The organism is Pseudomonas sp. W2Jun17 (genome assembly GCF_023127795.1).
GTDB lineage: Bacteria > Pseudomonadota > Gammaproteobacteria > Pseudomonadales > Pseudomonadaceae > Aquipseudomonas > Aquipseudomonas synxantha_A.
Map to the genome: position 1 here is coordinate 697,323 of NZ_SPKO01000007.1, position 57,671 is coordinate 754,993.

Sequence of the window (57,671 nt, forward strand, 5' to 3'; positions counted from 1 at the left end):
CCCCTCGCTAGATTGTGCCCACCCCAAAGAGGGACGACTTGCCACTCCCCGGCAAGCGCAAAAAAATCGAGATCGCCTCCAGGCAACCACCCGCCCACACACGACCGGGCGTTGCCCTGGCGTGCCTCAATCTGCCAGCTTGTAATGGAACAATTTGAAATGAAGACCTCTGTATCCCTACTGAGCAGTGCCCTGCTGCTCGCTATAACGTCATCCGCTTTCGCCGCCAGCAGCGTCGACCTGACTGTCAAAGGGTTGATCACGCCCAGCGCCTGCACACCCAACCTGCCGGGTGACGTCGATCTTGGAAAAATCGCCGCAAAAGATCTGAATCAAGACAGCTATACGCCGCTTGAGAAAAAGACCCTGCAACTGAGCGTCAATTGCGACGCGGCGACGCTGTTTGCAATCCATCCCGTCGACAATCGAGCCGGTTCCGCCGCGTCCGGCTTCGCCTTTGGCCTGGGCTTGATCAACGAAACCCAGAAGCTCGGCCTGTATCAGTTGACGTTCAGCAACCCCGTCACTGAAACACCATCCACCCTGATTGCAATGTACAACTCCGAGGGCCGATGGACAGACCTCCTTACGGATGAGGTCATTGCCCCCAACGATCTGGTGGCGCTGGGCAGCCGCGGTGAGAACGGTTGGGCCCCCCACCCGATCAAAGACGCGCTCATGGACATGACGCTGCACACCTTGATTGCACCTGCAAGAAACCTGACCTTGACTAGCGAAGTGGCAATCGACGGCTCCGCGACCTTTGAAGTGAAGTACCTGTAAATGGACGTTTCCCAGATGAAGCCCCGCCTGCCCCTGTTGAGCGGCGCGCTGTTGCTCACCATGACGTCATCCGCTTTCGCTGCCAGCTCCGTGGACCTGACCGTCAAGGGCTTGATCACACCGAGTGCCTGCACCCCGAACCTGCCAGGGGCTGTGGACTATGGAAAAGTCGCAGCAAAAGATCTGAACCTCGACAGCCATACCTGGCTTGAGGACCAGACATTACAACTGAGCGTGAATTGCGAGGCGGCGACGCTGTTTGCCATCAAGCCCATCGACAACCGAGCCGGCTCCTCAACGTTTGGCGCCTACGGCCTGGGTGTAGCCAACGGCACAGAAAAGCTCGGCGGGTACCAACTGATGTTCAGTAACCCCGTCGCCGAAACACCTTCGACCTTGCTCTACCAGTACGAACAGCGCCCCTGGGCGCCGCTCTATCCGGAGGACCCGCTGCAAGACGATATGTTGGTGGCCCTGGGCAGCCGTGCCGATTCCGGCTGGGCCCCGCACCCCGTGCAGAACGCGCTCATGGACATCACCGTGCACACCGCCATTGCACCCGCCAACGGCTTGAGCCTGGCCAACGAAGTGGCGCTGGACGGCTCCGCAACTTTTGAAGTTCTGTACCTGTAACCCATCAGCTTCGTACTAAGGAAGGTTCAAACGATGACTTACTTAAGAGCCACGCCCCTGGCCGTCCTATTGTTGACCATCTCGCCTCTCACACTGGCCGCCAGCAGCCTGGACCTCACCGTCAAAGGCATCATCACGCCAAGCGCCTGCGCGCCAGAGGTCTCCGGCGGTGGCAATGTCGACTTCGGCAAGGTGTCGGTCAAGGATCTCAATAGCGATACCTACACCGACCTGCCCCGAGAAACCATGCTCTTGAGCGTGCATTGCGAAGGGCCGACGTTTTTTACCCTGAACACCATCGACAACCGCGCCGGCACCACCGCCAGCCACTTCAGCTGGCACGGCCTGGGCATGACCCCCAACGATGAAAAAGTCGGTGATGCCGGGCTTGGCCTCTACCAGCCGGTGGCCGACGACGTGCCGGTACGCACCATCGTCTCAAGGGATGGCGGCGCAACCTGGATGCCCTCCGTGATGCTCAGCCACACCGTGCTGACAGCGGTCGCCAACAACGACGGCGTGGTACCGATTGCGATCCAGAAGCTGGAGGCCGAGATCCGCCTGATCACTCACATCGCGCCCGCCAGCAACCTGACACTGACCGACGATGTGCCTATCGACGGTCACGCCACCGTGCAAGTCAATTACCTCTAAGGATAAGGAGACCCGATGAATATTCGATTGACCACGCTGGCCGCCAGCGTACTTCTGCTCAACTCAGCCACTGCCTTCGCTGCCTCCAGCGTCGACCTGACCGTCAAGGGGCTGATCGTGCCCAGCGCCTGTATACCCAGCCTGTCCGGTGGAGGTGTGATCGACCATGGCAAGATTTCCGCTAAAGATCTGAAACCTGACAACCCGACAGTCATTGGCAACCATACCCTGATCCTGGCCGTCAATTGCGATGCGCCGATCCAATTCGCCCTGCACTCGATCGATAACCGTGCATCCTCAGGTATCTCTTCGAGTTACGGCCTGGGCTTTATCAATGACACCCAGAAGCTGGGGGGATACAGCCTCACGCTTGCCAATCCACTGGCCGAGGATGGTGTAGTGGTGCAACCCATTGCATCGTCCGACCAAGGTAATACCTGGTTCAAAGAAAAGTTCTGGGATCCGGGCCTGTACATGTCGATCGCCGCAATGGATGACGACAGCCAGCCGCTACCTGTCAAAGACCTGCTGGTCGATCTGCAAGTGCAGACCTTCATCATGAGCACTGCCGGCATGGACCTCAGCAATGAGGTGACCATCGACGGCTCCGCCACCCTTGAAGTGAAGTACCTGTAACCCATGGCCGCCCACCCCTCGAACGCCGGCAGGCATGGGCTGCGCCTGGCGTTGCGCGTGCTCACGGCATGGGGGCGAAACGTGGCCATCGTGCTTGGCCTGGCCGCGATGACCGATACCCACGCAGCCTCGACCGTCGACCTCACGGTGACCGGCCGGGTGACACCGGATGCCTGCCACATCGAGCTGATGAATGACGGCATCATCGAGCATGACAAGATCCCCGCACATAGCCTCAACGTAGACGAGTTCACCGTGCTGCCCAGCCAGCTACTCGAACTGCATGTGCTCTGCGCCAGGCCCATGCTGTTTGCCTTGGTAGGCATCGACAATCGCGCCGACTCCTCGCTGGCCCCCGACTTTTTCTACGGACTGGGCAGAAACATCCACGCCCCCGAGGAGCGTCTCGGCTCAGTAGCGTTGTCCTATCGCAACGTAGTGGGCGATGCGCAGCCCATGCAGGTATTGGCCTCCACCAACAACGGGGAAACCTGGTCACCGGACCCCAACGCCTATCCAAGATCCTATATGGCCTTTGCACTGCTGGGCGACCGTCAACCGGACTTCATCAGCCAACTGACCGCGGAGCTTCAGGTGGTCACCGCCATCAATTTTTCGCAGTACCTGACGCTGGACCAGGAAGTCCCCCTCGACGGCTCCATCGTCCTGGATTTGCGCTACCTCTGACCGATACCTTTTGGCCTAATGGAAAACCCGTCATGACGACGACATTCTCAAACACCGCTGTCGGCCTTATCGCCCTGCTGCTGATACTCGGCAATCAAGTCAAAGCCGACGGGATGGTACCGGACACCTCCGTGGTGATCGTGTTCGAAGCCGAAGGCGAAGCGGCAGTGTCGGTGACCAACACCGACAGCCAACTCGCGCTGCTGCATGTGACCTTGCAGGATATTCCGGAAGACACCGAGCCGCTGCTGGTGGTGACACCGCCGCTGTCGCGGGTCGAGGCGTCCAAATCCCAGTTGGTGCGCTTCATCCTGCAAAACCGGAAGCCGTTGCTCACCCAACGGCTTAAACGCGCAGTGTTCGAAGGCATGCCCCAAGGCCGTGCCGCGACCGCCGCCGGGCATGCCCGCGTGGGCGTGACCGTGCGCCAGAACTTGCCGGTGATCGTGCATCCCAGAGGCCTTGCCCCCAACCGCACGCCTTGGACCGACCTGACCTGGACCTTGCGCGACGGCCAGTTGCAAGTACGTAACGACACGCCCTATGTAGTGCGCCTGGCGCAGGAACTGCTGCTGTTGCCCGGCAACGGCAGGGCGATGCTGCCGCGCACTTACGTGCTGCCCGGCGAAGCCTTGAGCGTGCCGGCCAGCGGCGGGCAGGCCAACACGGTCAGGTTGCAGCCGGCCACTGTGTACGGCTTTGCGGTGAAAGCCTACGACGCACCGATCACCCTCTGACTGAAAACCGCAGGCGTCGCACCCCTGACCGCCGCCTGAATAACGAAGTGACGGCTCATTGACCGTCACCAGAACGCCTGGGCACACGGGGCCCGCGCGTTCACTACTCGAGTACCTTGCGTGAAAACAGTATTGAGTTACCGTGACGGCGAAGCCGTGCCCGACATCCCTGCCAACTCGACCTTGCCGCTGGTGTTGCTGCTGTGCGCGCTGATGCCCGCCAAGGCATGGGCCGAAAACTCCAGCGCCTCCAGCTTCGACGCCCAGACCTTGCATCAACGCGGCATTGATCCACAGCTGGCCAGCCTGCTGCTGGCAGCACCGCGCTTCGCCACCGGGCAACACACGGTCAATCTGCGGGTCAATGGTCAGCGACGCGGCCGGCTGGATGTGACCTTCGATCAGCAAGGCAACCCGTGCTTCGACCGCGCATTGCTGGACGCCGCCAACCTGGTGATCCCGAGCGAAACGGCAGGTTGTCAGGATTTTCTTGCGCAATATCCGCAAACCCTGGTTGAACCGGACCCGGCGACGCTGACGGTGTCACTGGTGGTACCCACCGAGGCGCTGCGCCCCATACAGCAGGATATCTCGGGGTACGAAACCGGCGGGTTTGCCGGGCTGCTCAACTACGACCTCAGTGGTTTCTACAACCGCTTCGGCGATGACGCCAGCCGCTTTGGCTCGGCCAACACCGAGGTGGGGTTCAATGCCGGCGATTGGATCGTGCGCAGTCGCCAAGTACAGACCTGGCAGGATGGCCTGTCACGCAGCACCCACTTGCAAGCCTATGCCCAGCGCACCTTCGCCAGCCACCAGGCGGTGCTGCAGGCTGGGCAAATCAACCTGTATAACCCGGTACTGTCCGGCGCGCAGATTACCGGGGTGCAGGTGCTTACCGAGCAAGCCCTTCAAGAACAGGGCCAGGGTGCGCTGATCCAGGGCATTGCCAACAGCCCTGCCCAGGTGGAGGTACGACAGAACGGTGCGTTGATTCACTCCACCGTCGTGCCCGCAGGCCCCTTTACCCTGCCCGATGTACGTCGCTTGAATACGCGCTCGGACGTCGAGGTCACGATCAAGGAAAGCGCCGGGGGTGAGCGGCGCTTCACCGTACCGGCGGCCATGCTCGGCCTTGGGTTGCCAGCACCGGGTTACTCCGTGGCCGCGGGCCGGGTGCGGAATGTGGGCGACGCCAAAGGCGAGGATCCGTGGGTGGTCAGTGGCGGCTGGACCGGTGCGCTGCACCCGCAGTTGACCTTGGGCACCGGTGTACTGGCAGCCAGCGAATACCGCTCGGTGGGCGCCAGCCTGGGCTGGTTGCCGTGGGTGGACAGCCAGATCCAACTGTCCACACAGCTGTCCAACACCCAGGCGTGGGAAAAGGTTTCGGGCGTACAGACCGACCTTTCCTGGTCCCAGCGCCTAGGCGAGCAGTGGTCGATCAGCGCCGCCAATTCCTGGCGCAGCATCGGCTATCGCGAACTTGAAGAAAGCACGTATGAGCGTGATGACAGCAACCGCGACGCCCGTTATCGCGACCAACAAAGCCTCAACCTGGGCTGGTCGCATCCGCTGCTGGGTGCGTTCAGCGCCGGGGTTGCGCGCTCGGCCAACTTCGCTGGCGACAGCAGCAGCCGTGCGCTGGCCTCTTGGGGCACGAGCATCGGCGCTGTGTCACTGTCGGCCAGTGCCGAGTGGCAAATGGGCGGTAGCCAGCAACAGGACAACGCGGTGTACCTCAATATCAGCGTGCCGTTGGGCGAAAGTCGCCGGCTACGTAGCTGGGTGCGCAATTCCGGCGGTGAGAACCGCACCGGCCTGGGCCTCACCGAACAGATCGACGACCAACTCAGCTATCGCGTCAGCGCCGAACACGACAGCAGCGACCATCAAGTGGAAACCACGCTGGGCGTCTCGGTACTGCCGCGTTACAGCCAGCTCGATTTCAGCTACAGCCGCGCTGATGCCGAACGCTCCAGTTATCAAGGCGGCGCTCGCGGCGGTGTGGTGATACATGGCGACGGCGTGACTTTTTCACCCTACCCGGTGCGCGACACCTTTGCCCTGGTGTCGGTCGGCGATATGAGTGGCATCAAGCTCAGTACCCCCAGCGGCGCGGTGTGGACCGACTGGCAAGGCCAGGCCGTGGTGCCGCAAGTCGCCGCCTACGGGCGCAGCCCAGTGGAAGTGCAGACACGTTCACTGCCGCGCAATGCCGACATCAACAATGGCCTGGCGATGATCTCGGCCGGACGCGGCGCCGTTGACCGAGTCGAATTTGGCATCAGCTTGACCCGTCGCATATTGCTCACCGTCAGCACCGACCAGGGTACACCTCTGCCTGCCGGAGCCTCAGTCAGCAGCGCCAGCGGCGAGTTCGTCACCTTGGTGCAGGACGCCAGCCAGGTGTTTCTACCCAACGTGCTGGACCAATCGACGCTGTGGATAACCACACCCGATGGCGGTCGATGCGAATTGCGTTACTCCCTGCCGGAAAAAGCCGACCCCACGGTGTACTTCGAAACTGCTCCCGCGCGTTGCCACGCGCCTTGAGGATCCCCGTCATGCCCTTCGCAACATGTATGCGCCAACTGTGCCTGTGGTTATTGATCGGCGGGGCCGGCACCGCCCACGCCTTGGAAGAATGCCAACTGAATGTCAGCGAATCCCTGATCGATTTCGGCTTGATGAGCCGCCTGGCACAAAGCGACAGTGCGCTGGAGCGCTTGCTTGGCGAGCGGCGCCTGAGCGTGACCATCAACTGTCCGCAAGCGCAAGATTTAAGCCTGTTCTATCGCGCACTGGCCGCTAGCCCGCAGCGCCTGCAATTTACCCCGCATGGCAGCTATGCCATCGAAGCCGGCAACGCCGTGCTCGATGGTCGCGCCGTAGAGTTGGGGCTGCTACCTGCTGCGGGCCAGGCGCCCGTGGCCAATGGCGCGGTGCTGGAATGGCGTTCCGGCCATGGCATCGCGCCGGTCGCACACGGTGCGGTGCTCAGGGGCAACACCCTGTCGTTGCAACTGACGCTGCGCGCCTGGGCCGACCCCGCTGCCACTCAAGTGCGCGACAACACCACCTGGGAAGTTTCCGGGATGTTGTACAGCGCACAAAACGGACGCTACCGGGAACTGACCGTGCGCGCGCACTTTGCGCCCATCGCCTGCCTGCCGACATTATCCGATCAGGGCGTAGTGGACTACGGCACCCTGTACGCCAAAGACCTAAACGCCACCACTGAAACACCGCTGCCCATTCGCACACTGCGCCTGAGTGTGACCTGCGATGCGCCGATCCGCTTTGCTCTGCGCATGAAAGACAACCGCGACGGTTCGGCCACGGGCGGTACCGATGAAACCGCTTATGGATTGGACCTGGATGCCAGTCGCAACAAAATCGGGCGATTTTACCTGACTATCGACCCGGCCGAATTCAGCGCCGACACCTTGCCCGCGCTGTACCGCACCGACTCCACCAGCAACGGCGTGGCGTGGAGCAGTTCCACCGCGCGGCAAATCCCCATGGCCGCCAACAGCCTGCTGGGGTTTACCGACACGACGGGCGTCACCACCGGCCCGGTGGCCATCCAGACCCTGACCGGCACGATGCGTCTCAAGTCTTACCTTGCCCCCATGCAAAGCCTGGATCTTCGCGAGGTGGTGCATATCAATGGTTCCGGCACTATCGAAATCGTCTACCCCTGACCCGTCACTGTGAGGAACTCGTCCCGTGAAAACCCGCCTATTTACCAGTCTGTTGCTGTTGACCAGCACGCCCTCTGTGCTAGCCGCTTCGGCGGTGGACCTGAGTGTCAAAGGCTTGATCACTCCCTCCGCCTGCTTGCCGCAGTTCCCCGGCGGCGCCCTGATTGACTACGGCAAGATTGCCCAACAGGACTTGAACCTGGCGACCGCCACGCGCCTGCCCGTCAAGACCCTGACCGTCGGCATCGCCTGCACGGGCACGGTTCGCTTTGCCCTGCGCATGCGCGACAACCGCGACGGCTCGGCCATGGTCGACAGCGAGATTTACTACGGCCTGGGGTTCGATATCAGCGGCAATCGCCTGGGGGTCTACTCCATGACCTTCGACCCACGACAGACCCAGGCCGGCAACATTGCGCAGATCTACGGCACCGAGTCCACTACCGGGGGACTGGCGTGGCGCACGTCCAACCTCAACCCCATCGACATCGGCTCCAGGAGCTACCTGGGCTTTACCGATGTGGAGGGCAGTGTCAGCGGGCCCGCGGCCATCGGTTTAATGCTGAGCACCGTCACCGTGCAGACGGTGATCAATGCTCGACAAAACCTGGACCTGAGCGTGGAAACCCCGCTCGATGGTTCGGCCACTCTGGAAGTGGTTTACCTCTAGAGCTTCTCGCTGGTGACCTGTACGTAGCGCGCACGACCGGCGCCCAGACCCGCGACAATCGCGCCCAGGCCGATCACCGCGAAGATCCAGCCGATAGCCGCCCAGCCGCCAGTCCAGTCATGCACCAGGCCAACCGCAAACGGGCCCATTGACGCCAGGGTGTAACCGATACCCTGGGCCATGCTCGACAGGTTGGCGGCGACGTGAGCGTCACGCGAGCGCAGCACGATCAAAGTCAGCGCCAGGCTGAAGGTGCCGCCCTGCCCCAGACCGAGCAGAATCGCCCAGCCCCATAAACCGTCCAGCGGCGCATACAGGCAACCGAACAGACCGCCGAGGGTCAGCAACATCACCACCACAATCGCCAGGCGCTGGTCCTTGCCACGGGTGGCCAACCACGGTGCGGCCAGGGAACTGAGCAGTTGCACGATGATGGAGCCTGAGAGCGCCAACCCGGCTTCGGTAGCACTCAGGCCACGTCCGATCAGGATTAACGGCAACCAGCCAAACACAATGTAGGCCAGGGACGATTGCAGGCCCATGTACAAAGTCACCTGCCAGGCGAGCGGGTCACGCAGCAAGCCTCTGACCCGGTAAGCCACCTGATGGGCACCGTGCTTTTGCCCCACTTGTGGCAACCAGAACAAGGCCGCCAGCAACGCCGGAATAACCCAGAACCCCAGACCGATGGCCCAGCTGTCTGCGAAATATTGGCTCAGGGGCACCGTGGCTCCCGCAGCCAACGCAGCCCCTAGACACAACGCCATGGTGTAGACGCCGGTCATGGCGCCCGCCTGCCTGGCAAAATCGCGCTTGACGATGCCCGGCAGCAACACGCCAATGATGCCGATACTCGCACCGGCAATCAGGCTGCCGGCGAACAGCCCCACTTCACCGAACGAACTGCGCAGGATAATCCCCGCGGCCAGGGTCAGCAGAATGCCCAGCACCACGCGCTCGGCGCCAAAACGTCTGGCCAGGATCGGCGCAGTGGGCGCGAACAGGCCCAGGCACAAGACCGGCAAAGTGGTCAGCAACCCGGCCTTCGCCGCAGATAACCCAAGGCTGCTGGAGACTTCAGCCAGCAGTGGCGACATGCTCGACAGCGCCGGCCGCAGGTTCAACGCCACCAGTACCAGGCCCAGCAGCAGGAGCCACGGGCGAACCACCCGCGGATGGGCCTGCTGAACGGCCTCGTCATCGGCTTCGGCGTCGATCAACAGTTCTTCGAGTTCAGTCGTACGTTTGGCTTCAAGGTTCATTGATCAACTGCCGGCAGAGGGATTTGGCACGTTCGGGGTCTTGATTTTCTACCGCGTCGAGCAAGGCGATATGCAGGTCGAGTACAGCCTGGCGACACGGTGAGATGTTCAGGGCCTGACGTAACAGGGCGCCGACGAGGCTATTCGCAGTTGCCTGCAAAGGCAACGCACCAGAGTGCATGGGTAGCAAAAGAAGCAGCAGAGTGGCTATGCCAAGGTATTTGCGCGGTTTCACTCATATCGTCAACACGAAGCCAGAGGCGCTCAAGGCTTGCTAGCCGAAAAACAATAAACCCGGCACCAGGCCGGGTTTATGTGTTCAACCATTGATCAATGCAGTATCTGGCTCAAGAACAACTTGGTCCGGTCATTCTGCGGGTTGTCGAAGAAGTCATTCGGCGCCGCCTGCTCCACAATCTCGCCCTTGTCCATGAAGATCACGCGGTTGGCCACGGTGCGCGCAAAGCCCATTTCGTGAGTCACGCACAACATGGTCATGCCGTCTTCGGCCAGGCCAATCATGGTGTCCAGAACCTCTTTCACCATTTCCGGGTCGAGTGCCGAGGTCGGCTCGTCGAACAGCATGATTTTCGGTTTCATGCACAAGGCACGGGCGATGGCCACACGCTGTTGCTGGCCGCCGGACAGTTGCCCCGGAAACTTGTGGGCCTGCTCTGGAATGCGTACACGTTCAAGGTAGTGCATGGCAATTTCCTCGGCCTTGCGCTTGGGCATCTTGCGCACCCACATCGGCGCCAGCGTGCAGTTTTGCAGGATGGTCAGGTGTGGGAACAGATTGAAGTGCTGGAACACCATGCCCACTTCACGGCGGATCGCTTCGATCTGCTTGAGGTCGTTGGTCAACTCCACGCCATCGACCACGATGCGGCCTTGCTGGTGCTCTTCCAGGCGGTTGAGGCAGCGAATGGTGGTGGACTTGCCCGAGCCCGACGGCCCGCACAGCACAATACGCTCGCCCTGCTTGACGTTGAGATTGATGTCTTTCAACACGTGGAACTGGCCGTACCACTTGTTGACGCCCTGCATCTGAATAATGCCTTCAGGGCTCACCGGCTGTTTGATTGCTTGGCTCATTAAAACAACTCCTAACGCTTGTGGCCGGTGTCGAGCTTGCGTTCCAGATGCATGGAATAGCGCGACATACCAAAACAGAAAATCCAGAAAACCAGGGCGGCAAACACGTAGCCTTCAGTGGCCATGCCCAGCCATTTGGGGTCGGCGGCGGCTTGCTTGACGCTGTTGAGCAGGTCGAACAGGCCAATGATGATCACAAGGCTGGTGTCCTTGAACAGTGCGATGAACGTATTGACGATGCCCGGTATCACCATCTTCAAGGCTTGCGGCAAGATCACCAGGCCCATGCTGCGCCAGTAACCCAGGCCCATCGCCGCAGCCGCTTCGTATTGCCCCTTGGGGATCGCCTGCAAGCCACCGCGCACCACTTCAGCCACATAGGCCGACTGAAACAGAATCACGCCGATCAGGGCACGCAACAGCTTGTCGAAGTTCATGCCCTCGGGCAGAAACAACGGCAACATTACCGATGACATGAACAGCACCGTGATCAACGGCACGCCGCGCCAGAACTCGATGAAGGTCACGCAAACCACCCGGATCGCCGGCATGTTCGAGCGCCGCCCCAACGCCAGCACAATGCCCAACGGCAAGGCGCCGGCGATACCCACCGTGGCAATCACCAGGGTCAGCATCAAGCCGCCCCATTGGCTGGTCGCCACATTGCTCAGGCCGAACACGCCGCCATGCAGCAAGCAGTAGGCGATAATCGGGTACAGCAGCAAAAAGCCCAGGCCGTAGATCGCCTTGCGTGGAAAACGCGAGATGAACAACGGCGCCACGCCAACGATGGCCAGCCATACCGTCATGTCCACGCGCCAGCGCAGGTCCACGGGGTAATAGCCATACATGAACTGTCCGAAGCGCTGCTGGATGAACACCCAGCAGGCGCCCTCTTTGGTGCAATCGGCGCGCGTGGTGCCGACCCAGTTGGCGTCCAGAATCGCCCAATGCAGGATCGGCGGCACCACCAGGTACACCAGGTAGATCGCCAGCAAAGTCAGCAGCGTGTTAAGCCAGCTTGAGAACAGATTGGCGCGCATCCAGGCCACCGGCCCGAAGACTTTGTCCGGGGGTGGCATATCAGGTTTGAACGTATGCGTAGTCATGGGCGTTTCCTCACCGCTCGATCAGCGCAATGCGCTTGTTGTACCAGTTCATCAGCAGGGAAATGCTGATGCTGATCGCCAGGTACACGCTCATGGTGATGGCAATGACTTCGATGGCCTGGCCGGTCTGATTGAGCACCGTGCCGGCAAACAGCGAAACCATTTCCGGATAACCGATACCAGCGGCCAACGAGGAGTTTTTCGCCAGGTTCAGGTATTGGCTGGTCAACGGGGGAATGATCACGCGCAAGGCTTGCGGGATGATGACCTTGCGTAGCGTAGGCCCCGGGCGCAGGCCCAGCGAGCGTGCCGCTTCAGTCTGGCCATGGCTGACGGACTTGATGCCCGAACGCACGATCTCCGCAATGAAGGCCGCCGTGTACACGGTCAGGGCCAGGGTCAACGCCAGCAGTTCCGGAATCAGTACCCAGCCGCCGACGAAGTTGAAGCCGGCAAGCCTGGGCATTTCCCAATGCAGCGGTGCGCCGAAGGTCAACCCGCACAACGTCGGGATCACAATCAATAGCGCCAGGCCCGTCCAGAATTTATGGAACGGTACGCCTGTCGCTTCAAAGCGCTTGTTGGCCCAGCGGGTCATCAGCACGATAGCCACGATAGCGACCACCACGCTGGCGACAAACGGCCAGAACCCATCGGCCACCAGCGCCGCCGGCATGTTCAGGCCACGGCTGCTGACGAAGAACATGTCACCAAAGTTATGGCTGTTGCGCGGCCCCGGCATGGTCAGGAACACCGCGAAATACCAGAACAGAATCTGCAGCAGCGGCGGAATGTTGCGGAAAACTTCCACATAGACCGTCGCCAGCTTGTTGATCATCCAGTTGGGCGACAGGCGCGCCACGCCGATGATGAAACCGAGCAGGGTTGCCAGCACCACACCAATGACGGTCACCAGCAAGGTATTGAGCAAGCCGATCACAAACACCCGGGCGTAGCTGTCCGATTCGGTGTAGTCGATCAAATGCTGCGCGATGCCAAAGCCGGCACTGCGCTCAAGAAAGTCGAAACCGGAGGTGATGCCCCGGTGTTGCAGGTTGGTCTGGGTGTTGTGAAACAGGTACCAGCCCAGCGAGACCACCGCCACAATGGTGATGATCTGGAAGAGCCACGCGCGCACTTTGGGATCGCTGAAGCTGAGCTTCTGCTTGGGTGCGCCGATGAGATTTTGCATGGAATGCCCCGCAAGGAATGGAACAGAACATCACCCGGCGGTTGGCCCACCGGGTGATAGAACCATCAGCGATCAGCGCACAGGAGGTGCGTACTGGATACCGCCGTTGTTCCACAGCGCGTTCAGGCCACGGTCGATTTCCAGCGGGGTGCTCTTGCCCAGGTTGCGCTCGAACATTTCGCCGTAGTTACCCACTTGCTTGACGATCTGTACGACCCAATCCTTCTTCACTTTCAGGTCCTTGCCGTATTCACCATCCGCTCCCAGCAGACGGGCGACGTCGGGGTTCTTGGTGGACTTGGCCTCAGCTTCAACGTTCTTCGACGTCACACCGGCCTCTTCGGCGTTGAGCATGGCGTAGCCCACCCAGCGCACGATGGCCAGCCACTCGTCGTCACCGTTACGCACGACCGGGCCCAGAGGTTCCTTGGAAATGGTTTCCGGCAGCACCACATAGTCTTTCGGCGCCGCCAGCTTGCTGCGCTGGGCGAACAGTTGCGACTTGTCGGAAGTCAGCACGTCGCAACGCCCGGACTCCAGCGACTTGGCGCTTTCATCAGACGTGTCGAAGGTGATCGGGGTGTACTTGAGGTTGTTGGCGCGGAAGTAGTCGGAAACGTTCAGCTCAGTGGTAGTACCCGCCTGGATGCAGATGGTTGCACCGTCCAGTTCCTTGGCACTTTTCACGCCGAGCTTGTTGTTGACCAGAAAGCCGATGCCGTCGTAGTAGGTGATGAAGCCCGGGAATTTCAGGCCCATGCCCGCATCGCGGGAACTGGTCATGGTGGTGTTGCGCGACAGGATGTCGACTTCGCCCGATTGCAGCGCGGTGAAACGCTCCTTGGCGTTCAACTGGCTGAACTTGACCTTGGTGGCGTCACCAAAAACCGCAGCGGCCACGGCACGGCAGTAGTCAGCGTCAATCCCGAGGATCTTGCCGCTGGCATCCGGCACCGAGAAACCCGGCAAGCCGTCACTTACGCCGCATTGCACAAAGCCTTTTTTCTGCACGGCATCCAGGGTGGCACCCGCCTGGGCTAAACCACTGACACCCAGTACAGCCGCCGCTGTGACGATGGCCAGGGTGGACTTCAATACCTTCATTACATACCTCCAGTTGCTCTTGTTGTGTCCAAGCTCCAACCTCAGCGCACCCTTATGAGGCGATATCGACCCGTGTTGGCTTTTTTTGGGGTCAAGCAGCATGAGGTTTTTGCGGTAATTCCAGTTGCTTTCCCACCGGCGGCAGTCACTGATAGTGTTACCGCCCTGGGAGAGTTCTGACATCCACCTACACATAGCAAGGCGCGTACCAGAGTGCTGGCCGAGTCGCTGCCCGTCCTGTTCAGTGGTAAAAGATTCAACCTTGCGACATTCTCTTAACAGATCAACCTGTCGCGCACCGTCCCGACGCCCCCAATCCAAGCGTGCGCACATATATGGAGCAGACATGACCGACCCCTTGATTCTTCAGCCCGCCAAGCCCGCAGACGCCTGCGTTATCTGGTTGCATGGCCTGGGTGCCGATCGCTACGACTTCCTGCCGGTGGCCGAGGCGCTGCAGGAAAGCTTGCTGACCACCCGCTTCGTTTTGCCCCAGGCGCCGATGCGCCCGGTGACCATCAACGGCGGTTATGAGATGCCGAGCTGGTACGACATCAAGGCCATGAGCCCGGCGCGTTCGATCAGCCTGGAAGAACTGGAAACCTCGGCCAACATGGTCACGGATTTGATCGAGGCACAAAAGAGAACCGGAATAGACGCTTCGCGAATTTTTCTCGCGGGTTTCTCCCAGGGTGGTGCGGTGGTTTTCCACACGGCGTTCAAACACTGGGAAGGTCCATTGGGTGGCGTAATTGCCCTCTCCACGTATGCACCGACCTTTGACGATGAGCTGGAGTTGTCTGCCAGCCAGCAACGCATTCCCGCCCTCTGCCTGCACGGCCAGTACGATGAAGTGGTGCAGAACGCCATGGGTCGTAGCGCCTACGAGCATTTAAAGAGCCGTGGTGTCACCGTGACATGGCAGGAATACCCAATGGGCCACGAAGTGTTACCCGAAGAGATACGCGATATCGGCACCTGGCTGGCTGAGCGCCTGCGCTGAAACCCGCGTTTATGTAGCCGTATGACAGACGCACTACGCCGCGCCCGATTCTTGCATTACACTGGCCGGCGTACATTCCTTAACCAATTAATGAGATGACCGTGCTCAAAGCACTCAAGAAGATGTTCGGCAAAAGCGAGGCTGAGCCGCTCGCGCCTGTTCCCAGTGCTCCTGCCCCCAAGTCCGGCAACCGCAATGACGGTCCACAGCCTGGCCGGACCGCGCCTGCCGCCTCACCGAAAAAACCCACGGTGACGCCGCCTGAACAGGTAACGCCTGCCGAGGCCGCCCCAGCACCTGCGGCCAAACCTCGTCGCGAACGCGCGCCCAAGCCGCCGGTGACCCCGTGGAAACTCGAAGACTTCGTCGTCGAGCCCCAGGAAGGCAAAACCCGCTTCCACGACTTCAAGCTGGCCCCGGAACTGATGCACGCCATCCAGGACCTGGGCTTCCCGTACTGCACGCCGATCCAGGCGCAGGTGCTGGGCTTCACCCTGGCGGGCAAAGACGCCATCGGCCGCGCCCAGACCGGTACCGGCAAGACCGCCGCATTCCTGATCTCGATCATCACCCAGTTGCTGCAGACGCCGCCGCCCAAGGAACGCTACATGGGTGAACCGCGCGCCCTGATCATCGCCCCGACCCGCGAGCTGGTGGTGCAGATCGCCAAGGACGCCGCCGACCTGACCAAGTACACCGGTCTCAACGTGATGACCTTTGTCGGCGGCATGGACTTCGACAAGCAACTCAAGCACCTCGAAGCCCGTCACTGCGACATCCTGGTCGCCACTCCAGGCCGCCTGCTGGACTTCAACCAGCGCGGCGACGTGCATCTGGATATGGTCGAAGTAATGGTGCTGGACGAAGCCGACCGGATGCTCGACATGGGCTTTATCCCGCAAGTGCGCCAGATCATTCGCCAGACTCCGCCGAAAACCGAGCGCCAGACCCTGCTGTTCTCCGCAACCTTCACCGAAGACGTGATGAACCTCGCCAAGCAGTGGACCACCGACCCGTCCATCGTCGAGATCGAGGCGCTGAACGTCGCCAGCGAAAACGTCGAGCAACACATCTACGCCGTGGCCGGTGCCGACAAGTACAAGCTGCTCTACAACCTGGTCAACGACAATGGCTGGGAACGCGTGATGGTCTTTGCCAACCGCAAGGACGAAGTGCGCCGCATCGAAGAACGCCTTGTGCGCGACGGCGTCAATGCTGCGCAACTGTCGGGCGACGTGCCGCAGCACAAGCGCATCAAGACCCTGGAAGGCTTCCGCGAAGGCAAGATCCGCGTGTTGGTGGCTACCGATGTAGCCGGTCGCGGTATTCATATCGACGGCATCAGCCACGTGATCAACTTCACCTTGCCGGAAGTGCCGGACGACTATGTGCACCGCATCGGGCGTACCGGTCGCGCAGGCGCGGCGGGTGTGTCGATCAGCTTTGCCGGGGAGGATGACTCGTATCAGTTGCCGTCAATCGAGACGCTGCTGGGGCGCAAGATCAGCTGTGAGACACCGCCGACGCACTTGCTGCGAGCTGTAGAACGCAAACGGCCGTAAGGTGGAACCAATGCCAGTCATCGAGCCTGACTGGCATTTTTTATGCGCCCACTGTCTTGTCCTGATCAGTCACTATCGCCCAGGTCACTCCAGACAGGCTGACGAATACGCATAGTCTCTTTTCGAAATTCCCCATAGAACTGAAAACTGCTCCCCGGCATGTCTGCCAGCCCCAGGCTTATGGGGCGCGGCTGTGGTTGCTGCTGGCGCTGTGACTGCTCGTCGTCGGCCGATGGCTGAGCTTGCAGGCTCTTGATTCGCGCATCCAAGCCACGACCGAAGTTAGTCCATCTGAGTACCGAGCGGGCACCGCCGAAAAGTTGACTGGCAGTGGTTATCTTGGCGGGGACAGCGAGCGAGTAAGACAACCCCGTCGCGTTTTTGCCTGCCGCAACGAGCCCGCTGCCGAGGGGGCTGGAGAAGAATCCAATGGTCTTTTCAGATGACCTGCCCGCTGCGGCTGCAAAAGCTTTAGCCCCCAATGTGACAGAAAGGCCGACACTGGCAACAACGCCAACACTGGAGAACCCGAAAGACGCCCATCCAAGGTTCTTGATGTGCTGCGAACGATCCCACCCCATTTGCTTGTCGACGGCCTCGATACTCAGCCCTGTAATCCCCAGCGTGCCGCCTACCGAGCTAGAGCCCGTAGCGATGACGCCCAGAATATTTGCCGCCTTTACCCCCCCTTTAGCGAGCGCCGCCGCCATCCCGACCACTGCAACCTTGAACGCCACCACCGATAAGGCCAGCGCAACCCCGGTCAGCACCCAAGCCAGCCACTTTGGAAAAAGCCCACTCGGGTCGATGAGGTTGATCGGGTTACCAGCGCAGTAGGCGTAGCTGTTAATCCCACCCTCATCAAAAGGCGCCAATGGATCAGCCGAAAGAAATACCATCAAGCGCGGGTCATAGGCACGCGCGCCCAAATGGTAAAGGCCGACCGCCGCATCCAGACGCTCGCCGTTAAACGCCGGCAGTTGCAGATCCGCCATCGATCGCACATTGCCGTCCTGCGGCACAACCTGGCCCTCGCCATACGGAGCGTAATGACGCTGTACAGGCGCTTGCCCAGGCGCCACCACGCCGCGCACGGTACCGGCACCGTCATTCAGATGCAGCTGCGGCCCCTCGACGCCACCGGTACGCGCCTGCACTTGGCCCCCAACATTGAAGTAACGCAGTTTTCTACTGCCCTGCACCAACCTATCCAGATGATCCGCCGCATAGACCATGGCCACCGGTGATTCATTGTCACGTGTCGCCACGACTTGTCGAGACTCGGCATCGTACTGGTAGCTGCACTGCTGGGAACCTTCCTGCACGCAGGTCAACTGGTCATAGCCGTTATAGGTGTACGTTCGCCCTGCTGGCCCCCCGGTCAAGTTACCCGCCGCATCATAGGTCAGGGCATCATCCTGCAAAGGGTTGGAGTGGGTCACACGGGTCAGGCGCGTGGGGTCTGCGTCGGTGAAAAACCGCTCGCTGATGTCCTGCGTGCCGTCAGCGAAAGTCGTCACGACGCCTGTGATGTTATCCAGGCTGTCGAAGCTGAATTGCTGCCCAACGATACCGCGCCCCAGCCAATCCCGGGGATGTTCACGCCCCTCGCAGCCATAATCCTTGAGCCGCAGGAAGGCGTCATAGGTAAAGGTCTCCCCCATCACCAATTCAGAGGCTGCGTCACGCACAATGCGACTGGCCAGCAGGCTGTTGGGATGATAAGTGCTGCTCATGACGTGTAGCAGCACGCCATTGTGCAAAAAGCGCCGCTGCGCCTCCCGCCCCAAGGTGTCGTAACTCACCTGTGTGACCACCTCAGTATCGGCGTAGCGAGTGGTCAGTACATCTGGTCGCGCAAACATGTCATAGCGCTGTTCAATGACTACCGTCCCAGCAGTCATCGTGCAAACCCTGCCCAGGGAGTCATATTCAAAGTCGCTACGCTGCCCATCATCCGTGGTGTGTTGCAACATACGCCCGCCGATTGAATAACCATACTGCGTGGTCTGCGGCCTACCGAGGACCGTCTGTATCTCTTTTTCCGGGTAGCCGTTCACATCATGGAATAACTCATGTTTGAGCGCGCCGCTTTCTGAATAGGTCGGCTGACCACTGACCGGATCATGCCGGTACTGCCTATCCGTGTGCCCCGCCATTTTGACCGTGCCTGGTGTGCTCAACTGCTTGTCGTAGGTCCATTGCTGACGGTGCCCACTGCCCGAGACCACGGCGACAGGTTCGGTCCAGTTTGTCTCATAGTGCCAAGTGGTGGCGGGTGCCGTGCCCCTGGACTGCGCAGTCAAACGCCCCAGGCTGTCGTAGGTGCGCGATCCCACCTGCTTGCCATCGATACTGATTGAACTGGGCAGCGACTCGCTGGTTCCATGCGCATAGGCCACCGTGCGCAGCCGCGCAGGGCTGCCATCCGAGGGCGTGTGGAGGGTGGTCAACACGCGGTCGAACAGGTCATAGGTGTAAACGGTGCGATGCTTGTCCACGTCCACCCGTGACAGGCAGCGCCCCAGGCCGTCATAGAGGGATGACTCCACTTCAGTGACCTGCCCCAGGGCGTCCACCCGGTTTACCAGAAACGGCTGATGATGGGCATTCAGATAGGTTTCCAGGAGCTCGCCGCCCTCGACCCCCGTTACACGCAGGTGCAGCCTTGGGTCATATTCATCGATCGCCACGCTGCCATCGGCACGGCTTACACGGCAGGCGTTGCCCCACGCGTTATAAGCGTAGCCGGTGGTCAATACACGCTCGCCATCCGGCAGATAATCAATATGAGTCCGTTCCACCGTTTGCCCAAGGGCATCGTAGCGCCAGGTCCCGAGGGGCTGCTCCTTTGCGCCATTCTCCAGTAACAATGCCTCGGCAACTGGCCTTCCCGCCCCGTCGAAGTAAGTGACGGTACTGCGGCCTTGCGCATCAGTCATCACCAAATGAGCGCGTTTCCCTGACGCTGCATAGTGATAAACAAAACAACGGCTGGCCTCCTGCGGCTCACCTGGCGAGGCTGTCTGCGCCGTCAATCGTCCTGCGACATCGTATGCGGTGACCAGCGTTGCCCCTCCGTCCCGGCTCATCAACAGTAAGCGCCTGTCGACCAGAGAGTGCGTGCGCACTGACTCCAGCCAGTGGCCCTCACGCCCCAATAGCCGGCGAGTTTCGCTCAGCGTGTCGCCGGTGACGGTGTAATCGTAATTGCTGACTAATTGCAGGCCATCAATGGTAGACGTGGTGCTTTTCAACCGGCCAACCAGCTCGGCTGGCGTGTCGTAGTAGGTTTGCTGTGTGCTGAATACACCAGCCTGAGTGACCGACTCCTGCACGACAAAGTAGCTGCTACCCATATGTGGCACACGGGTATGGGTGTACTCGGTGAGTCGGGCGGCAGGCGTGCCTTCCGCGGGGATAAGGCGCTCTTGCTTGACGTAACGCTGAAACAAATCATGAGGGTCGGCCGGGCATTTACCCGCCTCGCCTTTGATCGGGTAATAGCTGTATTCAATGCGAACCCCGGAGGCCTCAGTACGGCTTAGCTCGTTACCGTAGTCGTCAGTCTCACTCTCGAGCTTGACCACCCGTTCCGCACCACCCGCCACCAACGCGTAACACGTGGTGAGAATTTTTGGCAGCTGGAGGTTGGGAGGCTGGTCCGGGAAGAGCCCTGGGCTCACGTTATATTCAATGGTCCTGGTAGTCAGGGTGCCTTCGCGCAGGACCTGTTCCTCGGCCAGCAGGTGGAATTTGTTGTAGGTGGTACGCGTAACGCTCAGCGGTGCCTCATGGGTTGTGTTATCGATGCGGGTCTCTTCCGTCCAATAGTCATACTTACTGCCTATCAGGTACAGGTTGTCTTCGCCCTCACGAAAACCGCCTGAAAAGGGATAGCCAGTGAAATTCCTGCTTGGGCTGTAACTATAGGTACGTGACATGCCGGGCTGACCGGCAGCGGGTGTATGGACCCAACTGGTGACGCGAGGGATGTATTGACCATTGGCATACTGATGGCCGTTTTCGGCGTAGTTGATCAACTCGTCACCACCCATCGGTGAGCGCACGCGCTTGATAGCAATCATGCCGTTACGAAAGGCTTGCCACTCCAATATATAGCTTGCACTGGGAGGCGATTCGCGACTGTCATAAGGGGCGCTAAAACCGGTCAGCCGAGCGTTCGATTGGGTGAAGGTGATACGCGCATAACGTCCTCCGTCGACTCGCGTATCACTGCGTACCAAGCGCCCATTGGAATAGGTCAACAACAGCAGCACTTGCTGATCATGATCCAGAATACGCTCAAGAGAACCACCCGGCGCGTACTCCCATTTCAGACGCTCACCGTTTTCAAACTGGATAGCATCAATACGATAGGGCGTGGTGCTGCCCGTACGCTTCAATATCTCGACGGTACCGTCCTTGTAAATCACATGAAGCGTCGTGGCATCGGGCCGCTGGACCACCAGGTCGGCAAGCTTGCGATCCTTGATCACCAGTGTTCCGCCCGCAGAGGGCAGGCTCTGGGTTTTGAATTGCTCGCCGGTAAGCAGCGTGAGCATAGAACGAGCGCTATCAAACTCGGTATTGCTGATCCGCCAGCCAGTCCCATAAACACCCGACTCGATGTTCATCATGGAGAATGACAGCGCGATCGTTCTACTGACCTCCAGCGGGCCTTGCGGGTATAAGGTGGCCAACTGAATTCGACAAAAGTATTGGCCGGTGCGTGGGTCTACTCCAGCGCCAAAACGGGTATCAAAATTGAACGCCTGAGAATAAATATCCATACAAAACCTCATCACCAAACATGAATATCATTCAACTAACCGTCCACCAATTCAAGTTCAAGCCCGTCCCAAAACTTCCGTAATCTAAAAACATGCTCACAGCCATAATTATCCAAAAGGCGCCATTGACTTTCCGTATCACCAGACCCTGGTGATGGCGCCGTCACGCGAGCTACAACAGCACGCATTATGGTAGGCCGCATATTAAACCAAATAACTTTTTCATTCCCATGAGGCGCACCTAGAACAATATCATCGAGCACAACCACCGGACCAATAATATCTTTATTGATCACTACCCCACCTTTATAATAATACCCAGCCCCCATCTTATTAAAATATGATGTCTGAAAATTCAGACCTTCCTTAATAACTGACAATGGCGCATCAAGGCCTTTGTTCACAAGAAAGTGCAATCCTGCTGGTGGAGACCAGTAGTAAACATCAACATCGTAATATTCATCATGATAGGCATCCTTATCATGGTATCTAGTCAGATTCTCTACGCGCAACTGATAAAGCCGTACCGGGCGAACAACCACATACGAGTCAAATGCAACATCACCATCACTGTAGTTAGTCGTGTAAGTCACACCACTTATCTCGATAGACGCCATGAATCTGCGCTCGTCGATGGGCACACTCGGATCCACACGTAAATAGCGATCTACGATCTCGACTTGTCGCTGAGCGTGCCCGGTCACGGCTTCTGGTTTTTGATCCGGCCTTACCTCATCGATACGTGTACGCCAGAGACCCGTATCGTAAATGTTTTTCTCCTTATCACAGCTCCAACCTTCTGGAAGCGGCTCATTGACATTTGGCGAGTAGAGCGTAACGGTCAAGCCATTACGCTCCGCTTCCGAAAGCCTGACAGGCAGCCAATACCCATCGGTTTGTCGCTGTTCAATAGCAACCTCAACAACCACCTTGCATTGATGACGACTATTGGCATAGAGCTCATCGGTAAAAGTCCCGCCACCGGGCAACATGATTTTAAAATGAGTGACCCTCAGCGTCCGAACGATCTCACCGGTCAATTTAAAAAATGGAACGCCAGGCAGGTTCATTGAATCTATCTGTTTCACTAAAAACTTTTGCTCATTGCCATAGTTATCCAATACCCGCCAAAAACTCTTGGTGTCGCGACTCGCAGGCACCAGCGCAGACTTCAAACTGATCGCACGCAGCACAGTCGGTCTTTTGTTAAACGGTATCAAGGGGTTGGGCGATGGCGCAGGAAGCCCTGCATCAATCTCATGCAGATGAAGTGTCGAGTCCAACTCGTCCTTATTTATAAATGTTCCCACCCTACTCGAAGAAGTGTTATCAAGAGGTGAATGCCACGATAAAACGCTCTGAAAATCCTTACCCTCCCCAGGCAAACTCAGCGGACTATCAAAGCCCATGTTTTTTACCACCCACAAGCCGCCTGGAGGTGTCCAGTAGTAAACATCCACCGACGTGCGATAAGGCGGTGCACTGGAGTAGGCAAGATAATCTACATAGAGATCCATATCGTCTGCATCCCAGCTCATGGGACGGACCGGGCTAAGGGTGACAAAAGACTCAAGAGCAGCTTCATCTCTGAAGCTGTAAGTTGTGTAAATACAACTTTCAATCGTCACACACGCCATAAATACTGCTGGCCCGATGGGTGCGCCCGGGTCGCAACGCAAGTAGCGCTTGATAGGAGCTGCTGAGGAACGCTCAACACGCTCTACCAAGTCGTTGATCGGTTCCTGCTGCTGTGATTTGTCCCGCCAAAGTCCAAGAGTGAATTGATTTTTTTCTACATCGCAGCTCCACCCGGGAGCGAGCGTTTGATTGCCATGTTCTGACCATTCAACAAGGGTGACACTGGCGCGCTCCTCATCAGTTAAGTGCACACGGACCCACTCGTCGCCAGCGCCACTGACTTCTTTAATAACGTCAATGAGGACTTCACACTGATGGCGTCCGTTGGCATAGAGCCCATTCGCCGCCTCCGTATTGGCAGGACGACTGATGCTGAACCTCGACAAACGGCACTTGCTTGGTTGCGCGACCATGTCCCACCCCTTCATTAAGTTAGCCCTGATACCATCAGAACCTGCAGAGGGGAGGCGAAACAACTGTCAGATCTGACAGTTCGATAGATCCATTTTTAATATCGCTATCGGTTAGCAGCCCTGTATAAGCTATGGCTTCCAGCGATCCGCCGCCGCATGATCACTGTGCCGCCCTTCCACCCAACGCGGGCCGTCCGGGGTATTTTCCTTCTTCCAAAACGGCGCCCGCGTCTTCAGGTAATCCATCACAAACGCACACGCATCAAAGGCCGCCTGCCGATGCGCACTGGCCACAGCGACAAACACAATCGGCTCTCCCGGCTCCAGCGTGCCGATGCGATGCAGCACCTCCAACTTGAGCAACGGCCAACGCTGCTCGGCTTCCAAGACGATCTTGGTCAGGGCTTTTTCGGTCATGCCGGGGTAGTGTTCAAGAAACATCCCCGACACCTCGCGCCCGTCATTGAAGTCACGCACATAACCGACAAAACTCACCACCGCGCCTACGCCCACATTGGCCGCGTGCATGGCGTTGACTTCGGCGCCCGGATCAAAGGCTTCGACCTGCACACGAATGGTCATGCTCAGCCTCCGGTTACGGGCGGGAAAAATGCGACTTCGTCACCCGTTTGCACCGGTTCATCAAGGCCGCACAGTTCTTCATTGCGTGCGCACATCAGGCTGCTCTCGTTGAGCACTGCAAACTCCGGGTCAGCGGCCAGCGCCAGGCGCACAGCATCGACGGTAGCGAAATCACCCTCCATCTCCAGAGAGTCAAAGCCTACCGCTTCGGCGTAACGGGCAAAAAACAGCACGTTGATACTCATACCGGGTCCACCTTGAAATGCCCGCTTTTACCGCCAAGCTTTTCCAGCAGGCGAATGCTTTCGATGGTCATGCCACGGTCCACGGCCTTGCACATGTCGTAGATCGTCAGTGCCGCGACGCTGGCGGCAGTCAATGCCTCCATCTCCACGCCGGTCTGGCCTGAGAGTTTGCAGCGCGCCAGGATATGCACGGCATCCACGCCGTCGGCGCGCAGTTCTACCTTGACCCCGGTGAGCATCAGCGGGTGGCACAGGGGGATCAAGTCACTGGTTTTTTTCGCCGCCTGGATCCCGGCAATGCGGGCCACCGCAAATACGTCGCCCTTGGGGTGGGCGCCGTCGACAATCATTGTCAGGGTTTCGGGCAACATGCGCACCCGCGCTTCGGCCACGGCCTCACGGAACGTCACGGCTTTGTCGGTGACGTCGACCATATGGGCACGACCTTGGGAATCGAGATGAGTCAGCACAGCAATACTCCTGATCAGGAGCAGCGATTGTAAACCTGTGGGTCAAATTTGCGCAGGGCTGTTTATTCCATAGATGACTGTGGCGCGGGAGCAAGCTCCCTCGCCACAGGACACCGCTGCCGGGTTAGAAACGGAAGGTAAACCCGGCGTTGATCCCGTTGTTGTTACCGCGATTGGACAGCAAGCCGCTGTAGTTCAGCGACACCAGGGTGTCTTTGGTCAAGGCCATTTCCGCACTGGCCTTGATCACCGCGCCGTCCCGGGCGACGGGCACGCTATTAACGGCAAAAGCAGTGTCGCTGCCGGCAAACTTCAGCGAGGCTTCGCGATCGGTATCACCGAACTGATGCTCCCAACCCAGCTCACCGCGCAACGTCACTGCCGAGGTGGAGCTGAGCGGCAACTGCGTATGCGCACGCAGGCCCACCGTAGATAGCGTCGCGTCCTGGCTTTGCTTGCTGGCGTGCAAAGCAGCGGCGCCGCCTTTTTCCTTGAACGAGTCGCTCTGGTAGTTCAGGTACGTGAGGTTGGCGAAGGGTTCGAATGGGTTCCATTGGGTGTAGCCGATCTCGGCAAACACTTGGTCGGTGCGCGCATTGTAATATGCCTTGGCATAGTCCGACTGGTTGGCGTAAGCAACCCGCCGCGAAGTATCCAGACGGTGCCAGGTGGTAGCGCCGCCCAGGCGTAAGGCGATCGCCTCGAAGCGCTTACCGCCATACACCGACAGGTGATAGTTGTCGCTGTCCGCCGAAGCAGACTGGCCATTGAGGTGGCTCTGGGTATAACCGGTCGCCGCCCCCACGCGCCAGCCGTCGCTGACCTCGGTATCCAGCCCCAGCAACACCCCACTGGTGGACGAAGAGTAGCCACTGGCGTTGTTGTCACCGCTGACGTTATTGCGCCCACCGAGCAGCTGCACCCAGCCGCCGTTGTCACGGCTATCGATCTGCGCGCTGGAATCCAGTGCCTGGGCCTGTTGCAGACGAGCATTGACCGCTTCGCGAAGGTATCGACTGTCGGCCATTTGCGCTGCCGCAACATCAGAATGCAGCTGCCCCGACAACTGCTTGAATGCATCCCGAGCCTGTGCGGCGGAATCGGAAGCCAACAGGCTTTCGTAAACCGGGCTGCCGGCGCCCAGCTTCTCGGCCGCCGTCGCCACAGCCCGTTCGTTGCGGGTTTGCGCGACGCTGGAGAAGGTGGTCTGGTTGCGCGCTATCGCCAGGGTCAGTTGGTTCGGTTGGTAAGCGAGTTGCGTGCCGATAAACAGGTAGTTGGGCGCGAACGCCGCAAACTGGCCATTGATACCCTGGCTGGCGCTGAGGATGTTGAACTGCTGGCCCAGCAAGCTACGCGCCTCAGTGGCGGACAGCAGGTTGGGGCTGTTCTCTAAAGACACGGTCACCACACCGCCATTAAGGGTTGCAACCCCGCTGCTCTGGATTTGGTCGCTGCGGCCACTGGTACCGACTTCGACGGCATACACCGAGCCAGGGTTGAAGGTCACGTCGCCGGTACGCAGCGTGCCAATCGAATGCCCCGGCGCCACGCGCCCGCCATTGTTGACGGTCAAGGCGCCCACCGTGCCGGTGCCGGCCAGGGTGCCGCCCAAGGTGGTCACCACGCCATTGTCCGCATTACGCGTGCCCACGGCACTGCCATCCACCGTCACGGCAGAGGTCAACGCACCGTCCACCGACAATTTGCCACCGCGCACCCAGGTGCTGCCTGAATAGGTGTTCTGGCCTTCCAGCGCCAACTCGCCGTCACCGGACTTGACCAGGCTACCGACGTAAGTGGCGCCGGTGAGCAAGTCCTGGCCACGAGTGAGCGTCGCCTGTTCCCGGGCATGGCCGATCTCGTATTCGAACTGATCATCGGCCGAGGCATTGGTGGGCAGGCCATTGAGCCAGCCCTTCTGCTGCTTGGTCGCCGCCCAGGTGGCCTGCTCGGCAGCATCTTCCACACGGCGGGCACGAATGGCCTCATCGGAAATCGGGTTGGCCCAGATATCGCGGGTACCGGTAGGCAAGGCCACCGCCACGGCGCCAAGGAACTGCCCCGGCCCTTGCATCGCTTTTTGCAGATTGGGCAAACCCCATCCGCTGACCACACCCGGCACTTGCGGCGTTCCCGGCGCGGCATCATGCACCGGTTGCAGGTTGTCGTAGGTGCGCCCTCCCGTCAGCTCGCCCACGGGCGTGTCCGCACCGTCCGGCGCCTGCAGGCTGGAGGTGGTGAGCAACACATCCCGCGCCTGACTGGCGGTCATGTAGGGAAAGCGCTGGATCACCAAGGCCAAGGCTCCGGAAACGCTCGGCGCCGCCGCGGAGGTACCATTGGCATTCGGGATGATTTCGCCCTCAGGCCCGGCAGACGGGATGCCCGATACGCCCATTACACACCACCACTTCGAGGTGCCGCAGCGGTTGTAGACCTGGGCGCTGGTCTCGTCATAGCCGGTGATCGCGAGGAACTTGCCTTCGATATCCGGCTTGAAAAATGGCAGGTTGGCGTTGGTGTCCGGGTTGGCACCGTGGCTGTCGTTGCCCGCCGAGATGATCTGGATAAAGGTGTTCTGGCGGGCCGCGTCGGCCATGGCGTCCATCCAGGTTTTGTGCCCGGCGTGGGCCTTGTCCCAGAACGGGCGATAGGCGGCGGTCATGTCACGCAGGTTTTGCGCGGCGCTGTCGCCGACATTGCCAAAGTGGTTCTCCACGTCATCGCGCGAGCTTTGCCCCCAGCTCTGGTTGACGATCGACACGTTCTTCGCCGCCAGGGCGTTGTAGCTGGCCATGAACGCGTTGTAGTCGAGGTCGTTGGAGCCTTGGTACCGATCGTTGTCGCTGCCGCCGGTGTTGGCGACAAAGATATTCGCATCGAAGGCGATTCCGTGCATACCGGTGCCGTTGCGGCTGGCGCCGAGCACACCCGACATTTCCGTACCGTGGCCATCATTGAACGCCGGGTCATACTCACCGGGAATACTGAAATGTTCACCCTGCTTGAACTCGCCGCTGGGCACTTCAAGACGGTAACGCGGATGGGTGGCGTAGTACTCGCCAGTGGATGTCACCGCCTGTACCCGGTCCTGGCCCAGGGCATTCTTGCCCTGAAACTCGAAGTGCCGGGTAAGGATGCCCGAGTCGAGCACGCCGACATTCACACCCTTGCCGGTGATGCCCAGGGCATAGGCGTAATACGCGTTGGTGCGGTCCAGGCCGGAGTTGACCTGGGCTTCCGGGGTTTTCCAGGTTTGCGCGTTGGCGCTCCAGTCACGGGTTGCGCCAGCCCAGGATTGCCCGGCGTTCAGTTGCCCAGTGAGATTGCTGCTCACACCCGGCTCTACGTAGGTATAGGGCTTGGCGGCCGGCAGGTTGGCGATGATGGCCTTGGAGAAATCGAGAATATTGGTGGTGTAGCGACCATTGTTGCTGAACAGCCGGCTGCGGTAGTAATCCAGGCGCGAGGTGTAGTCCAGCGGTCGCCGGGTATCGCCGAGCATGGCGCCGATGGTGAGGTTTTCCGGTTGCAGCTCGTAGTTTTGCTTGAGGGCCGAATCGAACTTGCCGGACTGGGCGGCGAAGTCCTTGGCCGCCAGGTCGACGATATCCGCGTAGGCAAACCGCAGGTTCTTGTACACCTCAGTGTCGGGGCCGAACGAGGCGACGGCTTTGCGAAATGCCGACTCCAGTACCTGGGAGGTGTAGGGATTGTCGTCCGCCCAGGCCAATGAGCCCTGGCCCAGCCAGAGGGCCAGACCGAGCGCGATAGGTGTCAGGGGTATCTGCTTTAAACGAGTGGCGTGCTTGCGTTGCGACAAAGTGAAGCCATTACCTGCTACGTCCATTTTCCTTTCCCTTTGGATATGTGCGTCGTCAATGAGCGATATTTCGGGCTTTTGTAATAGGCAGGGTCACGGTGAAAACCCTAGATAGGTCTTCAAAAGGTTCGTCGAATCAAGGAGGTGGCGCTCCGACGGGTTGTGGAGTGTTTTTATTATTTCTACCGCGAGAAAAAATGTAACAAAATAATTACAAAAACCACAAGCACCCAGGGCGCGTTATCGCAGGCAAATGTCGCACACAACAAAAACCCCGGATTTCGTGAAAAATCCGGGGTGATTCATGGCATTTAGCCACTTATTGGATTACGGGTAGTTACAGGTGGGACTCGGCGTACTCGGCCAAGATCGAACGAGGCACCCCTTGCAGCGCGATATGCACGCCGTTGGGGAAGTCTTTGAAACGTTCCGTCAGGTAGGTCAGCCCGGAGCTGGTCGCGGACAGGTAAGGGGTGTCGATCTGTGCCAGGTTGCCCAGGCACACCACTTTGGAACCGGCGCCGGCACGCGTGATGATGGTTTTCATCTGGTGCGGGGTAAGGTTCTGGCATTCATCGATCAGGATCAGGCTCTGCTGGAAGCTGCGACCTCGGATGTAGTTGAGGGATTTGAACTGCAACGGCACTTTGCTGAGGATGTAATCGACGCTGCCATGGGTGTTTTCGTCATCCATGTGCAAGGCTTCGAGGTTGTCGGTGATCGCCCCCAGCCACGGCTCCATTTTTTCCGCTTCGGTGCCGGGCAAAAAGCCGATTTCCTGGTCCAGGCCCTGCACACTGCGCGTGGCGATGATGCGGCGGTAGCGCTTGGTCACCATGGTCTGTTCGATGGCAGCGGCCAGGGCGAGGATGGTTTTGCCCGAGCCTGCGGCGCCGGTCAGGTTGACCAGGTGGATGTCCGGGTCCAGCAGCGCGTACAGCGCCAGGCTCTGGTAGATATCACGCGGTTTCAGGCCCCAGGCTTCCTGGTGCAACAGGGGTTCCTGATGCAGGTCGAGAATCAGCAGCTTGTCGACCTGGATCTCTTTGATCCAGCCCACGAAGCCCTGTTCGTCGACGATGAATTCATTGATATGCACGGCCGGCAGGTTGTCGATCAGCTGTACCTGGTGCCAGGTGCGGCCATGGTCCTGACGGGTCTCGACCTTGCTGACACGGTCCCAGAACGAACCGGTCATCATGTGATAACCCCGCGACAGCATCGACACGTCGTCGACTAGCTGGTCAGTGCTGTAGTCCTCGGCAGCGATCCCACACGCTCGTGCCTTGAGGCGCATATTGATGTCTTTGGTCACCAGCACTACGCGCAGGTCCTTGTCGCGAGCGTGCAGGTCGATCAATTGGTTGATGATTTTGTTGTCGTTCAGGTTTTCCGGCAGCAGGCTGTTGGGCTCGCTGCGCTTGCTCATCAGGATCGACAGCAAGCCCTTGGGCCCGCTTTTGCCACGCTGGATCGGCACACCGACCTCAACGTCCTCGGGCGAGGCTTCGCCCAGGGTCTTGTCGATCAGACGGATGGCCTGGCGGCATTCGGCGGCGACGCTGTGGTGGCCGCTTTTGAGTTTGTCGAGCTCCTCAAGCACGATCATCGGGATGGCGACGTGGTGTTCTTCGAAGTTAAGCAGTGCGTTTGGATCGTGGATCAATACGTTGGTATCAAGCACGTAAAGGATTGGCTGGTCGGAAGAAGGGGTACGTCCATGATCATCCATACTCGGTCACCTTTGTGGGAGCCAGTCGACGCAATACCTGGGCGGTGCTGCGCCTCGATTCGACCACCGACCACACCTGAGTGACGTCAAGTGCAGTGCCCACATGAGGAGTCTTGGAAGACGCCACCTGTGTTGCAGGGTTCGGCGGTCTGACTTCGTAATACCGCAAAACCCATGACAGGAAAAAGCACTTTGACGCTTTTTTGAAGTTTATTTTTCAGGATGACGAATAGCACTAGCCGAGTGCCAGCCACCCCGTTAAAGTCGGAAGTCCGCCTGCATCGAAATGTCGCAGCAAATCACCCCAGAAATGACTCATCCCCAACGGGGCCGGGGATTTTCAGCGAAATGCCTCGCGACACTCCTGCCAACCCAAACCACTCTGCGCCGTTGCCTGCAACACTATCGGTATTGCCACCCGCGCCTTGTCCTGGGTGTCGTGAAACGCAATTACGCCTTTGCGCCACAGCAGCATCAGCGTCAGCACCCGCTGCGCCGATTCCTCGGCCTTGAGTTTGCCCGGATCGTCCTGGGAGTCGATGTCCCACAACGCCACCTGCAAACCCTGCTGCTGGAAGAACCCCTGGCTGTCCGCACGACGCTGCCCATAAGGCGGTCGGAACAGCGGCACATAGTTTTCCGGCATCAGGTTCTGTACCAGCGCGGCACTGCGGGTGATGGAGCTTTGCCAGTCGACCCAATGGCTATGGGAACGGTATTGCCAACCCTGGATACCTACGCACTGCCCTTGGTACAGCGCCTGCACATCCGCGACAGAACTGCGCTCCACACGGCTTTGCAAACTGCTGCCGAGGGCGAAGAACGTGGCGTTCATCTTCTGCTTGCGCAGGTAGTCGGTGAGCCAGTCGGTATTACCGCCCACCAACGCCGGGCCGCCGTCGAAGGTCAGCAGGAACATGCGATCGTTGAGCTCGTCGCCATTGCGCTCATGGTCGCCGAAACGCGCCACTTCGCTGCTGATCTGCGGGAACAGCGCAGCCTTGCGCAGCAACTCATCCAGGTAGCGCTCATGAAAGTGCCGACTGGGTGCGGCCCAGCCTATATAGAACGAGTTGTCACTGACCTCGAACTTGCCGGCCTGCTCGCGCAGGTCGTCCATGTTTTCCACCAGGTAGCAGAACGAAGCATCTTCTTCGCAACTCTGCTGGGCGAATGTGTAGTTCTCCAACAGCCGTTGCCAGAGCTGGCGACGCAGGTCGTCGATGGCCGCCAGGTTGATGATCTTCAGCCCCAGACGCTGCTTGAGCGCGCTTTCGTCCAAGGCTTCGCTGGCAAGCAGGCCGTGGGCAAACATCAGGATTTCTGCCCGCGAAGCCACATCGAACAGCGCCGGGCTGCTGAGTTTTTCCGGCCAGGTGCTACGGTCTAGGCTGGCGACATCCACCGGCGCCGCTTGGGCGGTGACGCACAGCAGGCAAGCCGACAATAAAAGCGCTAATCGCACACGGGGTCTTCCTTTCCAGAGTTACCGCCCATCATAGCGGATCGCATCTATCGCCATCATAGGTGGAGTCCAAACGCCCCAACCCCTAGAATCTCGCCCACGATTCCAGGAGCCAACTTCATGCTGATGGTGATTTCCCCCGCCAAAACCCTCGATTTCGAGTCCAAGCCGGTCACTGCGCGCTTTACCCAACCGCAATACCTGGACCATTCCCAGGAGCTTATAGAACAGCTGCGCGAACTGAGTCCGGCGCAAATCAGCGAGTTGATGCACGTCTCCGACAAGATCGGTGGCCTCAACGCCGCCCGCTTCGGCAGCTGGACGCCCGCCTTCACCTCGGCCAACGCCAAGCAGGCGCTGCTGGCTTTCAAGGGCGACGTGTATACCGGCCTGAACGCCGAGACCTTCAGCGATGCCGATTTCAGCTATGCCCAGGACCACCTGCGTATGCTCTCAGGCCTGTACGGCCTGCTGCGCCCGCTGGACCTGATGATGCCGTATCGCCTGGAGATGGGCACCAAGCTGGCCAACGCCCGGGGCAAGGACCTTTACGCGTTCTGGGGCACCCGCATCAGCGAATGGTTGAATGAGGCCCTGGCCGCACAAGGCGACGATGTGCTGCTCAACCTGGCGTCCAATGAGTACTTCTCGGCGGTCAAGCGCACGGCCCTGAACGCGCGGATCATCAACACCGAGTTCAAGGACCTGAAGAACGGCCAGTACAAGATCATCAGCTTCTACGCGAAAAAGGCCCGGGGCATGATGAGCCGCTTTGTGATTGAAGAACGCATCAACGATCCGGCCAAGCTCAAGCAGTTCGATGTGCAGGGCTATCGCTTCAATGCGGAGCAGTCCAAGCCGGATAACCTGGTGTTTTTGCGCGATCACGCACCGGAGTAAGGCTGCACAGACACTGCGGATCAAATGTGGGAGCAAGCCCCCCTCCCACATTTTGTTTGTATTCCAAACCATAAATCGTCATTTATTTGGCGCCAGAAAACCATCCAGACATAACCCTAACGATTTATTCACTCGACACTCGTCGGTTTTTTTCGTAGTGGCACCACTTTTTTTAATCAGTAGTGGCACAAAACTATCTACGCGTACCAACTCCCCATAACTACTGGCCTAAATAGCAAGTGCTATCACTATAGTGCCAGTGCCATCTTTTCTAATATTTCAAGAAATTTCCGGAAACAGGATGAGCGGCCAGGAACTTCGTCCTGATGCACCGCTCATACCACCGGTAACGAAATTCTCTGCTTACGTAAGAGATGACTTACATAACGACCAACGGAAGTAGCCAAGTTGTCATAAAACACTTTGGTTCTATGGTCATAACATCAACTGATCGAGTTAAGGGTGGCGATAAGTACGCATTGCTATCCCCCGCAGGCCAAGGCAGCGCTGACCTAAATGAGCCCGTGCACACACACAAGGCATTGATAAAAAAGGCATTTTGCCTTCATCAAAACCTTGCCGCACCGGCGCCGGAGCCTTCCTCCAAGGAAGCACGGCTGCATTTCAGGGCAAGCCCCAATAATAAGGCCTCGTTGCGCACAACTTGAGTGCAATAGTTAGTCACTCGTTATTCAACATGCCTGCACGCGGTAAGTCGGCGTCTATTCGCCTAACTTTCGCGGCATCAGTGACGCTTGCAAACATGAACTCCGGCCATTTAATGGCATGAATTAAACAAAGAGGTAATTGCGATGCGCATCAGCATATTTGGTTTGGGTTACGTTGGCGCCGTGTGTGCCGGTTGCCTGTCTGCCCGTGGCCACGAAGTGGTCGGCGTAGACATCTCCAAGGAAAAGATCGACCTGATCAATGCGGGTAAATCGCCGATTGTCGAGCCGGGTCTGGGCGAGCTGTTGAGCCAGGGTATCCAGACCGGCCGACTGCGTGGCACTACCAACTTCGCCGAGGCGATTCGCGATACCGACCTGTCGATGATTTGCGTCGGCACGCCCAGCAAGAAGAACGGCGACCTGGAACTGAACTACATCGAGTCGGTATGCCGCGAGATCGGTTTTGTCCTGCGTGACAAGACCACCCGCCACACCATCGTGGTGCGCAGCACCGTCCTCCCGGGCACTGTCGCCAACGTAGTGATTCCAATCCTCGAAGACTGCTCCGGCAAGAAAGCCGGCGTCGACTTCGGCGTTGCGGTCAACCCGGAATTCCTGCGTGAGTCCACCGCCATTGCCGACTACGACCTGCCCCCGATGACCGTCATCGGCGAGTTCGATAAAGCTTCCGGCGATGTCCTGCAATCGCTGTACGAAGAACTCGACGCGCCGATCATCCGCAAGGACATCGCCGTCGCCGAAATGATCAAGTACACCTGCAACGTGTGGCACGCCACCAAGGTCACCTTCGCCAACGAGATCGGCAACATCGCCAAGGCCGTCGGCGTCGATGGTCGTGAAGTGATGGAAGTGGTCTGCCAGGACAAGACCCTCAACCTGTCCCAGTACTATATGCGCCCAGGCTTCGCTTTCGGCGGTTCGTGCCTGCCAAAAGACGTGCGTGCCCTGACCTACCGCGCCGGTTCCCTGGACGTGGAAGCACCACTGCTCAACTCGCTGATGCGCAGCAACGAGTCCCAGGTACAGAACGCCTTCGACATCGTTTCCAGCCACGACAAGCGCAAAGTCGCCCTGCTGGGCCTGAGCTTCAAGGCCGGTACCGATGACCTGCGTGAAAGCCCATTGGTAGAACTGGCGGAAATGCTGATCGGCAAGGGCTACGACCTGAGCATCTACGACAGCAACGTCGAGTACGCCCGTGTGCACGGCGCGAACAAGGACTACATCGAAGGCAAGATCCCGCACGTGTCGTCCCTGCTCAACTCGGATTTCGATGATGTGATCAACAACTCCGACGTGATCATCCTCGGTAACCGTGACGAGAAGTTCCGTGCCCTGGCGCATAACGCTCCGGAAGGCAAGCAAGTGGTCGACCTGGTGGGCTTCATGTCCAAGGCCACCAGCGTGAGTGGCCGTACTGAAGGTATTTGCTGGTAACAGCAACGGCAAGTTTCAGGCTGCCAGTGGCTTACCCCAGCACTTGCAGCCTGAAGCCTCCTCCCCTTCCGGATGACGCTTATGTCCAAGTTAAAACATGTATTTCTGCAATCGGCCGGCTGGCTGTTATTCCTCAGCCTGTTGATGGGGCTCGCCCTGCTGTTGCCGGCGAGTACCTTCGATTCGCAATCGAAGAATTTTATTTTCCTGATTGGCGCCGTGGGTATCTGGCGCTACTCGATGGGTGCGACGCATTTCTTTCGCGGCATGCTGTTTCTCTACGTGGTGTACCCGCACCTGCGCCGCAAAGTGCGCAAGCTGGGCAAGGCCGCCGACCCGTCCCACGTGTTCCTGATGGTCACCAGTTTTCGTATCGATGCGCTGACCACCGCCCAGGTGTACAGCTCGGTGATTCGCGAAGCCATCGAATGCGGCTTCCCGACCACCGTGGTCTGCTCGCTGGTGGAAATGTCCGATGAGCTGCTGGTGAAAAGCCTCTGGGAAAAGATGAACCCGCCGGCTCACGTCAAGCTCGACTTCGTGCGCATCGCCGGTACCGGCAAGCGTGACGGTTTGGCCTTCGGTTTTCGCGCCATCTCGCGCCACCTGCCGGATGACCGTGCCGTGGTAGCTGTGATCGATGGCGACACCGTGCTCGCCGAAGGCGTGGTCCGCAAGACCGTCCCCTGGTTCCAGCTGTTCGGCAATGTCGGTGGCCTGACCACCAACGAATTCTGCGAAGTGCGCGGCGGCTACATCATGAGCGAGTGGCACAAGCTGCGCTTCGCCCAGCGCCACATCAACATGTGCTCCATGGCTCTGTCCAAGCGCGTGCTGACCATGACCGGGCGCATGTCGGTGTTCCGCGCCAGCGTAGTGACTGACCCGGGCTTTATCGCCGACGTGGAAAGCGACTCGCTGCAACACTGGCGCCTGGGGCGCTTCAAGTTCCTCACCGGCGATGACAAGTCCAGCTGGTTCAGCCTGATGCGCCTGGGCTACGACACCTTCTACGTACCGGACGCCGCGATCAACACCGTGGAACACCCGCCGGAAAAGAGCTTTATCAAAGCCAGCCGCAAACTGATGTTCCGATGGTACGGCAACAACCTGCGCCAGAACTCCCGTGCCCTCGGGCTGGGCGTGCGTCGCCTCGGCCTGTTCACCAGCGTGGTGCTGTTCGACCAGCGCGTGTCGATGTGGACCTCCCTGCTCGGCCTGACCGTGGCGATGATCGCCACGTTCAAGTATGGCGGCGCGTTCATCCTCGCGTACCTGCTGTGGATCGGTATCACCCGCCTGATCCTGACCCTGTTGCTGTCGTGCTCGGGCCACAAGATCGGCCCGGCCTACCCGCTGATTCTCTATTACAACCAGATCATGGGCGCGTTGGTGAAGATCTACGTGTTCTTCCGCCTTGATCAACAGTCCTGGACCCGCCAGGACACCAAACTGACCCGCGATTTGGCCAGCTTTCAACGTTGGTTCAACACCTGGTCGTCTCGGACCATGACCTTCTCCGCCGGCAGCATCTTCGTTGCCGTGTTGCTGATGATGGTCTGACCCTGCCAAGCCTGAATTAACTAGGAAATCGAATACTATGAACAGCCAAGTAAACGCCAACGTTGTCCACGAATCCGAAGCCCAGCGCCAGCACGCCCGGGTCAAAATCCCGGCCAAGCTGCGCTTCTTCAACAGCGACCGCACGCCAACTGAAGCACGCGTGATCGACCTGTCCGCCGGTGGCCTGGCCTTTACCGCCACCCAGCCGCTCACCGTCGGCCAAGTGCACAAGGGCCGCCTGCAGTTCGTGATCGACAACCTCGGCCTGGCCATGGACGTGGAGCTGCAAATCCGCTCCTACGACCGCCAGACCGGCCGCACCGGCTGCCAGTTCCAGAACCTCGATGCCCAGGATATTTCCACCCTGCGCCACCTGATCACCTCGCACTTGTCCGGCGACATTGTGACCATGGGCGACGTGCTGGCGACGCTGCAACGCGACAACTTCACCAAGGCGCGCAAGGTCAAGGACGGCGGCAGTGGCATGACCGCGTTCGGTCGCCTGCGTGCGGTGACGTTCAGCCTGGCGATTTTCCTGGTTGGCCTGGCCGCCTTCGGTTTTGTCTTCAAATCGCTGTACGGCATGTACTTCGTCAGCCACGCCCAGGCCGGCCTTGTGAGCGTACCGGGCATGAACGTGACCATGCCGCGTGACGGCACCGTGCAGAGCCTGCTCAAAGGTGACTCGGTAGCGGCCAAGGGCGCGCCACTGGCGACGTTCAGCACCAGTATGCTCGACGTGCTCAAGGGCCACCTGGACGAAGACCAACTGCAACCGGCCAAGGTTGAAGAGCTGTTCGGCAAGCAAATGACCGGCACCCTCACCTCGCCATGCGATTGCGTGGTCGCCCAGCAACTGGTCGCCGACGGCCAGTACGCCAGCAAGGGCGATGTGATCTTCCAACTGGTGCCGCGTGGCAGCCAGGCTAACGTCGAAGCCCGCTTCACCTACCGCCAGTTTGGCGATGTGCGTCCAGGTACGCCGGTGAGCTTCCAGGTCGCCGACGAAGAACAGGTTCGCACCGGCACCATCGTCAGCAGCACCAGCCTGAACAGCGCCGACCTGTCCTCTGACATCCGTGTGCAGATCAAGCCCGACACACCGCTGGACAGCACCTATGCCGGTCGCCCGGTGGAAGTCACCAGTGACCGTGGCCCATCGCTGAACTGGCTGATCGACAAAGCCATGGCTCACGGTCTGTAAGCGAGGACATGCCTGTGAACCCTATTCCAACAACACCGCTGACCTCTGTGGGAGCCGGGCTTGCCCGCGATGCAGGCGACTCGGTGCATCAGTTGCGCCGCAGCGATGCCATCGCAGGCAAGCCAGCTCCCACACAGAGCAGATTTCACTTGGCCTCTGCGTACTGCGCGCTGGCACTGGCCGTGAGCCTGGCCGGTTGCGCCGGCCTGCCCGACCAACGCCTGGCCAATGAAGCGCTGAAACGCGGCGACACCGTCACCGCGCAGCAGAATTACCAGCAACTGGCAGACCTGGGCTACAGCGAGGCCCAGGTGGGCCTGGCCGATATCCAGGTAGGCACCCGCGATCCGGCGCAAATCAAGCAGGCCGAAGCCACTTACCGTGCAGCGGCAGACACCTCGCCGCGTGCCCAGGCACGCCTGGGTCGCCTGCTGGCGGCCAAGCCTGGCGCCACTGAGGCCGAGCACCATGAAGCCGAAAGCCTGCTGAAAAAAGCCTTTGCCAATGGCGAAGGCAATACCTTGATCCCGCTGGCGATGCTGTACCTGCAATACCCGCACAGCTTCCCCAACGTGAATGCCCAGCAGCAGATCAGCAAATGGCAAGCGGCCGGTTACCCGGAAGCCGGCCTGGCCCAGGTGCTGCTGTATCGCACCCAGGGCACTTACGACCAGCACCTGGATGATGTCGAGCGCATCTGCAAGGCCGCGTTGAACACCACCGATATCTGCTATGTCGAGCTGGCCACGGTCTACCAGAAAAAAGCCCAGCCAGAACAACAGGCCGAACTGCTCAAGCAAATGGAAGCCGGCTACAGCCGTGGCACAGTCACCGCCCAGCGCGTCGACAGCGTCGCCCGCGTGCTCGGTGATGCCAGCCTCGGCACGCCGGACGAAAAAACCGCTCAGGCATTGCTTGAAAAAATCGCCTCCGGCTACCCGGCGTCCTGGGTCAGCCTGGCGCAGCTGCTCTACGACTTCCCCGAACTGGGCGATGTCGAGCAGATGATGAAGTACCTGGACAACGGCCGCGCCGCCGACCAGCCGCGCGCCGAATTGCTGCTGGGCAAGCTCTACTACGAAGGCAAGTGGGTGCCGGCCGACGCCAAGGCCGCCGAGGCGCATTTCGAAAAAGCCGTGGGCCGTGAAGTGGCCGCCGATTACTACCTCGGCCAGATCTACCGCCGTGGCTACCTGGGCAAGGTCTACCCGCAAAAGGCCCTGGACCACTTGCTGACCGCTGCGCGCAACGGCCAGAACAGCGCCGACTTTGCCATTGCCCAACTGTTTTCCCAAGGCAAGGGCACCAAGCCCGACCCATTGAACGCCTATGTCTTCAGCCAGTTGGCCAAGGCCCAGGACACGCCAGAGGCCAATGACCTGGCCACCCAGCTCGAAGCGCCGTTGACCCCTGAGCAACGCGCCGAGGGCCAACGCCTGGTGCAACAGGAACTGGCCGCCCGCGGCACCCTGGCCCAAAGCACGCTGCAACTGCACGCCCTGCAAGAAGAAGACGGCGAGGAATCCCTATGAAGCTCAACCCATTCGTCAAGGCCGGTATCGGCCTGTCCTTCGCCCTGCTGTGGTCGTGCCCGACCCTGGCCGCGCTGACCGAAGCCAAGAACTTCGGCCTGGAAGTCAAAGCCACCGCGCAGTCCGAAGACGACCGCGACCTGGGCACCCAGAAAGGCGGCGACGTCAACGGTATCGGCCTTGACCTGCGCCCCTGGATCTACGGCGAAAGCGGCGCGTGGAGCGCCTATGCCATGGGCCAGGCGGTCGTGTCCAGCGACATCATCGAGACCGACACCCTGCAACAGTCGGCCGATGACACCACCGAACAATCGAGCAACGACGACCGCAAGGCCAAGAAAAACTACCTGGCCCTGCGCGAGTTCTGGGTCGGCTACAGCGGCTTCACGCCCTACCCCGGCGAGATCCTCAAGTTCGGTCGCCAGCGCTTGCGCAATGACGACGGCCAATGGCGCGACACCAACATCGAAGCGCTGAACTGGACCTTCGACACCACCTTGCTCAAGGCCAATGTCGGCGCCGCTGAACGTTTCAGCGAATACCGCACCGACCTCAAGGAACTCTCGCCGGTCGACAAAGACCGCCAGCACTTCTACGCCGACGCCGCCTACCAGTGGACGCCGGGCCAGTGGATCGGCCTGCGCGGCCACCACACTCATGACGACGGCAAGCTCGATTACGCCGAACCGGGTGTGGCCAGTGACCCGTTGGACAAGCGCGAAAACGGCGACCTGACCTGGCTCGGCATCGAAGCCAACAGCGATGCTTATAACTGGCGCAATACCAACACCGTCAACTACTGGGCCAGCATCACCGGTATGCGCGGGGACCGCGACAAGGTCAACGCCTTGAACGCCGACGGCACGCGCCCCACCAGCGCCAAGCGCAGCGATGACCTCAGCGGTTGGGCCACCGACATCGGTGTGCGCCTGCGCCTTGACCCGCAGTGGCAAGTGGGTGCGGCCTATTCCCGTGCCAGCGCCGAATACGAACAGAACGGCCTGCAAAGCAACCGTTCGAACTGGACCGGCACCCAGTCCCGCGTACACCGCTTCGGTGAAGCGTTTCGCGGCGAGATGAACAACATGCAGTCCATGAGCCTGTTCGGTTCCTGGCAGCTGCGCGAGGACTACGACGCCAGCCTGGTGTACCACAAGTTCTGGCGCGTGGACGGCAACAAGCCGGTGGGCAGCAACGGTATCGATGCGGTGCAGAACAACACCGATGACGTCACCGGCGCGATCCTCTCCAGCACCTCCCTGCCGCTGGAAGATGGCAAGAAGGACCTCGGCCAGGAGATGGACCTGGTGGTCACCAAGTACTTCAAGAAAGGCTTGCTGCCCGCCGCGCTGAGCCAGTCGATCGACGAGCCATCGGCCCTGGTGCGCTTGCGTGCCGGCGTGTTCAAGCCGGGCGACGCCTATGGCAGCCAGGTCGACTCCTACATGCACCGCGCGTTTGTCGACGTGGTCTGGAAATTCTGATGGGAGCCTGCGCCATGAATGCTCAAAGCCTACTCGTCGCGGCAATGCTGATGGCCAGCGCCACAGCGTTTGCCGATACGGCGGCCAAGGCGCCGATCATCGCCAAGGAACTGCAACAGGCCAAGACCTACACCATTTCCAGCCCGCCCACCGCGCCGCTGGAAATGGCCAAGCCGGCGCTGCCCGATCTGTCGGGCTACACCGCTGCGGCGATGGAAAAGAAGATCATCAAGACCAAGGCGGGCAAGATCAGCATCCGCCGCATGATGCAGGAAGACGCGCTCAAGGACTTTATCGGTGGCGATAACAAGATGGCCGAGTGGGTGGTGCGCCAGCATGGCATTCCTCAGGCAATCTTTGTCGACGACGGCTACATGAACCTCAAGGACCTGCTGGGCAAGGTGCCAAAGCAGTACTTCAGCGAGACTTCGCCGGGAGTGTTCCTGGCCAAGCTACCGATTGTGGTGGGCCGCAAAGGCATCCTCGATATCGACAAGAACACCCAGGAATTGCGCCTGTCCCAGCAAGCCGGCTCGTTTTTGATCAACGACGGCCAGTTGTTCGTACGTGACACCAAGGTCACCGGCTGGGATGAAAAAACCAACGGCCCTGCCCTGTTCAAGTCGCCCAAGGAATTCCGCCCGTTCCTGCTGGCCTGGGGCGGCACTGAGACCTATATCTCCAAGACCAAGATGGCCAGCTTCGGCTACGCCAACAGTAAGTCCTACGGGGTGAGTATTTCCCAGTACACGCCGAACATGGCCAAGGTGCTCAAGCGTCCTGAGCCGACCGGTTGGATCATCGACTCCGAGTTCTCGGACATGTGGTACGGCTTCTACTGCTACGAGACCACGGGCTTTGTGATCAAGGGCAATACCTACAAAGACAACATCGTCTACGGCATTGACCCCCATGACCGTTCCCACGGCCTGATCATCGCCGACAACACCGTATACGGCACCAAGAAGAAGCACGGCATCATCATTTCCCGGGAAGTGAACGACAGCTTCATCTTCAATAACCGCAGCTACGACAACAAGCTCTCGGGCCTGGTGATCGACCGTAACAGCGTCAACAACCTGATCGCCGACAACGAGATCTACCGCAACCACACCGACGGCATCACCCTCTATGAGAGCGGTGACAACCTGCTGTGGGGCAACAAGGTGATCAGCAACCGTCGCCACGGTATCCGCGTGCGTAACAGCGTGAACATCAAGCTCTACGAAAATACCTCGATGGCCAACGGGCTGACCGGCGTGTACGGCCACATCAAGGACTTGACCGACACCGACCGCGACATCGCCCTCGACCCATTCGATGCCAAGGTCTCGCTGATCGTGGTGGGTGGTGAACTGGCGGGTAACGGCAGCGGGCCGCTGTCCATCGATTCGCCGTTGAGTATCGAGTTGTATCGCGTGTCGATGCTGGCGCCGACCAAATCCAGCGGTATCAGCTTCTCCGGCATTCTGGGCGATCGCCAGGAAGAAATTCTCGACCTGCTGGTGCGCCAGCAGAAAGCCGTGCTGATCGACCCCGTCGAACGCCAGACCGAATTGCAGGACTGAGGATGACCCTTATGCACCCACACATGATCAAGCTGTTGAGCCTCTCGGGTCTGACCCTCGGCCTGCTGGCAGCCAGCCAGGGCGTGCGCGCCGATGAAGTGAAAGCACCGACCTTCACCGCCGAACCGTGCTGCAGCCTGTGCCCGGCCGCCCATGACGCGAAGAACTACACCACGCGCTACCAGCAGAACTTCACCACCCTGGTACAAGCCCAGGGCGACTGGCTGTTCCGAACCCAGGAAGACCTGCGCACCGAATTCGACACCACACCGGCCGGCTACAAACGCATGCAGCAATTGCACGATGCGTTCAAGGCCAAGGGCGTGGAACTGGTGGTGGTCTACCAGCCAACCCGTGGCCTGGTGAACCGCAACAAGCTCAACCCTGAAGAAAAAGCCAACTTCGACTTCGACAAGGCGCTGACCAACTACAAGACCATGCTTGGCCGTTTCGCCAAGATGGGCTACGTGGTGCCGGACCTGTCGCCGCTTACCAACGAGCAGTTGCCGGACGAACTGCCGGCTCACGACTTCTACTTCCGCGGCGACCAGCACTGGACCCCCTACGGCGCCCAGCGCACGGCGAAGATCGTCGCCGCCAAGGTCAAGCAGATGCCGGAGTACGCCGAGATTCCCAAGCGCGAATTCGAGACCAAGCGCTCGGGCCGCATGGGCAAGACCGGCACCCTGCACAACATGGCCGGGCAACTGTGCGGCACCAGCTATGCGATCCAGTACATGGACCAGTTCACCACCGAGCCCAAGGGCGAAGCCGGTGACGGTGACCTGTTCAGCGATTCGGGCAACCCGCAGATCACCCTGGTGGGCACCAGCCACAGCGGCAAGAACTACAACTTCGCCGGTTTCCTCGAAGAAGAAATCGGTGCCGACATCCTCAACGTCGCCTTCCCCGGCGGTGGCCTGGAAGGCTCGATGTTGCAGTACCTGGGCAGCGACGAGTTCCAGAAGACCCCACCGAAGATCCTGATCTGGGAATTCTCGCCGCTGTACCGTCTCGACCAGGAAACCATCTACCGCCAGATGATGGCGCTGCTGGACAACGGTTGCGAAGGCAAGCCTGCACAGATGTCCGCCAGCACCACCCTCAAGCCCGGCAAGAACGAACTGATGGTCAACAGCGCGAACAAAGACCTGCGCAACGCCAACCATCAGGTCGATATCCGCTTCGCCGATCCATCGGTAAAAACCTTGCAAGCCACCCTCTGGTACATGAACGGTCGCCACGAGGACATCAAGATCGAGAAACCCGAGACATCCGATACAGACGGGCGTTTCGCCTTTGAACTGCGCACCGATGAAGACTGGGCCTCGCAGAACTTGCTGGCCGTGGAAGTGCAGGGCCCGGAAAAGGGTGCTGCCGCGCAGAAAGTCGAAGCGAAAATTTGCACACGCAACGTATTCCCAAGCGGTGGTCAGCAGACCGCTTCAACTGGGCAATGAGGTTACTTATGCAGAAGCTATTGATTCCATCGTTACTGGGCCTGGCGATCTTCGCCGGGGCAGCCAACGCCGCCGCGCCGCTGCGCCCGCCCCAGGGCTATTTCGCACCGATCGAAGCGTTCAAGACCGGCGACTTCAAGGAAAACTGCGACACCATGCCGACGCCCTACACCGGGCCGTTGCAGTTTCGCAGCAAGTACGAAGGTTCGGACAAGGCGCGCTCCACGCTGAACGTGCAGTCGGAAAAAGCCTTCCGCGATAGCACCGCCGACATCACCAAGCTGGAAAAAGACACCAGCAAACGGGTGATGCAGTTCATGCGCGACGGTCGCCCGCAGCAGCTCGAATGCACCCTGAACTGGCTGGTCTCGTGGGCCAAGGCCGACGCACTGATGTCCAAGGACTTCAACCACACCGGCAAGTCCATGCGCAAATGGGCACTGGGCAGCATGGCCTCGGCCTATGTACGCCTGAAGTTCTCCGAATCTCACCCGCTGGCCAACCATCAGCAGGAGTCGCAACTGATCGAAGCCTGGTTCAACAAGCTGGCCGATCAGGTGGTGAGCGACTGGGACAACCTGCCCCTGGAAAAAACCAACAACCACTCTTACTGGGCCGCCTGGTCGGTGATGGCGACCTCCATCGCCACCAACCGTCGCGACCTGTTCGATTGGGCCGTCAAGGAATACAAGGTCGGTGTGAACCAGGTCGATGACCAGGGCTTCTTGCCGAACGAATTGAAGCGTCAGCAGCGCGCCTTGTCGTACCACAACTACGCCCTGCCGCCGCTGTCGATGATCGCCAGTTTTGCCCTGGTCAACGGTGTGGACCTGCGCCAGGAAAACAACAGCGCGCTCAAGCGCCTGGGCGACAAAGTGCTGGCCGGGGTGAAAGATCCGGACATCTTCGAACAGAAGAACGGTAAAGAGCAGGACATGAAGGACTTGAAGCAGGACATGAAATTCGCCTGGCTTGAACCCTTCTGCACCCTCTACACCTGCGCGCCGGATGTGATCGAGCGCAAGCACGGGATGCAACCCTTCAAGACGTTCCGCCTGGGTGGCGACCTGACCAAGGTGTACGACCCGGCGCACGAAAAAGGCAACAAAGGCAGCTGATACATAGCTCCCGGTTGGACTCGGTCCAACTGTGGGAGCTGGCTTGCCTGCGATAGGGGTCTGACATTCAACATTGATGTCGACTGATACACCGCCATCGCAGGCAAGCCAGCTCCCACCGTTAACCCGGTTCCTTCAGTGAAATTGCAATACAACCTCCTCCGAAATCGTGGGGGGGTTTGGGGGGGCTCTGGCCCTTGACTGTTGGTTAAACATGGAGAGATCGGGATGGTTTTCTCGTCCAATGTGTTCCTGTTTCTGTTCTTGCCGATCTTTCTCGGCTTGTACTACTTGAGCGGGCAACGCTATCGCAATCTGCTGCTGCTGATTGCCAGCTACGTGTTCTACGCCTGGTGGCGAGTGGACTTCCTGGCGCTGTTCGCCGCCGTCACGCTGTGGAATTACTGGATCGGCCTCAAGGTCGGTGCCGCCGGCGTGCGCACCAAGCCGGCGCAGCGCTGGCTGCTGCTCGGCGTGGCGGTCGACCTGTGCATCCTCGGCTACTTCAAGTACGCCAACTTCGGCGTCGACAGCATCAATGTAATGATGAAGTCAGCGGGCCTGGAGCCGTTCATTCTCACCCACGTGCTGTTGCCGATCGGGATCTCGTTCTACATCTTCGAGTCCATCAGCTACATCATCGACGTGTACCGTGGCGATACCCCGGCGACCCGCAATCTGATCGACTTCGCGGCGTTCGTGGCAATCTTCCCGCACCTGATCGCCGGCCCCGTGCTACGTTTTCGCGACCTGGCCGACCAGTTCAACAACCGCACCCACACCCTCGACAAGTTCTCCGAGGGTTGCACGCGGTTCATGCAGGGTTTCATCAAGAAGGTATTTATTGCCGACACCCTGGCGGTGGTGGCCGACCATTGCTTCGCCCTGCAAAATCCCACCACCGGTGACGCCTGGCTCGGCGCGCTGGCCTACACCGCGCAGCTGTACTTCGATTTCTCCGGCTACAGCGACATGGCCATCGGCCTGGGCTTGATGATGGGTTTCCGCTTCATGGAAAACTTCAAGCAGCCATACATCAGCCAGTCGATCACCGAGTTCTGGCGGCGCTGGCACATCAGCCTCTCTACCTGGCTGCGTGATTACCTGTACATCACCCTGGGCGGCAACCGCAAAGGCACGCTGACCACCTACCGCAATCTGTTCCTGACCATGCTGCTCGGTGGCCTGTGGCACGGCGCCAACATCACCTACATCGTGTGGGGCGCCTGGCACGGCATGTGGCTGGCGATTGAAAAAGCCATCGGCCTCAATACTGCGCCGCGCAGCTTCAACGTGTTGCGCTGGGCCTTCACCTTCCTGCTGGTGGTGATGGGCTGGGTGATCTTCCGCGCCGAAAACCTGCACGTCGCAGGCCGCATGTACGGTGCGATGTTCAGCTTCAGCGAATGGTCGCTGTCGGAACTCAACCGCGCCAACCTTACCGGCCTGCAAGTGGCAACGTTGGTCGTGGCCTACGCAACCCTGGCGTTCTTCGGCCTGCGCGATTTCTACACCAACCGCCCAGCCGACAAGACCAAGCCGGCCGATCCGAGCCTGATCAAGGCGGTACCGGGCGACAACCCAGGCAGCATTCACGAGCCCGGTTTCAGCGTGGGCCGTGACGCCGCTGTGCAACCGGCCTACTGGACCGCTGACTGGCCACGCTACGCCATGCGCGCTGCGGTGCTGCTGCTGTTCGTGGCGTCGATCCTGAAACTGTCGGCGCAGAGTTTCTCGCCGTTCCTTTACTTCCAATTCTGAGGGAGCCGACCATGACCCGTTCATTACGCGTCCTCTATATCGGCCTGTTCCTGGTGCTGCTGCTGGCACTGGGGGCGTGGTCACTGCGCAGCTTCTTTGGCTTCAGCACCAACGCTGATGCCACGGTGCTTAACGGTCGCTGGACCAAAGCCGTCGAGACTCACTATGACGAGGAGTTCCCGATCAAGCGCCTGGGCACCAACCTGTGGGCTGCGCTGGACTACAAGCTGTTCAATGAAGGTCGCCCTGGCGTAGTGCTGGGCCGCGACCACTGGCTGTACAGCGACGAGGAGTTCAATCCCGCCGTCAACGAAGACCAGAACCTTGAAGGCAATTACGCACTGGTCGAAGGCGTGCGCCAGAAACTCAAGGCCCAAGGCATCCAACTGGTGATGGCGATTGTGCCGGCCAAGGTGCGCCTGTACCCGGAACACCTGGGTGAGGTGAAGCCGGCGAGCATCCACGCCAACTTGTACCAGGACTTCCACGCCCGGGTCGCCGCCGACAACATCCCGGCTCCCGACCTGCTCAGCCCGCTGCAACAGGCCAAGCTGGGTGGCAAGCAGGTGTTTCTGCGTACAGACACTCACTGGACTCCGGACGGTGCGGAAATCGCCGCCAAGCAACTGGCCAAGGCGATTGCAGACAAGACCCCGCTGAGTGGCGAGCCGCAGCGTTTTGTCACCGAGGCCGAAAAGATCGAGCCACACAAAGGCGACCTGCGTCTGTTCCTGCCCCTGGACCCGCTGTTCGAAAACCTGATGCCGCCTAAAGAGCCGCTGGAAAAACGCGTCACGCACCTGGCCGAAGAAAAAGGTGATGACGCGCTGTTCAGCGACAGCGAAACCCCGGTGGCCCTGGTGGGCACCAGCTACAGCGCCAACCCCAACTGGAACTTCGTGGGCGCGCTCAAGCAAGCCTTGCACAGCGACGTGGTCAGCTACGCCGAAGACGGCCACGGCCCGATCCTGCCGATGCTCAGCTACCTCAAAAGTGACGATTTCAAGAACAACCCGCCCCAGCTGCTGATCTGGGAATTCCCCGAACGCTATCTGCCCGTGAATAACGAAATCGGTGACGCCGACCCAGCGTGGGTTGCGCAGCTTAAACAAGCCGGTTCGCGCCAACAGAACATGGCAATCAACACTAAATCCGAGACGCCCGACCGGGCGCAAAACTGAAAGAGAGGTAACTCACATGACTTTCACTACTACTCCTCGTCGTCTCGCCAAGACCCTGGCTATCGCTGCCGGCCTGAGCTTCGTATCAATGTCCGCCTTCGCCGGTGGTGACGCCGCCCTCTACGGCCCAACCGCGCCAAAGGGCTCCAGCTTCGTGCGCATCTACAACGCCAGCAACCAGGAAGTCAGCGCCACCGTCGGCGCCACCAACCTCAGCGACGTTGCACCGTTGGCCAGCAGCGACTTCAGCTTCATGCCGGGCGGTGACTACAGCGCCAAGGTCGGCAGCCAGACCGTGCCGGTCAAACTCGCCGCCGACCACTACTACACCCTGGTCAACAGCGGAAGCGGCCAGCCGCAATTGATCGAAGAACCGCCATTCAAGAACAAGCAGAAATCCCTGGTACGCGTGCAGAACCTCAGCGACAAGGCCCTGAGCCTGAAAACTGCCGACGGCAAGACCGATGTGGTCAAGTCGGTGGCCGCCAAGGGCCGTGGCGAACGTGAAATCAACCCGGTGAAAGTGAGCCTGGCGCTGTATGACGGTGACAAGAAGGTCGGCGATGTGAAGCCGGTGGCCCTGGAGCGTGGTGAGGCAGCGGTGCTGTATGTCACCGGTTCCGGTTCGAGCCTGTCGCCAGTCTGGGTCAAGCGCCCAGTGTCGACCCGCTGATTATTTCCCTGAGTTGACACGTCCCCTTGTGGGAGCTGGCTTGCCTGCGATGGCGGTCTTGTAGGCGCCATCGCAGGCAAGCCAGCTCCCACACTGACCGGTTTTCAACTCAGGACCGAGACAAAAACAAGAGTGAAACGACAAACCTTCGTAGCTCTGACCCAAACTGATTCAAGGAGAAACACCCATGATCCCAGTAATCCTTTCCGGTGGTAGCGGCTCACGTCTTTGGCCGCTTTCGCGTAAACAGTTCCCCAAGCAGTTCCTGGCCCTGACCGGCGAACACACGCTGTTCCAGCAAACCCTGGAGCGCCTGGTGTTCGAAGGCATGGACTCCCCGATCGTGGTCTGCAACAAGGACCACCGCTTCATCGTCAACGAGCAACTGAGCGCACGTAAGCTTGAATGCCAACGCATCCTGATGGAGCCCTTTGGGCGCAACACCGCACCGGCCGTGGCCCTGACCGCGATGATGCTGGTCAACGAAGGCCGTGACGAGCTGATGCTGGTGCTGCCTGCCGACCACGTGATCGACGACCAGAAAGCCCTGCAACGTGCCCTGGCCCTGGCCACCGTGGCGGCCGAGCGTGGCGAGATGGTGCTGTTCGGCGTACCGGCGACCCGTCCGGAAACCGGCTATGGCTACATCAAGTCCACCAACGACTCGCTGTTGCCCGAAGGCGTGAGCCGCGTGCAGCAGTTCGTGGAAAAGCCCGATGAAAAGCGCGCCATCGAGTTCGTCAAAAGCGGTGGTTACTTCTGGAACAGCGGTATGTTCCTGTTCCGCGCCAGCCGCTTCCTCGAAGAGCTGAAAAAGCACGATCCGGACATCTACGACACCTGCGTACTGACCCTGGAGCGCAGCGAGCAGACCCACGACACCGTGACCTTCGACGACGCCACCTTTGCCTGCTGCCCGGACAATTCCATCGACTACGCAGTGATGGAAAAAACCCAGCGTGCCTGCGTGGTGCCATTGAGCGCCGGCTGGAGCGACGTGGGTTGCTGGGCCTCGCTGTGGGCGGTCAATGATAAAGACGCCAACGGCAACGTGAGCAAAGGCGACGTGGTGATCCAGGACAGCCGCAACTGCATGGTGCATGGCAACGGCAAACTGGTATCGGTGATCGGCCTGGACAACATCGTGGTGGTGGAAACCAAGGACGCGATGATGATTGCCCACAAGGACAAGGTCCAGGGCGTCAAACAGATGGTCAACACGCTCAACGAGCAAGGCCGCAGCGAAACCCAGAACCACTGCGAAGTCTACCGTCCGTGGGGCTCCTACGACTCGGTGGACATGGGCGGCCGCTTCCAGGTCAAGCACATCTCGGTCAAGCCGGGCGCGTGCCTGTCGCTGCAAATGCACCACCACCGCGCCGAACACTGGATCGTGGTCAGCGGCACCGCCGAAGTCACCTGTGACGACAACGTGTTCCTGCTCTGCGAGAACCAGTCCACCTACATCCCGATCGCCTCGGTGCACCGCCTGCGCAACCCGGGCAAGATCCCGTTGGAGATCATCGAAGTGCAATCGGGCAGCTACCTGGGCGAAGACGATATCGAGCGGTTCGAAGATATCTACGGGCGCTCGACACCGGTTGAACGAGGTGTTTCGGTGAAAACTATCGCGCAATAAAACAGTCGTACAAGAAGCCCTTACCCAACCCATTGCGTCCCCTATCCGCAGTGGGTTGGGTGGGGGCTTTTTGTTTGGGCCTTTGTGGTCAATTTAAAGCCATCATGAGCCCTTACCCAATACCGGCCAACGCCATGGGCTTATATTTTAATTGGCGTTTTCCCATGAGAAATAACGCGATTGACCATTACACGGTCAGGACCAGCTGGGTACTGCAAAGGAATTGCAAACTTCGTCTCCACATAAAAAATATGTGGGTTATGAGAGCTTTGGATAACGTTCAACCCCGACGTATTGATTTCATAGTAGTGCGACATTTTATCCAACGCATTTTGATATTTACGCTTCCCAAAGATGGTTTCGGAAATCTTTTTGGTCGGCATATCTCCTGGCGCCAAGTCCGTAAAGTAATGCCTGCCTTTACCTTGGGGCAGACGTTGACCATCAAAATCTGACGCTGAAGAAGTCAGGGCTTTCTCACCCATGATTTCGTGATGAGGATTTTTCCCGGTGTAGTGATAAAAAACATTCTGACCTTTTACCGGTGGATCCAGCAGCGCCTTTAAACCGTCAGGGACGCCCTCCACTCTAGGTTGCTTATTGGCCGGTTGAGCACTTGTCGCGTTATTCGTGTCGACGTTGCCTGAAAAGCTGCCTTGGTCCAACGGACGCTTGTTCGGCCGGGATGTCCCCGTAGCAGTGGGAACCCCGCCCGGCAATCGGCTCAATCGCCACTCACCGTTACCCGCAGACCCCAGAAATGCTTGAACCCTATAGAGCTTAGACGTCGTCAATGGCGCCTGAGGATCCACGATAGCGACCCGCCCGTCACGTGCGTGGAAGGCCGAATCAATCTGATACACCTTGTTGACCCCGGTACTGTCGGTATAGCGCACGTAAAAATTATCGCCCACGTTATAGGTACCGTCCGGCCTCAAAATGCGGCCTTTGATGACATCTTCCGACACGGAGAAGGCGCTCAGATCAAGGTTTGGACTCGTGCCGGCCGTTGGTGCTCTGGCGATGACTGGAGGGGCTGGCGGCACCACCGGGCTTTTGAACACCGGCCGCAACGGCACGGCATTCACATTGGGAATACCAGAGGCGGCCATCGTGAAATCCGAGTAGACCGCACGCATCGCGCCCGGACTTTTGAGCAGCCGCGGCAAGATTCGAGCATTGGCGCGCAAGGCCGTCACGCCAGCCTTTCCTAAGCGAACCCCCATGGAGATGCCTTTTCCGAGCACTGGCAACAAGTCAAGGAAGATGGAGGCCACCTCAATGCCGAACTGAACCTTGTTGATTCTCGATTGATGCGCAACCTCTGCGCTGCTGACGCTTTGGTGGTCCGCGTGATCGATGAGCAACTTCACTTTCTGCTTGTACAGCTCATCCTGAAAGTTGCCATCGAAGGGTTTGAGTGTCACCGGAGCGCTCGTCAATTTGAATGCAGTGACGAGCGCATCCAGCGTGCGCAATGGGCTCTTCGTCGGATCGAATGCGCGCTCCTTGATCGCCTCGCCAGCTTTAACCACGTCGTTTTTATCGACCGGCGACGCTCTGCTCGCGGTGTAGAGCCTCCACTCCTTTTTCTCCATCAAGGCGTTCAGCGCATTCACATCCGCCAATTCGCGAAAACACACGCCGTCGGGCGCATTCGGCGTGCACAGTACAAGCGAGGCGTCTGTGTCATTGCCAATCACCATCGCGCCCTGAACCGGCAACCCACGCTGAATAAGGGCACTGGTGACAATTTTTTTCCCATCCACCAGAGGCCGGTCAGCCGGGTCCGGGTAGTCAAGAACAGCCGCGACCCACTGCGCTCCTCGTTTGGTACTGGTGTCTTGGGTAGCGTCTATGTTGTAGGTATTGGGGTTGAGTGCTGCGAGAAAAGCCTCTTTATCCAGCATGTCGCTCAGGTGGATTTTCCACGCTTTGCGGACGTCGCCGGCAGCACCCGACTCGGCATCCGTGGCCAACTCCTGTTTAAGCAGCTCAGTATAGGCGCCTCCCACATCGGCAGTGTTGACCAACGCTTTGAGCTGCTCGGTATCCAGGATGACCTGCTTGCCATCGTCGCCCAGCAGAGGGTTGCCGTGAGTATCGGTCAGCGGCAGTTCGAAGGTGGACTGGCTGAAGTGGCCGTGCTGGACGGCTGGAAACTCACTGGGGTTTTTCAGCGCCAGATCAGTCAGCGATACGCGGTGCTGCTTGACGGTGAGCGTATGACTGCTGCTTTGCCCGCCAGTGTGAGGATTGGACCTGGTTTTCACCCGCACCATCAGCTTGTCCGCATCGACCTGCGCAGCGGGGAACTGCCGTTTGATCGCTTCGTTCATCCGATCGCGGGAAAAGCTACCCAGAGAAGGAAGGGTTGCCAGCGATGACGCCAGCGCATTTGCACTGCGGTCCTCGGAGTGTTCCAGGTAATCAAACAACGCTTCCTGGGCCGGGCTCAGGTTTTTCAGCCACTCGGGGGCCAGCTTGTCAGCCAGTTGTTCATCTCGCGCCGCCATGGCGTTTTCGCCACTGAGCAGGTACGACCAGTCAGCGGCATCATCCATGCGCTTGAGTGCTCCCGGCTCTGTCGATACCCGGGCGAGATTCGCAACGACTTCCTCCTGCTGACGCTTGAGCATCCAGGGGATGCCTTCGGCCAGCACATCCCCCGTCAAGGGTTCGGCGCTCAACATCACATCGTCGCCAGAAGGCGGTTCCGACTTGTTTTGTAACGACAACGGCAGTGTTTGCAACAGTAGGTCCGCGTCGGTGCCCCCCTCATCAAGGCGCGCTGCAATCGCCTGGCGCGCCAGGGCTGGCGTCGCAAACTGCTCGAACCCCTCACCCGGGGTGTACAGCACGACCGGCCCATTAGTCTCATCGAGTGCCAAGGTCCGGCCTTTGGTCCAGACGGGGGGCGTGGCCCCGGAACCGTCGGTGCTGGTGATTAGGAAGCAGCCCGCCATCAAGGCTCCCCGCTCGCTACCGTCATCAACGGTAAGCGGGTAGACACCAGGGCGTGCGCCATTGGGGAAGACAGCTTCCCGTTCAGCCAGCGTGGGGTATTGCAGTGCTGCGTCGATCAACCGCTTGCTCGCCGCGCTCAGTGTTCCATCGCTCACGCGCAATGCCGCCAGCGTCGACAGTTGTTGCTTGTGCAAGGTCAACAACTGGTCTTGAGGGGCCTGCAGAACCTGAGGGTCTTTCAACGTCGGGCGGGGGGTTGTCCAGAAGGTTTGAAGGGCCATCGGAAACTGCGTGACCATGCGCTGGGCAATCGTATCCAGTGTCAACTGTGGCGTGACGAGGGTGCCCGGGCTAGTGTCCGTGTCCGGGGTAAAAATGCCGGACTGTTCAACATCGTCAACGACGGGCTGCTGGCCAGGATTGGCCAGCAAGGTCGCAACCTTCCTGTTCAAGGCGTCCAGCACCGGCTCGGACGACAGTGTTTTGATAGAGCCATCGTCCTGCTCGACCCAGCGCTTGAAGACCAGGTCTTGTGGCTTCAGGGTCGACATGTACGGAAACATTTGGTCCACTTGCTGGCGCAGGAAGTGCTGGAAGCTCGGTTGCTCACCGTGCAAACGCTGCATGTCGCGGGACTGAAGGGCGTGTTGGGTGACAAACGCCTCCTGATTGGTAACCTTGAATTGCTGCATGAGCCGTGGGTATTCCACCCCGACCGGGGGTATGCCGGCCGAGGTGGGAAGAGGAATACCGTCCGGCGCGTAGGTCAATACCGGTGGCAGGTGAACAGGGGGTTGCGCAGATGTTTCAACGGCAATATCGGTTTGGGTGGCCAATGCGTTTGGGGCAACAACGCTTTGTGGGGGGGAAAGGTGGGTCGAGTTTTCGGTCGCTGCAAACATGGAATAAACCTTACATAGAAGAGTTGAACGTCGCCGCTACCTCCCTGTAGGTCGTCAGATAAGTGGACGTTCAATGCGCTCCGGTTCCTGTCCCGAATGTAAGCTCAAGTAGCAGAACGCTGTGAGCTCTGCTGAAAATGCAAGACCAAGTACCAGGGCACTGTACGGTCCTATTGATTGAAGTGAAAAACACCTGCCTGGCGTACAGCCCCTTCCCCTCGAACATGCGCTGGAACATGCCAGTCATGTACTGGGCACCGCTCGAGTCCTCACCCTGGCTGCTCAGGACCTATACACCGAACACCAGAGCTACCTGAATTGGGCCAGCTTGCAATTAGCCGAAACCGGCTTGGCCTTGGTCGAGGCCCACATCGAAGGTTTGCAGGTGGACGCTGCTGCTCAGTAAGTAAGTCATCGGGAGCAAGCCCCCTCCCACATTTGAATGTGTTCACAAATCAAAGGTGGGAGGGGGCTTGCTCCCGATGAGGCCCGCACGGCCACCACAGCACTCAAGTTAACCAATCCCACCTACGCTTAAGTTAGGATGCTCGTTCCCCATTCGAGGTGGTCTCCATGTTCTTCGGCGTTCTCCTGATCATCACCTGGCTGATCCTGCTGCTGCGCTACCCGGCGAAGGCGCTGCCGGTTTCGCTGGCGGCTGCCGTCGGCCTGGGTTTCGTCGCCGTCTGGGTGGTGTGGCTGGACAACCGCGAAGCCGCGCAACTGGCACGCCTTGAGTTGCGCATCAGCTATGCCCCGCAGGACTGCCCGGCCGACCGCCCACTGAAATTGACCCTCAACAACGGCAACGACGTGCCGTTGACCGAACTGCGCTGGCGCGTGGCCGCCTACGCGCCGGGCGACACGGTCAACCTGGCCGACAATGTCTACGCCGCCCCACGCTATCGAGGCCCCGGCGAGTTGCAGGCCGGGGCCACCTGGGACGATTGCCTGCCCACACCGCCACTGCGCCCCGGCTATCGCCCGCAAACCCTGGAATTTCGCGCCGAGCACCTGCAAGGCAGTTTCTCGGACTGACAAAGGAATGATGCATGCCCAACGTACTGATCACCGGTTGCTCCAGCGGCATCGGCCGCGCCCTCGCCGACGCGTTCAAAGCCGCAGGCTTCAACGTGTGGGCCAGCGCCCGCCAGCCAGATGACGTCGCCGCCCTCGCTACCGCTGGCTTCAATGCCGTGCAGTTGGACGTCAATGACAGCGCCGCCTTGCAACGCTTGGCCGAACAAATGGGCGAACTGAATGTGCTGGTCAACAACGCGGGCTACGGCGCCATGGGCCCGTTGCTCGATGGCGGCACCGAGGCGATGCGACGCCAATTCGAAACCAATGTGTTTTCCATCGTTGGCGTCACCCAGGCACTGTTTCCCGCGTTGCGCCGCAGCAAAGGACTGGTGGTGAATATCGGCAGCGTTTCCGGGGTATTGGTGACGCCGTTCGCCGGCGCCTACTGCGCATCCAAAGCCGCTGTCCATGCCTTGAGCGATGCCCTGCGCATGGAACTGGCACCGTTTGGCGTGCGGGTGATGGAAGTGCAGCCCGGTGCGATCAATACCCATTTTGCGAAGAATGCCGGGGCCCAGGCCGAATTATTGATCAACGAAACATCGCCCTGGTGGCTGTTGCGCGAAGGCATTCGGGCGCGCAGCCAGGCCTCCCAGGACAAGCCAACCCCAGCCACTGAATTTGCGGCGGATGTGCTCAAGGCCGTGCAGCAAGCGCAGCCACCGCGTCTGCTAAGGTCGGGCAATGGCAGCCGGGCGTTGCCATTGATGGCGGCGCTGTTGCCCAAGGGGTTGCTGGAGAAGGTGTTGAAGAAGCGCTTTGGGTTGGGCGGTAAACTCTAACCCTTCATAAAATCAATAAACGCCCGCACCTTAAGCGGTAAATGCCGGGTATCCGGATACATCGCGTAGACCCCTTGGGGCGCGAAGCGATAGTCCGCCAATACACGCACCAGCCGTCCCGCCTCCAAATCCTCCTGCACAAGCCACTGTGGCAAGATCGCCACACCGTGGCCACGCACCGCAAACGCCTGGAGCACCGCCGCACTGTCGGCCACCAAGGCGGCCGGACCTGCGCGGTATTGATGCCCATCGCCGGCAGGGTCGGTCACGCTCAACTCCGTCAAGCGGCCATGGCCCAGCCTGGGCACCTGCTCCAACTCCTCCAGGGTCTGAACGCCCGCAAACGCTGGCGCCGCGACGGCGAACACTTCAAACGTCGACAACTGCACCGCCCGATGATTGGAGTCCAGCAAGCGCCCCAGGCGAATAGCCACGTCAAAACGCTCGGAGATCAAATCGGCGTGGGTGGAGGATGTGGATAAGTGGATATTCAGGTCCGGGTGCAGGCGGCGAAACGCTTCCACCGCCGGGGCGACCACGGCCAGGGCATACTCGACGGTGGTGGTGATGCGCAGCGTGCCTTTGAGCTGCGCATGTTCGGAACGGGCCTCTTCCACCGCCAGGCGCGCCTCTTCGAGCATTCGTGTGCAGCGCAGGTAGAAACGTTCGCCGGCATCGGTGAGCGCCAGCTGGCGAGTGTTGCGGGTCAGCAGGGTGACGCCCAGCTCCGCCTCCAGGCGCTTGAGGTTGAAGCTGACCACGGCGCGGGTCTGGCCGAGCAGATCCGCGGCGGCCGTGAGCGAGCCGGCCTCGACCACGGCCTTGAAGGTGTCGAATCGATCCAGGCTGACCATGGCCACGCCCTCCGTTTGTCAAAATATTTTTGACAAACTAACAGGCAAACCGACGTATCCCAAACCCTGCTTGCCGCCTACCCTGCGCGCTTCATTCGCAGGATCGCGTTCATGACCTACCGCTCGAAAATTGCCTGGATCTTTCTACTGGGTTTTGCCCTGGACCTGGTGAACATGTTTGTCGCCACCGTCGCCTACCCGGACATCGCCCGCGAACTGCACGCCTCGGTCACGAGGCTGGCGTGGATCAGCAATGCCTACATGCTCGGGCTGACGGTGATCATTCCCTTGAGTGTGTGGCTGGCGGCGCTCATGGGCGAGCGCACCCTGATCGCCACCAGCCTGCTGCTGTTTGCCGGGGCATCGGTGATGGTCGGCCAGGCCGGCTCCATCGACGCGTTGATTGGCTGGCGCGCTGTGCAGGGGCTCGGCGGCGGCTTGTTGATTCCGGTGGGGCAAGCCATGGCTTACCGACACTTTCCCGCGGCCGAGCGCAGCCAGTTGACGGCGCGGGTCATGTCGGTGGCATTGCTGGTACCGGCATTGTCTCCGGCGCTGGGTGGGGTAATTGTCGACAGCCTGTCCTGGCGCTGGATTTTCTACGCCAACCTGCCTCTGGCGCTGGTGACCCTGCTGCTGGCGCTGCTGTGGATAAAACCCGATGTGCCTTCCACCGTACGCCCGCCCCTGGACCTGGGCAGTATGTTCAAACAAGCCGCCAGCCCGATGCTGCGTGTGGCAATGCTGGTTTACCTGTGTATTCCGGGGATATTTATCGGCACCAGCCTGATCGCCATCCTCTACGTGCGTGACCTGGGGTATGACGCCACCCAGACCGGCGTGCTCATGTTGCCGTGGGCACTGGCCTCGGCA

General features: G+C 59.7%; 43 protein-coding genes and 1 pseudogene (1 of these 44 only partly in view). 28 read left to right on the forward strand and 16 right to left on the reverse strand.

The features are described 5' to 3' along the window. Positions 1-159 precede the first annotated feature (159 nt). The 9 genes from E4O98_RS06490 (at position 160) to E4O98_RS06530 (ending at position 8,507) form a co-directional block, all read left to right on the forward strand. A complete protein-coding gene (locus E4O98_RS06490; protein ID WP_148853496.1) occupies positions 160-783 on the forward strand; it encodes a DUF1120 domain-containing protein in 624 nt (207 codons plus the stop codon). 15 nt (positions 784-798) lie between these two features. Then, positions 799-1,416: a DUF1120 domain-containing protein gene (locus tag E4O98_RS06495; protein WP_103733363.1), complete on the forward strand. Its 618-nt coding sequence runs from the start codon at positions 799-801 to the stop codon at positions 1,414-1,416. 33 nt (positions 1,417-1,449) lie between these two features. Continuing rightward, positions 1,450-2,070, forward strand: coding sequence for a DUF1120 domain-containing protein (locus tag E4O98_RS06500; RefSeq protein ID WP_032877657.1), 621 nt, complete (start codon positions 1,450-1,452; stop codon positions 2,068-2,070). Between the two features lie 15 nt (positions 2,071-2,085). Next, entirely contained in the window at positions 2,086-2,706 is a 621-nt protein-coding gene (locus E4O98_RS06505; RefSeq protein ID WP_032877658.1) for a DUF1120 domain-containing protein, read from the forward strand. 3 nt (positions 2,707-2,709) lie between these two features. Further along, positions 2,710-3,393, forward strand: a complete 684-nt coding sequence (locus tag E4O98_RS06510; protein WP_223017612.1) for a DUF1120 domain-containing protein — start codon at positions 2,710-2,712, stop codon at positions 3,391-3,393. A 32-nt stretch (positions 3,394-3,425) separates the two neighbouring features. Beyond that, positions 3,426-4,130: a fimbria/pilus chaperone family protein gene (locus E4O98_RS06515; RefSeq protein ID WP_032877660.1), complete on the forward strand. Its 705-nt coding sequence runs from the start codon at positions 3,426-3,428 to the stop codon at positions 4,128-4,130. A 120-nt stretch (positions 4,131-4,250) separates the two neighbouring features. Beyond that, a complete protein-coding gene (locus E4O98_RS06520) occupies positions 4,251-6,686 on the forward strand; it encodes a fimbria/pilus outer membrane usher protein (protein ID WP_248134449.1) in 2,436 nt (811 codons plus the stop codon). Positions 6,687-6,697: 11 nt separating this feature from the next. Beyond that, positions 6,698-7,837 (forward strand): DUF1120 domain-containing protein, encoded by a 1,140-nt coding sequence (locus E4O98_RS06525; protein ID WP_177327400.1) that lies wholly within the window; start codon positions 6,698-6,700, stop codon positions 7,835-7,837. Positions 7,838-7,862: 25 nt separating this feature from the next. Beyond that, a complete protein-coding gene (locus E4O98_RS06530; RefSeq protein ID WP_248134451.1) occupies positions 7,863-8,507 on the forward strand; it encodes a DUF1120 domain-containing protein in 645 nt (214 codons plus the stop codon). On the opposite strand, the gene E4O98_RS06535 is transcribed toward E4O98_RS06530, so the two are convergent. The 6 genes and pseudogenes from E4O98_RS06535 to E4O98_RS06560 all read right to left on the reverse strand — a co-directional run bounded on the left by E4O98_RS06535 (position 8,504) and on the right by E4O98_RS06560 (position 14,269). Further along, a complete protein-coding gene (locus E4O98_RS06535; protein ID WP_248134453.1) occupies positions 8,504-9,769 on the reverse strand; it encodes a CynX/NimT family MFS transporter in 1,266 nt (421 codons plus the stop codon). The genes E4O98_RS06530 and E4O98_RS06535 overlap by 4 nt on opposite strands. Then, positions 9,759-9,914, reverse strand: a pseudogene (locus E4O98_RS06540) (GntR family transcriptional regulator); the annotation flags it as partial. The gene E4O98_RS06535 and the pseudogene E4O98_RS06540, both read right to left, overlap by 11 nt. Before the next feature lie 185 nt (positions 9,915-10,099). Then, complete coding sequence (locus tag E4O98_RS06545; protein ID WP_005785051.1) at positions 10,100-10,864, reverse strand: amino acid ABC transporter ATP-binding protein; 765 nt, start codon at positions 10,862-10,864, stop codon at positions 10,100-10,102. An 11-nt stretch (positions 10,865-10,875) separates the two neighbouring features. Further along, on the reverse strand, positions 10,876-11,973 hold the full coding sequence (locus E4O98_RS06550) for an amino acid ABC transporter permease (protein ID WP_228309369.1): 1,098 nt from the start codon (positions 11,971-11,973) through the stop codon (positions 10,876-10,878). Between the two features lie 10 nt (positions 11,974-11,983). Continuing rightward, the gene (locus E4O98_RS06555; protein ID WP_248134455.1) at positions 11,984-13,165 is read right to left on the reverse strand and encodes an amino acid ABC transporter permease; all 1,182 of its coding nucleotides are present in this window, start codon (positions 13,163-13,165) and stop codon (positions 11,984-11,986) included. 72 nt (positions 13,166-13,237) lie between these two features. After that, entirely contained in the window at positions 13,238-14,269 is a 1,032-nt protein-coding gene (locus tag E4O98_RS06560) for an amino acid ABC transporter substrate-binding protein (RefSeq protein ID WP_032877669.1), read from the reverse strand. Between the two features lie 346 nt (positions 14,270-14,615). On the opposite strand from E4O98_RS06560, the gene E4O98_RS06565 reads away from it, so the two are divergent. After that, entirely contained in the window at positions 14,616-15,272 is a 657-nt protein-coding gene (locus E4O98_RS06565) for an alpha/beta hydrolase (RefSeq protein WP_032877671.1), read from the forward strand. A gap of 95 nt (positions 15,273-15,367) precedes the next feature. Continuing rightward, a complete protein-coding gene (rhlB, locus tag E4O98_RS06570) occupies positions 15,368-16,834 on the forward strand; it encodes an ATP-dependent RNA helicase RhlB (protein WP_032877672.1) in 1,467 nt (488 codons plus the stop codon). Positions 16,835-16,899: 65 nt separating this feature from the next. On the opposite strand, the gene E4O98_RS06575 is transcribed toward rhlB, so the two are convergent. The 8 genes from E4O98_RS06575 to E4O98_RS06610 form a co-directional block, all read right to left on the reverse strand. Then, the gene (locus E4O98_RS06575) at positions 16,900-21,627 is read right to left on the reverse strand and encodes an RHS repeat-associated core domain-containing protein (protein ID WP_248134457.1); all 4,728 of its coding nucleotides are present in this window, start codon (positions 21,625-21,627) and stop codon (positions 16,900-16,902) included. A gap of 35 nt (positions 21,628-21,662) precedes the next feature. Then, a complete protein-coding gene (locus E4O98_RS06580) occupies positions 21,663-23,678 on the reverse strand; it encodes a hypothetical protein (protein WP_248134459.1) in 2,016 nt (671 codons plus the stop codon). Positions 23,679-23,807: 129 nt separating this feature from the next. Beyond that, positions 23,808-24,260: a molybdopterin synthase catalytic subunit MoaE gene (gene moaE, locus E4O98_RS06585; protein WP_228309364.1), complete on the reverse strand. Its 453-nt coding sequence runs from the start codon at positions 24,258-24,260 to the stop codon at positions 23,808-23,810. A 2-nt stretch (positions 24,261-24,262) separates the two neighbouring features. Next, positions 24,263-24,505: a molybdopterin converting factor subunit 1 gene (gene moaD / locus E4O98_RS06590; protein ID WP_248091201.1), complete on the reverse strand. Its 243-nt coding sequence runs from the start codon at positions 24,503-24,505 to the stop codon at positions 24,263-24,265. Next, positions 24,502-24,975: a cyclic pyranopterin monophosphate synthase MoaC gene (gene moaC, locus E4O98_RS06595; RefSeq protein WP_078820331.1), complete on the reverse strand. Its 474-nt coding sequence runs from the start codon at positions 24,973-24,975 to the stop codon at positions 24,502-24,504. Before moaC ends, moaD begins: the two co-directional genes overlap by 4 nt. A 124-nt stretch (positions 24,976-25,099) precedes the next feature. Continuing rightward, positions 25,100-28,828, reverse strand: a complete 3,729-nt coding sequence (locus E4O98_RS06600; RefSeq protein WP_248134461.1) for an autotransporter serine protease — start codon at positions 28,826-28,828, stop codon at positions 25,100-25,102. A gap of 310 nt (positions 28,829-29,138) precedes the next feature. Continuing rightward, positions 29,139-30,533, reverse strand: coding sequence for a PhoH family protein (locus E4O98_RS06605; protein WP_032877681.1), 1,395 nt, complete (start codon positions 30,531-30,533; stop codon positions 29,139-29,141). Between the two features lie 340 nt (positions 30,534-30,873). After that, complete coding sequence (locus tag E4O98_RS06610; RefSeq protein WP_248134463.1) at positions 30,874-31,998, reverse strand: polysaccharide deacetylase family protein; 1,125 nt, start codon at positions 31,996-31,998, stop codon at positions 30,874-30,876. Between the two features lie 120 nt (positions 31,999-32,118). On the opposite strand from E4O98_RS06610, the gene yaaA reads away from it, so the two are divergent. The 13 genes from yaaA to E4O98_RS06675 all read left to right on the forward strand — a co-directional run bounded on the left by yaaA (position 32,119) and on the right by E4O98_RS06675 (position 50,210). Then, complete coding sequence (yaaA, locus tag E4O98_RS06615) at positions 32,119-32,898, forward strand: peroxide stress protein YaaA (protein WP_032877684.1); 780 nt, start codon at positions 32,119-32,121, stop codon at positions 32,896-32,898. Positions 32,899-33,710: 812 nt separating this feature from the next. After that, positions 33,711-35,027 carry a nucleotide sugar dehydrogenase gene (locus E4O98_RS06620; RefSeq protein WP_014717010.1) on the forward strand — a complete coding sequence of 439 codons (1,317 nt, stop codon included), beginning with the start codon at positions 33,711-33,713 and terminating at the stop codon, positions 35,025-35,027. An 81-nt stretch (positions 35,028-35,108) separates the two neighbouring features. Further along, positions 35,109-36,590, forward strand: a complete 1,482-nt coding sequence (gene alg8, locus E4O98_RS06625) for a mannuronan synthase (RefSeq protein ID WP_164699511.1) — start codon at positions 35,109-35,111, stop codon at positions 36,588-36,590. Between the two features lie 37 nt (positions 36,591-36,627). Then, positions 36,628-37,794: an alginate biosynthesis protein Alg44 gene (locus E4O98_RS06630; RefSeq protein WP_248134465.1), complete on the forward strand. Its 1,167-nt coding sequence runs from the start codon at positions 36,628-36,630 to the stop codon at positions 37,792-37,794. An 83-nt stretch (positions 37,795-37,877) separates the two neighbouring features. After that, a complete protein-coding gene (algK, locus tag E4O98_RS06635) occupies positions 37,878-39,326 on the forward strand; it encodes an alginate biosynthesis TPR repeat lipoprotein AlgK (protein WP_248134492.1) in 1,449 nt (482 codons plus the stop codon). Further along, entirely contained in the window at positions 39,323-40,810 is a 1,488-nt protein-coding gene (locus E4O98_RS06640) for an alginate export family protein (protein WP_032877688.1), read from the forward strand. Before algK ends, E4O98_RS06640 begins: the two co-directional genes overlap by 4 nt. Then, positions 40,810-42,378, forward strand: a complete 1,569-nt coding sequence (algG, locus tag E4O98_RS06645) for a mannuronan 5-epimerase AlgG (protein WP_005785009.1) — start codon at positions 40,810-40,812, stop codon at positions 42,376-42,378. The genes E4O98_RS06640 and algG overlap by 1 nt, the downstream gene beginning before the upstream one ends. A gap of 11 nt (positions 42,379-42,389) precedes the next feature. Next, positions 42,390-43,838: an alginate O-acetyltransferase gene (locus E4O98_RS06650; RefSeq protein WP_248134467.1), complete on the forward strand. Its 1,449-nt coding sequence runs from the start codon at positions 42,390-42,392 to the stop codon at positions 43,836-43,838. Positions 43,839-43,846: 8 nt separating this feature from the next. Continuing rightward, positions 43,847-44,956 (forward strand): mannuronate-specific alginate lyase, encoded by a 1,110-nt coding sequence (locus E4O98_RS06655; RefSeq protein WP_103733353.1) that lies wholly within the window; start codon positions 43,847-43,849, stop codon positions 44,954-44,956. Positions 44,957-45,184: 228 nt separating this feature from the next. After that, a complete protein-coding gene (locus E4O98_RS06660) occupies positions 45,185-46,717 on the forward strand; it encodes an MBOAT family protein (RefSeq protein WP_032877692.1) in 1,533 nt (510 codons plus the stop codon). 11 nt (positions 46,718-46,728) lie between these two features. Then, the gene (locus E4O98_RS06665; protein WP_248134469.1) at positions 46,729-47,898 is read left to right on the forward strand and encodes an alginate O-acetyltransferase; all 1,170 of its coding nucleotides are present in this window, start codon (positions 46,729-46,731) and stop codon (positions 47,896-47,898) included. A 16-nt stretch (positions 47,899-47,914) separates the two neighbouring features. Next, a complete protein-coding gene (locus E4O98_RS06670) occupies positions 47,915-48,571 on the forward strand; it encodes an alginate O-acetyltransferase AlgF (protein ID WP_005785001.1) in 657 nt (218 codons plus the stop codon). A gap of 187 nt (positions 48,572-48,758) precedes the next feature. After that, positions 48,759-50,210 carry a mannose-1-phosphate guanylyltransferase/mannose-6-phosphate isomerase gene (locus tag E4O98_RS06675; protein WP_032877695.1) on the forward strand — a complete coding sequence of 484 codons (1,452 nt, stop codon included), beginning with the start codon at positions 48,759-48,761 and terminating at the stop codon, positions 50,208-50,210. Positions 50,211-50,350: 140 nt separating this feature from the next. Here E4O98_RS06675 and E4O98_RS06680 read toward each other — a convergent pair whose 3' ends face one another. Further along, positions 50,351-54,079 carry a DUF6543 domain-containing protein gene (locus tag E4O98_RS06680; protein WP_248134476.1) on the reverse strand — a complete coding sequence of 1,243 codons (3,729 nt, stop codon included), beginning with the start codon at positions 54,077-54,079 and terminating at the stop codon, positions 50,351-50,353. 193 nt (positions 54,080-54,272) lie between these two features. On the opposite strand from E4O98_RS06680, the gene E4O98_RS06685 reads away from it, so the two are divergent. From E4O98_RS06685 to E4O98_RS06695, 3 genes are all read left to right on the forward strand, one after another. Further along, positions 54,273-54,485: a DUF3077 domain-containing protein gene (locus E4O98_RS06685; RefSeq protein WP_282445083.1), complete on the forward strand. Its 213-nt coding sequence runs from the start codon at positions 54,273-54,275 to the stop codon at positions 54,483-54,485. A gap of 167 nt (positions 54,486-54,652) precedes the next feature. Further along, positions 54,653-55,117: a hypothetical protein gene (locus E4O98_RS06690; protein WP_005784995.1), complete on the forward strand. Its 465-nt coding sequence runs from the start codon at positions 54,653-54,655 to the stop codon at positions 55,115-55,117. 14 nt (positions 55,118-55,131) lie between these two features. Further along, positions 55,132-55,944: an SDR family oxidoreductase gene (locus E4O98_RS06695; RefSeq protein ID WP_248134478.1), complete on the forward strand. Its 813-nt coding sequence runs from the start codon at positions 55,132-55,134 to the stop codon at positions 55,942-55,944. Here the strand turns inward: E4O98_RS06695 and E4O98_RS06700 are convergent. Further along, on the reverse strand, positions 55,941-56,798 hold the full coding sequence (locus E4O98_RS06700) for a LysR family transcriptional regulator (protein ID WP_248134480.1): 858 nt from the start codon (positions 56,796-56,798) through the stop codon (positions 55,941-55,943). The two genes, E4O98_RS06695 and E4O98_RS06700, sit on opposite strands and share 4 nt — an antisense overlap. A 111-nt stretch (positions 56,799-56,909) precedes the next feature. On the opposite strand from E4O98_RS06700, the gene E4O98_RS06705 reads away from it, so the two are divergent. Then, positions 56,910-57,671 carry the 5' portion of an MFS transporter gene (locus tag E4O98_RS06705; protein ID WP_248134482.1) on the forward strand. Its footprint extends 426 nt past the window's final position, so only the first 762 of its 1,188 coding nucleotides appear in the window; it begins with the start codon at positions 56,910-56,912; the stop codon falls past the right edge of the window.

Coding starts and splice junctions, on each gene's coding strand:
- E4O98_RS06490 (WP_148853496.1), top strand. CDS start 160: ATGAAGACCTCTGTATCCCTACTGAGCAGTGCCCTGCTGCTCGCTATA.
- E4O98_RS06495 (WP_103733363.1), top strand. CDS start 799: ATGAAGCCCCGCCTGCCCCTGTTGAGCGGCGCGCTGTTGCTCACCATG.
- E4O98_RS06500 (WP_032877657.1), top strand. CDS start 1,450: ATGACTTACTTAAGAGCCACGCCCCTGGCCGTCCTATTGTTGACCATC.
- E4O98_RS06505 (WP_032877658.1), top strand. CDS start 2,086: ATGAATATTCGATTGACCACGCTGGCCGCCAGCGTACTTCTGCTCAAC.
- E4O98_RS06510 (WP_223017612.1), top strand. CDS start 2,710: ATGGCCGCCCACCCCTCGAACGCCGGCAGGCATGGGCTGCGCCTGGCG.
- E4O98_RS06515 (WP_032877660.1), top strand. CDS start 3,426: ATGACGACGACATTCTCAAACACCGCTGTCGGCCTTATCGCCCTGCTG.
- E4O98_RS06525 (WP_177327400.1), top strand. CDS start 6,698: ATGCCCTTCGCAACATGTATGCGCCAACTGTGCCTGTGGTTATTGATC.
- E4O98_RS06535 (WP_248134453.1), bottom strand. CDS start 9,769: ATGAACCTTGAAGCCAAACGTACGACTGAACTCGAAGAACTGTTGATC.
- E4O98_RS06545 (WP_005785051.1), bottom strand. CDS start 10,864: ATGAGCCAAGCAATCAAACAGCCGGTGAGCCCTGAAGGCATTATTCAG.
- E4O98_RS06550 (WP_228309369.1), bottom strand. CDS start 11,973: ATGACTACGCATACGTTCAAACCTGATATGCCACCCCCGGACAAAGTC.
- E4O98_RS06555 (WP_248134455.1), bottom strand. CDS start 13,165: ATGCAAAATCTCATCGGCGCACCCAAGCAGAAGCTCAGCTTCAGCGAT.
- E4O98_RS06560 (WP_032877669.1), bottom strand. CDS start 14,269: ATGAAGGTATTGAAGTCCACCCTGGCCATCGTCACAGCGGCGGCTGTA.
- E4O98_RS06565 (WP_032877671.1), top strand. CDS start 14,616: ATGACCGACCCCTTGATTCTTCAGCCCGCCAAGCCCGCAGACGCCTGC.
- rhlB (WP_032877672.1), top strand. CDS start 15,368: ATGACCGTGCTCAAAGCACTCAAGAAGATGTTCGGCAAAAGCGAGGCT.
- E4O98_RS06575 (WP_248134457.1), bottom strand. CDS start 21,627: ATGGATATTTATTCTCAGGCGTTCAATTTTGATACCCGTTTTGGCGCT.
- E4O98_RS06580 (WP_248134459.1), bottom strand. CDS start 23,678: ATGGTCGCGCAACCAAGCAAGTGCCGTTTGTCGAGGTTCAGCATCAGT.
- moaE (WP_228309364.1), bottom strand. CDS start 24,260: ATGACCATTCGTGTGCAGGTCGAAGCCTTTGATCCGGGCGCCGAAGTC.
- moaD (WP_248091201.1), bottom strand. CDS start 24,505: ATGAGTATCAACGTGCTGTTTTTTGCCCGTTACGCCGAAGCGGTAGGC.
- E4O98_RS06600 (WP_248134461.1), bottom strand. CDS start 28,828: ATGGACGTAGCAGGTAATGGCTTCACTTTGTCGCAACGCAAGCACGCC.
- E4O98_RS06605 (WP_032877681.1), bottom strand. CDS start 30,533: ATGGATGATCATGGACGTACCCCTTCTTCCGACCAGCCAATCCTTTAC.
- yaaA (WP_032877684.1), top strand. CDS start 32,119: ATGCTGATGGTGATTTCCCCCGCCAAAACCCTCGATTTCGAGTCCAAG.
- E4O98_RS06620 (WP_014717010.1), top strand. CDS start 33,711: ATGCGCATCAGCATATTTGGTTTGGGTTACGTTGGCGCCGTGTGTGCC.
- alg8 (WP_164699511.1), top strand. CDS start 35,109: ATGTCCAAGTTAAAACATGTATTTCTGCAATCGGCCGGCTGGCTGTTA.
- E4O98_RS06630 (WP_248134465.1), top strand. CDS start 36,628: ATGAACAGCCAAGTAAACGCCAACGTTGTCCACGAATCCGAAGCCCAG.
- E4O98_RS06640 (WP_032877688.1), top strand. CDS start 39,323: ATGAAGCTCAACCCATTCGTCAAGGCCGGTATCGGCCTGTCCTTCGCC.
- algG (WP_005785009.1), top strand. CDS start 40,810: ATGGGAGCCTGCGCCATGAATGCTCAAAGCCTACTCGTCGCGGCAATG.
- E4O98_RS06650 (WP_248134467.1), top strand. CDS start 42,390: ATGCACCCACACATGATCAAGCTGTTGAGCCTCTCGGGTCTGACCCTC.
- E4O98_RS06655 (WP_103733353.1), top strand. CDS start 43,847: ATGCAGAAGCTATTGATTCCATCGTTACTGGGCCTGGCGATCTTCGCC.
- E4O98_RS06660 (WP_032877692.1), top strand. CDS start 45,185: ATGGTTTTCTCGTCCAATGTGTTCCTGTTTCTGTTCTTGCCGATCTTT.
- E4O98_RS06665 (WP_248134469.1), top strand. CDS start 46,729: ATGACCCGTTCATTACGCGTCCTCTATATCGGCCTGTTCCTGGTGCTG.
- E4O98_RS06670 (WP_005785001.1), top strand. CDS start 47,915: ATGACTTTCACTACTACTCCTCGTCGTCTCGCCAAGACCCTGGCTATC.
- E4O98_RS06675 (WP_032877695.1), top strand. CDS start 48,759: ATGATCCCAGTAATCCTTTCCGGTGGTAGCGGCTCACGTCTTTGGCCG.
- E4O98_RS06680 (WP_248134476.1), bottom strand. CDS start 54,079: ATGTTTGCAGCGACCGAAAACTCGACCCACCTTTCCCCCCCACAAAGC.
- E4O98_RS06690 (WP_005784995.1), top strand. CDS start 54,653: ATGTTCTTCGGCGTTCTCCTGATCATCACCTGGCTGATCCTGCTGCTG.
- E4O98_RS06695 (WP_248134478.1), top strand. CDS start 55,132: ATGCCCAACGTACTGATCACCGGTTGCTCCAGCGGCATCGGCCGCGCC.
- E4O98_RS06700 (WP_248134480.1), bottom strand. CDS start 56,798: ATGGTCAGCCTGGATCGATTCGACACCTTCAAGGCCGTGGTCGAGGCC.